The organism is Streptomyces sp. NPDC046821 (genome assembly GCF_040645335.1).
Lineage (GTDB): Bacteria > Actinomycetota > Actinomycetes > Streptomycetales > Streptomycetaceae > Streptomyces.
Map to the genome: position 1 here is coordinate 225,062 of NZ_JBEYYB010000003.1, position 56,900 is coordinate 281,961.

Genomic DNA, 56,900 nt, shown 5'->3' on the forward strand with positions numbered 1-56,900 from the left:
GCATCCGGCCCGGCCGGTTGCGTCTCGCCGACGCCGTCGCGGCTCGCACCGATGGTCCCGGTGACGTGGGTGCCGTGACTGTCGTTGAACGCCGGGTCGTAGAACCCCGGCGTGGGGCCAGTCCGGCCGCCCTGGGCCTCCACCGAGAAGTAGCGGTCCCCGACCGTGTAGTTCGTGTCCAGGCTTCCGTGCTCCCTCACGTGCCCGGCGAAGACGCCCGAGTCGACGACGCCGATGTTCATCCCGGTGCCGGAGTAGCCTGCGGCGTAGGCGAATTCGGCTCCCATCGACGCCAGGCCGGCGTCCCGGTCGAACTCAGGGGTACGCCAGCTCGCCGCGTCGCCGAGCCGGCCGGGATCCCCCTCGTAGGTCTTGATCGGCGGTGGCACGGGCACCTGCCCCATCGCCGGCTGCGCGGCGATGCCGAGCACCACTATCGGTATCAGCGCTGTGATCAGCGCCGGTCTTACGCGTTTTGTGTGCGGCACTTCGACCCCTTCCAAGATCGATCGCGCCGGATGCTATTCCTCCTTCAGCAGGGGCTCAAGACCTCGGCGGTCACGTTAACTATCCATCGAGGTAGGTGAGTTGGTGGAGGCCGCGAGGCGTGACGGGTACGGGTGGGGGCGTAGGCAGCGCCGTCGTGCCGGCGTCGTGAGTGCCGGTGGGCAGCTCGCCGAAGTCGACCGCGAGCGTCATGAGCGGGCCATCGCCGCCGTGCTCGCCTTGATCGAGGACGAGGCCGCGATCATCCGTATCGGCGCCCAGGGCTACAAAAGGGTCACTGGGACGCAGATCTGTGAGCAGCACGGTGCATACGGCATGGCGCTAATCGGCATCGGCAGCTGCGCCGAAGCTCGCCTCCTCGACGTCCTCACGCACAGAGATCCCAGCCTGCGACGTGACTTCCCGCAGGGCGAGAGGCGTGTTGCCCCCGAACGAGCCAGCTTCGCCCGGCTGCTGGACACCGCGCGCACCCGAGGATGGCGACGAACTCGGCTCCGCCATCGTCGCCGCCCGCCTGGTCCGCGATCTGATGAGGCTCTGCCTGCTCATGGACCGCCGCTACCCGCCCTACAGCAAATGGATCGGCAGCGCCTTCGGCCGCACCTCACAGGCGCCCGCCCTCATCCCGGTCCTCACCGCGGCCCTCGCTTCCACCAACTGGCACACCCGCGAACATCACCTTGCCCGCGCCTACGCGGCCGTCGCGGCCGCGCACAACCAGCTCGGCCGCACCGGGGTGCAGGGGACGGTCGCTGGCTGCCACCTGGTCGGTGAGCCACCGCGTAGCCCCGGCTGCGGCGGCCGTCGCCACGACGAAGCCCTCGTCGTCACGGTTGAGCAGGCGGGGACGGCCTCCCGCTCACCGAGGGTCCAGACAGGCCAGTCCGATCTCGTTGAATCGGTGGATCACATCCCGGACGGTGTCCTCGTCGGCCTGCACCAGCTTCACGATCAACGGCACCCGGTTCCTGCCGGCGGAGAGAGCAGCATCATCGCCCGCCGTTGCGCACCGAACTGGTGCTGCCCCGGCACACGATCTGCTGCAGCTTCTGCCCCTCCTGGTCGGTCAGTCTGCACACCCGGACAGGCTCGGCCACCGCGCCTCCAGCGGTCGGATCGGACGTCACCGCACATCCAACCGCCGGTCCCACGAACCTGGCGAACCTATGCGGTCACAGCACTAGCTCGTACCGGCGGGCGGGTCGGCGTAGACGCCCTTCAACATGCCGGTGGCCTGCCCGACTTCGATGAGATAGCCGTCCGGGTCCCGCAAATAGCACCGCAGCTCGGCCTTGCGATCGATAGGTGGCGTGAGGAATTCGGCGCCCTTCGCAGTCCACTCCCGGTGACATGCCTCGATGTCGGCGACACGGAGGTTGAGGAAGCTGCTGACCGTGCTCGGGTCGGTGGGCGGGCGCAGGGTGACGTCTGGCTTGTCCGGGGTGGGGCCGCCGCCCGGGTTCATGATGATCCATCCGTTGCCGAGCTTGATGGTGCAGGGGTTCTCTTCGAGCACCACCTCACCGCCGAGAACGTCGGTGTAGAAGGCGCGAGATCGGGCTACGTCGGCCACCGTCAGAAAGTGAGTCAGGAGGAGCCCGGAATCTGGGGCAGGAAAACCATCACGGCGCATGCAAAGCCTCCAGGCGAATCGGATGACTCCTTCCATAGTGGTGGGTGGATGTCCGAGGGCACGGATGAACACGGCCGGAAGGGGCCGGCCGTGCTGGCCGCCGGGCCCTCCGCTGCCATCGAGCCCGTGCCGGCGGCCCGGGCGGGGCCGGTTGTCACCCCGCCATCAGCAGACAGAGCCACCACTGCGATTCATGATGCCGCGGTCAGCGGAAAGTTTAGGTTCTAACGAGTGAACGCAGCCGTTCCGCGCGTATTGGCCGATGTGGCAGCGGGAAATTCATTCGACACCGGACAAACGATGGGCAGGAAGCATCCGTATGCCGAAGTTCCTCATCCAGGCCACCTACACGCCCGAGGGCACCAAGGGGCTGCTCAAGGAAGGCGCGAGTGGCCGTCGCGCCGCCGTTGACCAGGTCGTCACCAACCTCGGCGGGCAGGTCGAGGCCATGTACTTCGCCTTCGGGGAGGACGACATCGTGCTTATCGTCGACTTCCCCGACCCGGCCTCCATGGCCGCCGTCAGCCTCACCGTCAAGGCCAGCGGAGCCCTCCACACCCGGGCCACCCCTCTCCTCACCCTCGACGAGATCGACGAGGCCGCCCGTCGGCAAGTCACCTTCCGTTCCCCCGGCAGGTGAGCCCGGGGCTCTGTCGCTCACAGCGAAAGCCACTGGCTCAACGATCCCGCGATGAGCTACGACATCTGCTTCGTGAGCCGCGACGAGGGGCAGTCCTGGGACAACGTCCTAGTACTCCAGCTGTAGATCGTGATCTTCATGTCTGGGCGGCTTGTCGCTGGTAGTGGCTGGCCCGGGATCGGGCCTGGTGGCGGCGTCGCCAGTGGGACCAGTCGAGCCGGTGAGCCGCGTCGTGGACGAGCCGGACGTCGAGCGCGATGAACAGGCGCTGGATCTCGTTGCAGGCGAGCGGTATCAGCCCCTCCGGCTTCGGGTGACGCGCGTGTTCGTCGGCGCGGACGACGGCGAGCAAGGCATGAGCGAGCATCGCGAGGGTGACCCAGCGGTGCCAGGACGCCCAGCGCCGGACCTGGTGTTCATCCAGTCCGGCCAGGCCCTTGCCGGACTGGAAGGTCTCCTCGACAGTCCATCGGCGTCCGGCGACCCGCGCCAGGGTGGACAGCGGCACCTGGGTGGCTGAGTAGCAGCGGTAGAAGGCGAGTTCGCCGGTTGCGGCGTACGAGCAGCTGGTGGTGGCCGGGGCGGTCGTCGGCGAGGTCGGCCAGGGCCCAGTCGTAGAAGCGGTGCCCCTTGGCTCCGGCTCCGGCGGAGAGTTTCTGCCAGGCCCTCTTCGGCAGCTTCTTGGCCAGGGCATCGGCGCGGAACGTGCCTGCCAGGGTGGTGATCTGGTGGTCACAGGCGACGGCGAGTACATAGCCGACCTGCCGTTGTTCCAGCGCGGTCCGCAAGTGCGGGTTGCCTCCGTAGACCTCATCACCGGCTACCCAGGACGCGCAGACGCCGGCGTCCAGTGCGCGGCCGATCATGCGGGCGGCGAGGGCGGTTTCGTGGCGAAGGCGACGCTGTCGGGGATTCCGGCGGCCCGGCAGCGGGCGGTGTCCTCGGTCCAGGAGCGCGGGAGATACAGCTCCCGGTCGATGGCCGCGTGTCCGAGCGGGGTGGAGTACGCGAGGTAGACGGCGACCTGGCTGTTCTCGATGCGTCCGGCGGTGCCGGTGTACTGGCGCTGCACGCCCACCGTGTGCGTGCCCTACTTCAGGTCGCCGGTCTCATCCACGACCAGCACCGCATCCTCGTGGTGCAGGTGCTCGACGACGAAGCTGCGGATGTCTTCACGTACCGCGTCCGCGTCCCACCTGGCCCGCGACAGCAGGTGCTGCAGACCGTGCGGGGTCGCGTCCCCGGCATTCTCGGCGAGCGTCCAGCAGTTCTTGCGCGGCAGATCCGACAACAACCCGAGCACGAACGGCCGTGCCCGGCGCCGTGGTTCCACCCGCGCGAACCGGCCCGCTATACGGCCCATCAGGACCTCGAACGCTTCCTGCCAGCGGGCAGGATCTATGCTGTGACCTGCGACCACCGACTGATCTTCTGTCTTCACACACCGATGATCACCGGTGGCCTCATTATCACTGGCTCGCACCGGGGCACGAGGTTCGACGCCCGGGCCACCTGCAAACCAGGTCCTGCCACTGAACCTGGACCGCCGAGCCGTGTCGTTCGCGGACTGACTCGGCCGGAAGTCCATTGATCTGCTGGCTGGTGAACGCTGGCGAAGCCCCGCTGGGTCGTGCATGGTCCGGGGAATCCGGTGCATGGCCTGGCGCTCGAACTCCACCGACACGGGAACGCTTGACCACATCAATCGCGGGTCAGGGCGTAAGGAAATCTGTGGCCAGCCCCACTGAAGATCACATACTGTGTGGCTTCACGCCCTGAGACGAACGGAAGGAGGCGAGTGCCGTGCAGTTCACACCTTTCCAGCGCTCCCTCTTCCGCTGTCCCGGCGTGGCACGTGAGTTCTGACCGGGAGCGCTCCAAGCAGCCTGTATCCCGGAGGAATCCATGACCGATCTGGTCATCCGCGCGCTCTCCGCGAGCGACGCTCATCTCTTCGACGCACTCCCCGACCCCCTGGGCGCCGGTGAAGGCCATCGGCGTACCCGGTTCCGCCCCGACTGGAAGCGCGTCGCCCTGCGCGACGGCGAGGTCGTCGCACGCGGTGCATGGTGGGGCGGCCCCGACGACTCGGAGCCCGCCAACATCAACTGGTTCGACGTGGCCGAAGGCGAGGAGGAGGCCGGGGCCGAACTCCTGCGCTCCGCTCCATGGCAGGTCGAACTCGAGATCAACCTGCCCGGCGGCTGGCGGGAAAAGACCGACCTGCGCGCCGCCGCCGGAGCGCGCTTCGCCGCCGCACGAGCCGCAGGGTACGAACTCCTGGTGGAACGCTTCCTGTACCGCTGGACCCCGGAGCAAGGTCTGCCCGAGCGCCCCGGACGCCTGCGCTTCAGCGCCGAACCCGACGACACCGTGTTCTTCGACGCGTTGCGCCGCATCCACTCCGCCACCCTGGACGCCCACGCGCTCAAAGCCATCGAGGAGGGCGACCTCGGCCAGGCCGCCCAGGAGGAACTCGACTTCTTCCACTGGTGCCCCTCCCCACGGGAGTGGTGGCAGATGGCGTACACGCCAGAGGGCGACCTGGCCGGCATCCACATCCCGGCCCACAACCCTTCCGGCCCGACCATCGGCTTCATCGGAGTCGTCCCGGAACAGCGCGGTCGCGGCTATGCCTACGACCTGCTCGCGGAGTGCACCCACCTCCTCGTCGAGCAGGGCGCGGAGTTCGTCAGCGGAGCAACGGACCAGGGCAACTTCCCCATGGCCGCGAACTTTGCCAAGGCCGGCTTCCCCGTCACCCGTGAACGCATCAACTTCCACCCGGCGGGCCAAGCGGCCTAGCGAGGAGTAGCACGCACTGAGGGGTCCGGTCCGAGGGCAGGTCCGGACCCCTTGTCAGCGACATTCGGGATCTGCGCTGTGGCCAGCGGCCACCATCTCGTCAGACCACGTACCTCACGGTGATCAACGGTGGACCCACTCAATCTCTCGGAACAGCCCCACCAGCAAGATCACGATCTACAGCTGGAGTACTAGAAGCCGCCGAAGCCGCGGCCGACGACAGCGAACCGATCCCCGCCCAGCTCCTCGAAGCGTGGCAACGAATAGTGCCGCAGGCCCGCGCGCTGCTCGGCGAGGTGGACATCACGGAGTCCGACCAGTTGGCGATCCCGCCCCTAGAAAACTCAGTCACATTAGTGACTTGGTACTTCATCTAGTCCACAGCGGTCACCGCTCGGGCTATCTCAATAAATTCATGCAATTTGTCGTTCATCCTCTCGGCCGTCGCGGTCCAGCCCGGAACCAGTGGTTGAGTCGGGTGCTCGCCTGCACGTGCCGCTCGAACTCGCGCATCTGCTCCGTTGCGAAAGTCCGCAGCTGCGAAGATGAGCTTCTGCGCCGCATCGGCAAGGAGAACTGGATGCAGCAGCTTATGAAGGGTGAACTGCCGCCAGAAGACGAGATTGCGAAGGCTGAGGGCTTCTTCACTGGGCCTGGGTCCATCGCAGCCGCAGCGCGGCGAACACGTGCCGGCACTGTGGGACCTAGCGGTCGCCCAACGCGCCGTCCAGGACGTCCGGTACCTCTCCGCCAGCTCTCGTCCATACACCGTTCTGCGATGTGCTGAACACCAACTCGGCGCAGGCGCTGGATGACATCACTTGACACAACCTTGGGCGACCTTGCACGGGCTTGACCGATCATTCATTCGTATGTTGTGCGGCCACGCTTCCGAAGCCTTGAGACGCGGCTAAATTCCCCAACATGTTCAGACAAGTTGTGCCCACTTCGATGTGGGTGGCTCGTCGTGTCCGGTCCAGCCTGGTCCTCGGGGCGGCGATTTCGCTCCTGGTGACCGGAGCCTCCCAGGCGATGTCCGCACCGCTCCCCTCAGCGTCAGCGCAGAGTTCGTCTGCCCAGTCGAGTACGACGTCCTTGTCTCTGGAGACTTCCACGGTCGTCCAGGGCGGAACGTTCACGGTCAACTACTCGGCGTCCGCAACCGATCTCAGCCCCTCGAACTGGGTCGGGATCTACCCGAAGGGCTCGAACAGCTACGCGGTCTGGCGATACACGCCGGACACCAACGGTTCGGTCACCTTCGACACCTACACGCTGGCCCCGGGCGCCTACGACGTCTACCTCTTCCACGCCAACGGCTACACCCACCTGGCCGGCCCCGTCGAGCTCACCGTCAAGCCCGCTCCGGCGCCGCAGCCTCCGACCGGCCCCCTACCCGAACCCGACACGGGCACCGGGCCGAACCTGATCGTCAACGGTGACGCCGAACAGGGTGGAGGAAGCCAGGTCGGCGTGGACACCAACACCGTCCCCGGCTGGAAGGCCTCCGGCTTGCTCAACGCCACCGCCTACGGCGCGAAGGGCGGCGAGGGCATCCACGACTACCCGACCCTGGCCGGCCCCGGCCCGAAGAACCGGGGCAAGAACTTCTTCTCCGGCGGTGGCGGCGGCGTCAGCACCGGCACCCAGACTGCCGACGTCTCGGACGCCGCAGAGCGCATTGACCGCGGAAACGTCACCTACAACCTCACCGGCTGGCTCGGCGGCACCGGAGCAATCACCGACAACGCCACCGTCACCAGCACCTTCCTGGACGCCCATGGCACCGCACTCGGATCAGCGACGCTGGGGCCGGTCACCCCCGAGACACGCAAGTACACCACCGAGCTTCTCCCCGAACAGGCCCTGGGCAAGCTCCCGGCCGGCACCCGTAAGGTCCGCACGGTGATGACCATCACCGGACCGCAGCCGTACGACCGCCTCGGCCACGGCCAGGGCTATGTCGACAACCTCTCGCTGAAGATCTCCGCACCAGTACCGGCCCCCCACCCGGCCACTCCGCCCAAGGCCCAGGTGCCCGGCTACGACCACGTCTTCTACGTCATGATGGAGAACCGGGACTACAGCGGCATCATCGGCAACAAGGCCGCCCCCTACATCAACAGCCTGGTTCCCAAGGCCGCCAATCTCACCGGCGCCATGGGCGAGGTACACCCCAGCGACCCCAACTACGTCGCCGCTGCCGGGGGCAGCCTGTTCGACGTCAACGGCAACACCCCGTTCTCCAGCACTGTCGACGCCCCGCACATCGGTGACCTGGTCACCAAACACGGCGGCGACTGGCGCGGCTACATGCAGAACGCCAACGGGCCGTGCGACACCGCCAGCCACGGCGCCTACAGCATCGACGACCAGCCCTGGTATTTCTTCAAGGACATCAAGGACAACCCCGCCAACTGCAAGACGCACTTGCTGCCGCTCACGCAGATGAGCACCGACCTGCAGAAGACGCAAACCACTCCGACGTTCTCCTGGCTCAGCGCCGACGACTGCTACGACATGGAAGGCTGCGGCACCACCGCCGGCGACACCTGGCTCTCCCAGACGCTGCCGACCATCTTCAACTCCCCGGCATGGAAGAACCAGCGCTCGCTGCTCATCCTCACCTGGGACGAGGACGCCGCCGACGGCCAGCAGCACCTCCAGAGCGTCCCCACCCTCGTTCTCGGCTCGCAGGGCGTCAAGGCAGGCAGCACCACCGCCGCCCGCTACACGCACTACAACATGCTGCGCACCATCGAAGCAGCCCTGCACCTGCCCAGCCTCACCAAGAACGACCTGTACGCCCAGCCCATCAACGACATCTGGGACCGTCCCGGGGACTGACGCCATCTGGCATCAGCGGCTGAACTGAACGTTTCCCTGTGGGCCCGACAGCAACCCGGACAGGGCCCACAGGGGCACCAGAGACTCACCCGACTCAGCCACCAACTCGCTGCCTGCGTACTCGGATTGCACAGCAGAGTCACTGCTCATCGGTAGCAGGCGCAGGAGGGCGAAGGTGTTGGTCGCGGCGAGGCACCTACCTGGACAACCGCAGAACCCAGAACTGACGAGCTTCTGCAATTAGTCGATCTTGCCGCGAGACTCACTCCCCGTTCTCTCACGGCGCCTCACCCTGGTCGGGCAAGCCTTGCCAATCCGCCACCCGGCCTTGACACACAGGAGAAACAGACATGGGCACAAAAGCAGCCGTAAGCCGGAAGATCGCTCTGGGAGCCGCCGCAGCCGTGGCCGCGGCGAGTAGCGTCGTCGCTGGATCGGCCTCCGCGGCACCCGCACAAGCGGGGACTTCCGAGGGCGCCCCGAAGCACATCTTCTACATCATGATGGAGAACCACGGGTCCTCCCAGATCATCGGCAACAAGGCCGATGCTCCCTACATCAACCAGTTGACCTCCCGCTACAACGTGGCGACCAACTTCCACGGGGTCACCCACCCGAGCCTGCCCAACTACCTGTCCATGTTCTCCGGTTCGTCCCAGGGCATCTGGGACGACTGCAAGGCGGGGGCGAACGTCACCTGTGCGCCGGAGGAGTTCGTGCCGGGTTCGGGTGACTCAACCGACTCCGCGTCGCTGACGCCGGCGCAAGTGGCCAGCGCGAGCAAGACGCCGCACATGTTTTCCGGCAAGAATCTCGTCGACCAGTTGGAGGCGAAGCACCTCTCCTGGAAGGCATATATGCAGTCCATGCCGGAGGCCGGCTACGAGGGCGAGTACGCGCCGACAGTCAACGGCACCACGGTGAACCTGTACGCGCAGAAGCACAACCCGTTCATGTACTTCTCGGACGTCAACTCGCCGGGCAACCCCAGGCTCCAGCGGGTCGTCCCGTTCGAGAAGAACTTCGACGCGGACCTGGCCGCGGGCACCGTTCCCGCCTTCAACTGGATCAGCCCCGACCAGTGCCACGACATGCACGGCGTATCGCCGAGCAGCGCAAGCCTGATCGGCCTGCCTGCCTGCGGCTACCCCGCTTCAGGCCCGGACCACGGCGCGATCAAGCTGGGCGACCAGTTCCTCAAGGACACGGTCTCCAAGATCATGAAGTCCAGGACATGGCAGACGTCCAACTCCAGCATCGTCATCGCCTGGGACGAGAACGACTACTCCGGCTACTCCGGCGGGCCGGGCAGCCCGGTGGGAGAGGGCGGCAAGGTGCTCGGCGGCGGGGACGCCCCCCTGCTCGTCATCAACTCCCAGGCCGGTCCGCACAAGATCTCCGACAAGCCGGCCGACCACTACACGGTGCTCGCAACGATCGAGCGGTTGTGGCACCTCGGCTGCGTGGAGAACACCTGCTCGCCCCGGACGTCCGGCTCGCTGGAGAACCTCTTCGCGAACTAAGGCTCCAACTTCACTGCGCCCCAGCCCCCGGGGGCGCAGGCCGACAACCCCGATGTCCTGCTGATCATCCCTCGGCCGGAGTCCACACAGAGTTCGCGTCCACTCCCTTCGATGAGCGAGCGCAGCTCCCATCCCCGACTGTCCATGCCCATGTGAGGAGCTTCCATGACCCCTGATCCGACCACCCCAACGCCCGAGTCTGAGCTCGGCGGCAGCACCGCAGCCACGGTCGGCGCCACCCGCCGTCGGTTCCTCCAGGGCGCGGGGATCGCCGCCGGGACGCTGGTGCTCGGCGGGACCGCCGGCGCGGGCGGCGCGTACGCCGCCGCTCCGAAGCCCAAATACGTCTTGCCAAAGGGCTTCAACGGCAACATGTCCGACCTGAAGCATGTCGTGATCCTGATGCAGGAGAACCGCTCCACGGACCACTACTTCGGCACGTTCCCCGGCGTACGCGGCTTCAACGACAAGCAGGCGCTGCGGTTCCAGGACGGCACCACCGTCTTCCAGCAGAAGGACCGCAACGGCAACGTCGTAACCCCGCAGGCCGACGACGGAACCTGGGGCAACGACCACGGAGCCTGGGGCGACGTCGACCATCGCAAGTGGGATCTGTGGGTGCAGCACAACGGCGCGAGCTGCATGAACTACCACAGCGATGCCTACATGGGCTTCTACCACTCGCTCGCCGCCCAGTACACCATCGCCGACCAGAACTTCTGCTCCGAGTTCGGGCCGACCGACCCCAACCGAAAGTACCTCTGGAGCGGTACCGCCAACAGCGAGACGGGCAACACCGATGAGTCCAACTACTCTCGTCCCTGGATCACGGTGGCCGAGCAGCTCCAGCAGGTCGGCATCGACTGGCGGCTCTACTCCGACAACAGCGGCAACGGGCGACAGGGTTACATCAGCACCTGGGTCGGCGACTACGGCGACAACGAGCTGAAGTACTTCAAGGGGTTCGACCCGCAGGGGCTGAGCGCCGACGACCCGAAGCTGCGGCCCGGCACCGGGCTGATCTGGCGCGGCAACGCCACGTACTACTCCGGCATGACCTCGCCGAACAACGACTCCGACGCGAACCTCGACGCGGTCCTCAAAAACCTCCGTGACGCCTGCCAACCGGGCGCGGAACACCCGCTGCCGGCAGTCTCCTGGATCGTGGCGCCCTACGGCTGGTCCGAGCACCCGGGCGCGGACACCCTGCACGGCGAGCGCTACGTCAAGAAGGTGCTCGACATCCTGCAGAGCAACCTCGATATCTGGAACCACACCCTCTTCATCCTCAACTACGACGAGAACGACGGGAAGTTCGACCACGTGCTGCCGCCGTGGCCTGAGCCGGGCACAGCAGGCGAGTACGTCGGCGCCTACCCGCTCGGCTTCGGTCCGCGGGTGCCGATGCTGCTGGTGTCTCCGTGGACCCGCGGCGGGTACGTCGCCTCGGAAGTCTTCGACCACACCTCGACGATCACGTTCCTCGAGACCTGGGCGGCCCACCTCGGCAAGCCGTTCCGTTGCCCCAACATCACCGACTGGCGGCGCTCGATCGCGGGCGACCTGACCAGCGCGCTCGACTTCGCCCATCCGCAACCGGGGTCGGCCACCTTCCCGGACCCGCTCGGCGAGCAGCCGGTGTCGATCGCCGCCGACCACATGAAACCGCGCCCGCTGAGCTTCCATCCGCACGCCACGATCTCGGAGGACCCCGCGTCGGGGACGGTCACCGCCAGAATGACCCTGACCGGCGGCCCGAAGGACAAGGCTGTGTGCTTCCAGGTCTTCCCCGACAAGTACCAGGCGTTCTCCAACACGCCGTTGACCGTCACCGAGCGCAAGCCGCGCGAGTACATCTGGGACACCAAGGCCACCGACGGCAAGTACGCCTTCTCGATCTACTCCAACGACGGCTTTGTGCGCTCCTTCGCCGGCCAGGTCGCGCCCGCCGGACAGACGGACGGCGGCCTCCCGCACGTCGAGGTCGACCTGCTGAAGGGCGGCACCACGCACGAGGGTCGGGTGAAGCTCAAGCTGCACAACGACGGCACCAAACCGGTGCGCTACACGCTCACCGCTAACGACTACGCCGGCCGTACCCAGAACGTCACGGTGGACGGAGGCGAGACGCACGTCGTCATGTGGCCGACCCAGGAGGGCTACTACGATGTAGTCGTCACCGTCAACACCGACACCATCTGGACGCAGCGCTACGCCGGCCGGATAGCCACCGCCGGAAAGGACTGACCGGGCCAGGACATCCGTGGCGACGGCGGCCGTCCTGGCCACCGTCGCCAGACCCTGTCGGACTGGTATGTGCGCCGGGTGGTGCCAACCCGAGACGTTCATTGGCCGACCGACTCCTGCAGGACACAACATTCACCTGCGGCAGCGCACAGATCAGGTGACCAGGCCCGCTCACAGCCCTGGTTCCGCCATGACTGACGGCATCTGCCCCGACGTGGATGCCTAGAGCTACCCGGGGCAGTTTTCCGTTGCCGTTGAGGAAGCCGCTGTGCCGGGACCAGGCCCATCGACAAGCGGTCCGGCGTGGTCGAGGATCTGGCTGTGACTGATGACGTCGCGGCCCTGCCCTCCGCGGCCAAGAGGTCGGGGAGGGCGCGGCGTTACTGTTCCTCGCGGGCTGGTCTGCTCGGCGAGGACGCCGTGATCGCCGTCGGCGGCGGCCAGGACCAGGCGCCGGAGTTCGCTGGGGATTCGACGGCTGGTGGCCGCCGAGCGCTCTACTCCCATCTGTTTGGCGGCGTCGTGCTCCCGGATCGCGGTGTCGAGGCCGTCGAGAAGGCCGCGCAGCAGCTCCGCGGCCCCGTCCCCGTGCTCGCTCAGCGCCCATGAGAGGGCCTCGATGTGGCCGGGGAACGGGGCGCCGCCGCCGGACGCGGTCTTGAGGATCTGCGCCACCTGGCCGCGGTTGATGGGCTTGCCCTTCTCAATGAGAGAGGCCAGGTCGGCGGTCGCGCTGCGCAGCACCTGTTCTTCCCCCCCGGAGGGCAGGTGCCGCAGATGGAATCGCGAGGCGATCGAAGTCATCGGGCGGAGCCGGCTCAGTGCGATGTCTCTTGTGCGATGCGTTGATGCGCCCGAGGATGACGAGCCCGGCGGAGCGCTGGAAGTCGCGGTAGAAGATCGCGAGGTTGCCCCAGGGGGCGTAGTAGGCGATGTCGCCGGCCTCCGCCGCGGCCGCGCTGGCTGAGCCCTCGGTGGTCAGTCGTCCAGGCAGGTCGGCGATCTTCTCGGTGCCGTGGAAATCGGACAGGGGCAGGGGGAGAGGCAGCGCCGAGGCGAGGTCGCGCGCCGCGGCGCTGTCGTTCAGGGTCCCGGCCAGTGCCGTGGTGGCGGTGATGATCCGGATGTCCATGGGTTCCTTTCGGCGTGGACGGTTCGATGAGCCCGCCTGACCGCTGGTCGTCTGGTCACGTCGTGTGCGTCCGGGGCCGCAGCAGCAGTGCCGCTCCGGCGGTGATGATGGAGACGCCTGCCGCGGTGAGCAGGGCTGCCGTCTCGCCGGCCGGGTAGGCCAGGCTGCTGAGCATGAGACCGAAGACCGCGACGGCCAGCGCTCCGCCGACCTGGCGGCTGGTGTTGAAGACGCCGGAGGCGATGCCGCTGCGGCGGGCGGGGACGCTGTTCAGCAGGATCGTGGTGGTGGGCGGCATGACGAAGGGACCGGCGAGCCCGGCCAGCACCATCAGGGCCGCGATCAGCCACAGAGGCGCTGAGGGGAGCGCCGCGAGCAGCACCAGCCCGGCAGCCATCGAGGCCAGGCCGGCGACGATGAGGGCCTTCTGGCCGATGTATTCGGCGATGCGTGGCGTGAAGGGGGTGAGGCAGAGCCCGGCGACCATCATCGGTAGGAACACCAGCCCGGTCCCCAACGCGGTCAGGCCGTGGTGTTGCTGCAGCGTCAGGCTCATCACGAACGGCAGGCCGTAGTAGCCAACCATGAACGCGAACCCGATCAGCACGCTGATCCCGGCGTTGCGGTCGCGGAACAGGTCCGACGGCACCATGGGGTGCCGCGCCCGGCGCTGGATCACCGCGAATGCGGCGGCAGCGACGACCGCGACCGCCAGGGCGATCACGACCTGAGGAGCGGCGAAACCGGCCTCGCCGGCGTCGATCACGCCGAACGTGAGCCCTGCCATCGCCAGGACCCCGGTGATCTGCCCGGCCCAGTCGACCGGCGATGTGTGCCTTGGGGCTGAGATCGCCCGCGCGATCAGATACAGGGCGATCAGCCCGACGGGGGCGTTGACGAAGAAGATCAGCCGCCAGCTGGCCATGGTGAGCAGGCCGCCGAGCACGGGGCCGGAGGTGGAGGCGATCGCGCCGCCCATGGCCCAGATCGCCACCGCACGGGTCCGCAGCCTCGGGTCCGGGTGGGCGTGGTTCAGCAGCGCCATCGAGGCCGGCATCATCGCGGCGGCTGCCGCGCCCTGCACGAACCGCGACGCGATGAGCACGGGCATGCTCGGCGCGACGCCGCAGGCGACCGACGCCAGAACGAACACCGCCATCCCCGCCAGCAGCATCCGCTTCGCGCCGATCCGGTCCGACAGCGACCCGCAGGACAGCAGCAGCGCGGCGAACATGAGGGTGTAGCCGTCGACGATCCATTGCAGATCGCCGATGCCGCCGCCCAGCTCGGCGCGGATACTGGGCAGAGCGACGTTGACGATCACCGCGTCCAGGGTGATCACGAAGAACACCAGGGTGCAGGCCACCAGGGTTGTGGTCGCCCGTCCCGGCGTCGCACGGCCTGCCGCGCCCGATCGATCAGCCGGGCCCGTTGCGCCTCTCACGCGGGGAAGGCTCACTCCCCGCCCTCGACGATGCCCTTGAGCACGGTCATCGCCCCCATGCCGTTGGGCCAGCCGGTGTAGAACGCCAGGTGCAGCAGGGCCTCCTGCAGCTCCTCGTCGGTGACGCCGTTGTGGCGGGCGTGGGCGAGGTGGAACTTCAGCTGGTCCGTCTTGCCCATCGCGGTGAGTGCTGCGACGGTGATGAGGCTGCGGTCGCGCTTGGACAGGTCGTCGCGCTGCCAGACCTCGTCGAAGAGGACCTGGTCGGTGTAGTGGACCATGCCGGGGGCGAAGTCGCCGAAAGCGTTCTTCCCGCCGGTCCAACCGGTGCTCTTCTCGTTGACGCTCATGATCGCTCCATATCCATCCGTGGCGGCAGTTCCCGTCGTGGTTTCCATGCAACTGCTGATCGCTCGCGTGTGGGAGTCCCGGTCGTGAGGGGGTACCGGCAGGGTCTGGCACCGTGGCCGGGAAGCGCCTTGACTCGATGCCATGAGTGATCGCGGAACCAGCAGCGCCGCCGGTCGGGCGCGGCCCGTCCGGCTGCGCGCCGGGCTGCGCGCTGCGCTGGACGCGATCGACGCGCCGGCGCAGGTCCTGACCGAGCGGCTGGACGTCGTGGCGACGAACCCGATCGGCCGGGCGCTGCTGTCACCCGTGCTCCAGGACGGCCGGGCCAACCTGGCGCGGTTCCTCTTCCTGGACGAGGAGGCGTCGACGGCGTTCTTCCCCGAGTGGGACCGGGTCGCCGACGAGCAGGTCCACCGGCTGCGCGAAGCGGCCGAGCAGAACCCGCATGACCGCGCGCTGCACCGGCTTGTCGGCGAGCTCTCGACGACCAGCGCGCCGTTCCGGTCCCGCTGGTCGGCCAAGCGGATGTGCGCGTGCCATCCGCCGCGGCTGCTCGTCGACCACCCGCTGGTCGGGGAGCTGGAGCTGATCCGCGAGGACCTGGCCCCGACCGCGGACGGCGCGCTCACGCTACGGGTCTGCACGGCCGAGCCGGGGTCGGCGACCGCCGAACGGCTGAGCATCCTCGCCAGCTGGACGCATGAGCCCGCGGCTCAGCAGAACACAGCACCCAGAAGGGTGCACGACACGAGAGAGAACGAAGAGTGACAGACAACGAGTTCGACCAGATCTTCCCGCTCGGGGAGCCCAACGACGCCTACGCGCAGTACTTCATCGGGCAGAGCTACCTGGCTCCGCTCGCGCCGGGGAGCGTCCCGGTGAGCAACGTGAGCTTCGAGCCGGGCTGCCGGAACAACTGGCACATCCACCACGGCGAGAACGGCGGCGGTGACCAGATCCTGATGTGCACTGCGGGGTCCGGCTGGTACCAGGCCGAGGGCGAGCAGCCCGTGAGCATGGAGCCGGGCACCGTGATCCGCGTCCCCGCTGGGACGAAGCACTGGCACGGCGCGAAGGCGGACGCGTGGTTCTCCCACGTGGCCTTCATCACGCCCGGCGAGGGCGTCAGCAACGAATGGCTCGAGCCGGTCACCGACGAGGTGTACGGGGCGCTGCCGAAGAACGGAGAGACCGCATGACCATCCTGAACGAGACCTACACCCTGTCCAACGGCGTCCTGATCCCCAAGCTGGGGCTGGGCACCTGGTTCATCGACGACGACAAGGCCGCCGGGGCCGTCCGCTCGGCGATCGAGATCGGCTACCGCAACATCGACACCGCTCAGGCCTACGGCAACGAGCGCGGCGTCGGCGAAGGCGTGCGTACCGCCGGCATCGCACGGGACGAGCTGTTCGTGTCGACCAAGCTGGCCGCCGAGATCAAGGACTACGACCAGGCGGTCGCCGCGATCGACGGGTCGCTTGAGACGATGGGCCTGGACTACGTCGACCTGATGCTCATCCACAGCCCGCAGCCGTGGGACGACTTCCGCGGCGGCGACTACGCCGAGGGCAACCGGAAGGCATGGAGGGCTCTCGAGGAAGCGCACAGGGCGGGCAAGCTCCGTTCGATCGGCGTCTCCAACTTCCAGCAGCACGACCTGGAGAACATCCTGTCGAGCGTGACGGTCGCGCCGCACGTGAACCAGCTGCTGGTGCACGCGGGCAACACCCCGAGCGAGCTGATCGCCTACTGCGAGAGCAGGCAGATCCTCGTCGAGGCGTACTCGCCGATCGCGCACGGCGAGATCCTGAAGAACGCCGACGTCTCGGCGATGGCCGAGCGGTACGGCGTGACCGTCCCGCAGCTGTGCATCCGCTACACGATCCAGCTGGGCACAGTCTCGCTGCCGAAGACGGCGAACCCCCAACACATGCGCTCCAACGCCGAGGTCGACTTCGGGATCTCCGAAGCGGACATGGCGACGCTGAAGGACCTGTATGCCCAGGACTACGGCGACTCCAGCGCGTTCCCCGTCTACAGCGGCAAGTGAGGGGCACGCCATCGACCAGCGAACGACGAAGGGAGATCCATTGACCGAGACCATGCGCGCCCTGATCTCCGGCCGCGGACCCGAATGGGTCCTGGCTGACGCGCGGATCCCCGAGCCTGGCCCCGGCCAGGTGCTGATCCGGAACCGGGCGGCCGCGACCAACAACGCCGACCTGCCGATGCTCGCCGAGGCGGACCCCGGCAGCGGCGGCCACGGACACGAGTTCGTCGCCGGGTACGAGTACGCGGGTGAGATCGCCGCCGTCGGCCCCGGTGCAGGCGACTGGAAGGTCGGCGACCTCGTGATGGGGACCTTCCTGTCCTCGTTCGCCGACTACCTGATCGTCGACCACCGTTTCGTGCTGTCCCGCCCCGAGCACCTGTCCCCAGAGGTGGCGTGCGCGCTGCCGACAGCGCTGCTCACCGAGATCGGCGCGCTGCGGGTCGCCGGGTTCGGGCCCGGACAGAGCGTGCTCATCACCGGGGCGACCACCGGCATCGGCATGATCGGGATCCAGATCGCCAAGGCCATCGGGGCGTCACGGGTCCTCGCGACCACGCGAGACGCCGCCAAGGCTGACCTGTTGACCGGGCTCGGCGCGGACGCCGTGATCGTCGTCGGCGAGGACGACCTGACTGAGGCAGTCCTCGTGGCAACAGACGGGAAGGGCGCGGACGTCGTCCTCGACCACGTCGCGGGGGAGACGTTCGCCAAGTGTCTGCCGGCGACAGCCGAGGACGGCCACGTCGTCAACATTGGCCGGCTCGCCGGTCCCGCGTCCGCGATTGACCTGGACGCGCTGTCCTACCGCCACCTGACCGTCCACGGCGTCTCATTCGGGTTCTCCCGCGACTGGGAGACCGTGCCGATCCTCGAGAGCCTGAGCGCTGAAGTGCTGCCCGCCGTCGCCCGCGGCGAGATCCGGCCCGTCATCGACTCCGCCGTGGACGTTGCGGACTTCCAGGAGGCAGCAGACCGCCTGCGATCGGGCCGGGCCGTCGGCAAGTTCGTGCTCCGGTTCGACTGACGAACGCCGATCGCTTCATCGGATCGAGGGCCGGGCGCGGCGACCAGCTCCAGGCTCAGGTCGTCGCGGCTGGCGCCTCCGCGGCGCGACCGTTCGCGCCGAATGTCAGTTCGGCGAGGCGGCGCATGCGCGGCTCCGACGGCGTGTTCGGCTCGGCGCTGTAGGCGGTCAGCGTGAGTCCGTGCTCGGCGGGGAGGCTCAGCGCGTCGAAGCTGAGGCGAAGGTCTCCGACGGCGGGGTGGTGGAACTCCTTGTAGCCGTTCTGGTGCAGCCGCACGTCGTGCCGCGCCCAGAGCGTCCGGAACTCCTCGGACCGGGTGGACAGCTCTCCCACCAGCTCGGTCAGCTGTTCGTTGGAGGGATCGCGTCCCGCTTCCGTGTGGAGCAGCGCCACCGAGGTCGAGGCCGCCTTCTGCCAGTCCGGGTAGAGGCGGTGCGCGCCGTCATCGAGGAAGCAGAAGCGGGCCAGATTGACCGGCCGCTCGGAGCCGACGAACGCTTCGGAGTAGAGCATCTGGCCCAGGGCGTTGATCGCCAGGATGTCCAGGCGGCCGTTGCGGATGAACGCGGGCGTGCCCGTCATGCCGTCCAGCAGCCGCCGCAGGCTGGGGGAGACCTGACCGCGCCTCTTCCTCGCAGACTTCGGCGCAGGGCCAGCGGCGCGGGAGAGGTCGAACAGGTGCTCGCGCTCGGCCTCGTTCAAGTGCAGGGCGCGGACCAATGCCTCCAGAACGCTGTCGGAGACACCGCCCAGACCGCCGCGCTCGAGGCGCGTGTAGTACTCGACGCTGACTCCGGCCAGCAGGGCGACTTCCTCGCGGCGCAGGCCGGGCACGCGGCGCATCCCGCCGAAGTCCGGCAGACCGGTGTCCTCCGGGCGCAGCTTCGCCCGGCGAGTCACCAGGAACTCCCGGATCTCGGCTCGATTGTCCATGCTTCAACGGTAATCGCGGCGGCTGGAAGCCTGGGAGTCCCCAGCAGTGCCTGGCACGGGCGAGGGCACGTCGACAAGGTGGTCGCCGCCGTGGCATCGGTCGCCATCTGGGGCTTCGCCGCGGGATCGGTCGGCGTGGGCTGGGCCTCCTGGCTCGCGAAGGCCTACCCCGACCAGGCCGAGGCCGCCGGCGGGATCCTCGTCGCCGCCATCCAGGGCTCGATGATGCTCGGCGCGCTGCTCGGCTCCGCCGACCTCGTCCTGGACCCGTTGCGCGGCCGAGACAAGGGAGGTGCGGTCGGTGACGTCGGCCTGGATGGCGATCGATCCGTTGGCCAGTTCGGCGGCGAGGGCTTCGATGCGGTCGAGTCGGCGTGCGAGCAGTGCGACCTTGTAGCCGTCGGCGGCGAGGGCCCGGGCAGTGGCCGCGCCGATGCCGGAGGATGCGCCAGTAATCACTGCGACGCGGGTGTTGTTCTGTGTGTCAGTCACGGGGGACTCCTTCGGTTTGATGCGATTTGCTTTGTCCATCGGACCAGTGGCGCACACGAGGAAAGGAACTACGAGTTCCACCTTCAGCGGCTGGTCGGGCTACATCAGGGCGTTGGCGCGGAGCCATGCCTCGACGTCGCCTGCTGCCCGTGGTGCGTCGACGTCTTCGCCGCGGACTGCGAGCCCGTTTCGCACATCGCTGGCGCGGAGCGCGTCGCGATACGACTGGTCGACGCCGGCCATGCCGGACACGGCGTAGGTGACGAACGGCAGGACGCGCTTGCCGGCCAGGCCGACCCGCTCGATGAAGGTGGACATGATCATTGGTGCGCGCACGTTCCAGACGGGGCTGCCCAGCAGCACGGTGCTGTAGCCGGAGAGGCCCGGGAGTTCGCCACGGATGGCCGGGCGGGCGTTTGCGTTCCGCTCGCGGACGTTGCGCTGGAAGGTGGGGTCGTACGCTCGCGAGTAGGGATCCGCCGCGGTGATCTCGTAGACGTCGCAGGAGATGCGCGCGGCGATCAGCTGTGCCGGCCTTTTGGTGTTGCCGACCTCCAGCTCACGCCGCCCGCCCTCCCAGTAGTTCTCGCCGGAGCGGGAGAAATACACGAGCAGAGTCTTCGCCCCGCTGGAGGGCTCCGAGCTGGGAATCATGCCGGGCGTTTCTTCCGGTGCCGGAGTCGTGTCTGGACTCGTGGCCGGTCGGACCTGTGGCGCGCAACTGGTCATTGCCGCATGGGTTATCGCTCCGGCCGTGCTGAGGACGGCTCTGCGGGTCTGGTCGGTCATCTGTCGGCCCTCCACCTCCTCAAGCGGTTTTCCGGAGGCGGAGCGTTCCCGCTGCCAGGACGATGAGCAGCACGCCGGTGACGAGGTAGTCGGTGCGGAGCCCGGTCTGGAAGGCCGGCTGGACAGCGAGGACTGCGCCGAAGATCGCGATGCCGAGTGAACCGCCCATCTGGCGGGCGGTGTTGAGTACGCCGCTGGCAGTGCCGGCCCTTTCGGCGGGGATGTGGTCCAGGATGAGCGCGGTCAGCGGGGGAACAGTGAAGGAGCCTCCCAGGCCGACCGGGACCATGAGCAGGGCGCTGGCCAGGATCGGAACATCCGCGGGCAGAAGCGCCAGAACGATGAGACCGGCAGCCATCAGCACCATGCCGCCGATGGTGGTGACGATCTTGCCGAGGCGTTCCATGGCGCGTCCCACGAACGGGTTGAGCAGTGCCACGAGCCCGGTCATCGGCAGGAACAGCAGGCCGGTGACCAGCGAGTTCACGCTGCGCTGTTCCTGGAAGTGGAGGCTCTGGACGAAGACGACCCCGTAGAAGGCGGCCATGGTGATGAAGGCGATGCCCAGGCCGGCGGAGACCGTGCTGGAGCGGAACAGGTCCAGGGGCATCATCGGGTGACGTCCTCGCGCCTGAGCGAATAGGAAGACGACAGCGCCGATCACGGCCAGGGCGAATGCGCCCAGCACTTCAGGGGAACCGTAGCCGAGTGAGCCGCCTTCGATGATGCCGTAGGTGAGGCCTCCGAGTGCGGCGATCGCGGCGATCTGCCCGGTCCAGTCGAACGGAGCGATCCGGCGTGCGGAGGGGGCGACTCGGGCGAGCGCTATGAGCGCGATCACGCCGACCGGGAGGTTGACGAAGAAGATCCACCGCCAGCCGAACTGGGTAAGGACGCAGCCCAAGACCGGGCCGGCTGCTGCGGCGACGGAACCGCCGAGCGCCCAGTAGGTGATCGCTCGTCCGCGCTGCACCGCGTCGTGGAATGCTTCGCGGATCAGTGCCAGGGAAGTGGGGGTGATCATCGCAGCCCCGATGCCCTGCACGACGCGGCCGGCGATCAGGATGCCCAGGCTGGGGGCTGCGCCGCAGGCCGCCGAGCCGAGGACGAACACGGCCATGCCGATCCCATAGGCCCGGCGGGCACCGATCCGGTCTGAGATGGTTCCGCCGAACAGTTGCAGGGCGGAGAACATCAGCGTGTAGCCGGTGACGATCCATTGAAGGCCGGAGAGGCCTCCGCCGAGCTCGTCCCGGATGTGGGGGAGTGCGACGTTCACGATCTGGGCGTCGAGTGCGACGACGAAGAAGCCGAGCATTGCCACGGCCAGCGACATGCGCGGCTTGGCGGTATCGGTCGTACGGACAGGGGAAGTGGTCTCGGACATGCTCGGCTTTCGGGTGCGAGATCTGGGTTTTCTTCAATGCAAGCAATTCGGATGCCGGCGAAGAAGGGACCGGTTATCGGTGCACTGACGGTTCCTCCCACGCAGTAGAAACCGGCCGTAGCGTTGAAGGCATGGACCAACGAAATGCGGTGGGAGAGTTCCTGCGCACCCGGCGAGACCGGATCACTCCGGAGCAGGCCGGGATCCTCGGCGGCACCCGCCGTAGGGTCCCTGGCCTCAGGCGTGAAGAAGTGGCGATGCTTGCCGGTGTCAGCGTCGAGTACTACGCCCGGATGGAACGCGGAGACCTCCGCGGCGTCTCCGCCGAGGTGCTCGAAAGCGTCGCCAGGACCTTGCGCATGGACGAAGCCGAGATCGATCACCTGCACGCCCTGGCCGAGGCTGCCGGTCCGCAGCCGGCCCGCCGGCGCGGGACGAAGGCCGAGCAGCCGTTCCGGCCGAGCCTGCAGCGTTTCATCGACTCGGTCGCGATGCCCGTGTGGGTGCGAGACCGCCGGATGGACTTCGTGGCAGCCAACGCCGTCGGCCGCGCGCTGTACTCGCCCCTGCTGGAGGACCCGGCAAGCCAGGGCAACACTGCCCGGTTCACCTTCTTCAGCCCGGCGGCCCGGGTGTTCTTCCCCGACTGGGAGCAGGGCGCGTCCGACATCGTCGCCTCCCTGCACACCTACGCCGGTCAGAACCCGCGGGACAAGCGCCTGACCGACCTGATCGGTGAGCTCGTCACCCGTAGCGACGATTTCCGTGTCCGCTGGGCCGCGCACGACGTCCGGCACCACCGCACCGGGATCAAACGCATCCACCACCCCGAGGTCGGCGACCTCGAGTTGGTGTACGAGGCCATGGACTTCCCCGCGAACCCCGAATGGTTCATGTTCGGCTACACCGCCGAACCCGGATCCCCGAGCGAGGAACGCCTGAGACTGCTGGGCAGCCTCGCCGCTGAGACTTCACCGACCGAACGCAAGGAGAAGGCATGAACATCACCCTGAACAACGGCGTCGAAATGCCCGCCCTGGGCTTCGGCGTCTTCCAGACCCCACCCGAGGAAACCGTCGCCACCGTCGCTGAGGCACTGCGTGTGGGTTACCGGCTGATCGACACCGCCGCCTCCTACTTCAATGAACGTGAGGTCGGCGAAGGCATTCGTACCTCTGGGATCGACCGGTCCGAGGTCTTCATCGAGACCAAGCTGTGGATCAGCGACTACGGCTATGACGAGGCCCTGCACTCCTTCGACAAGTCCGCCGGCAAGCTCGGCGTTGAGCAGATCGACCTGCTCTTGCTGCACCAGCCGCTGACCGCCGATTTCGAGAAGACCATCGGCGCGTACAAGGCGCTGGAGACTCTCCACGCCGACGGGAAGGTCCGCGCGATCGGCGTCAGCAACTTCATGCCCGAGGTGCTGGAGCGTCTGCTGGCCGAGACCAGCGTGGTCCCCGCCGTGAATCAGGTGGAGGGGCATCCGTACTTCTCCCAGCCCGACGTGCAGAAGGCCGACGCCGAGCACGGCATCCTCACCCAGGCCTGGTCGCCGATGGGCGGGATCACCAGCTACCGCGGCGACGCCGGCCGGTCGACGTTCAACGACCCCGTCATCGGCGAGATTGCGACCGCACACGGCAAGACGACGGCGCAGGTGATGCTGCGCTGGCACCTGCAGGAGGGCCGTTCCGCGATCCCGAAGTCGGTCAAGCCTGAACGGATCGCCGCGAACTTCGACGTGTTCGACTTCGAGCTCAGTGATGCCGAACTCGCCGCCATCGACGCTCTGGACACGGGCGTGCGCGGCGGTCCGGACCCGGACATCATCACCCTCGAGTCGTTCCACCGGGACATCCCCGAGGCCTGAGCGGCGTCTCGCAGACATCTCCTCGGCGAGGGTCTCTTCCTCTCCGCGTGAGTCAGATCTTTGCGGGCGAGCGCATCTTGATGGTGAGGGCGGCCAGCGCCGTAATCAGCGCGCCGAACAGCGCGGCGCAGGCGTACGAGGTGGGGTCGATGTCGCGCACAGCGCGCGGTCACGCTTCTCCGCGAGCGCCCTGTATGCGTCGAGCCTCCCGCGCAAGGTCCGTGCCGGAGCGGTCAGAGCGATCTCCGAGTCCATGGTCGACCTCTCCGACCACGGCAAACTCCTCGACCGCTTCCTCGCACTCCCCACGCCGAAGATGTTCACGTATGGCGAGTAGAACAACACGCTGTCCTACCTGCCGGCGCTGGCAGAGGGAGGCGTCGTGCCGGCGCAGGCCTCGCAGCTGTGCGGCACGAACTGCTGAAGCTGATGACGCCGGACAAGGACGCCCAGTTCGTCCTCGACTGTGACGACCTCGTGCACGCTCGATCACCGTTGTTCGAAGGGGGGGCGAGTGGCCTGGCCGCCCCGCCGGTCCAGGTCTCGGAAGCTTGGGGACGGGCTTCCTCGCGGCAGCCTTCTCCCCCGGTCCTTTCTGCGCTCGTGGCAGTGCCGCTGACGGTTCGGGCGCTGCTTATGAGTATTCGGCAGGCCGCTGCGCTCTTGAGCGGGCGGTTGTGGGGCGATGTCCATCGACGCCGTTTGGTCCGCAACTGGTCCGGGAGGAACTTCCCTGGATGTGCCGAGAACACGGCAGCGCCATCACAAAAGCCCGGACTCAGTGGCGTCGGCCCGTCCGCGGATTGGTCCACTGCCCCAGGAACCCGTAGTCCATCTGGGCTTCCTCACCGGCGCGACTTCGTCCCACAGCATCGTGACGTGCGACCGCGTGACCTCGTCCGGCGAGGTGGCAGGCACCCACCGGCGGAAACTGGATGTAGAGACGTCCAACTTCCCTTCGTCCCGCAGGCCTTGGTGGATGGTGGGGACCGTCACCGTCCCCAGTAGGCTCTTGATGTAGTCGCGGTGTTTGTCGATCTTGGCCAGGTCACCTGCCTCAGCCGGCGGTCGGCCAGTCCTGGAAACCGGGCTTCCGCAGCGCGTCCCCGGGCTACGTCTTCGACGCCGCCGCGTGGGGCCACGGCTACGCCGCGGAGACCGCGCACGCCGTCCTGCGGTGGGCGTTCGACACCCTGGACCTGAACCGAGTCCAGGCCGAGACCGACACCAGTAACGTGGCGTCCGCCCGGGATCCTGGAGAAGCTCGGCTTCGTCCGCGAGGGCTCCCTCCGCGAGGACTGCGTCGTCAACGGCGACGTCTCCGACTTCTGGGTCTTCGGCCTCCCCCGCCGCTAGTGGCACCCGACAGCCACGCCGGCGGCCGGCAGCTGGACCGAGACCTGCCCGCAACTTCTCGTAACCCGGCGCCACCGCTCACCTGCCGCCCTTGGGTACGCTGCTGGCCCGGTCACCGAGGAGCGCATGCCCTGACCAGCAGCGTGCCCAAGGCGCCGGCGTCCGTGTGGGGTAGCACCTCGGCCCGGATGTCGGTGAAGCCGTGACGCTTGAGGGCGTCGGTCCACTGGGGGAGCGCCGTACCGCCGCCGGTACACGGTCAGTTCCGCCTCCCGGCCGCATCCGCGGCTCCGACTCGGTCGCCGGTTTCGACATGACCCGCGGCCGGCGGGCCGAACAGTCGGGCGCCACCGGTTTCGGGGTCGGTGGCGTAGGCGACGATCTGCATCAGTTCACTCTCCGTGAGAAGCGTGAGTGCCTCGAGTACGGTCGCGTCGATGGCGCCGGTGCTCTTGGTACGTCCTGCCGCGATGTGCAGTCGGGATCCCCGGCCGTAAGGAACGATGTGCAGTTCCACTGCGGCGAACTCGTTGCGGACGTGGAAAGGGCCCGGTGCGGACTCCGGTGTGCCGGCCATCAGAAGATGACCGCGAGTTGACTGTCGGTGGGCACTTCGGCGTCGAGGTAGACGTCTCTGCTGAGCAGCCGGAGTGAACCGTGGCTCAGCTCGATGATGTCGTGTCGCTCCGCCGAGGCCAGCACCGGCGGTTCGGGGAGCCGTGCGCGGACGACGAGGACGTTCGTGCGCACCGTCCATCGTGGGGCGCCTGGTCCAGGGGCCGGATCGCCGGCCTGGATGCGGAAGTTGGTCACGAAGTGGCGGATGGAGGCGGCGGGGTGTTCGGCCCAGGCGTGGTCCGAGGCGATGCGGCTGAACCGCATGGCCAGGAAGCTCTTGGACTCGTTGGCGAACTCCGACCCTGAGTCGTACCGGTCGAGCGCGGGGTCCTCCCGCGACAGCGGCACGGGAACCCGGTAGAGGAAGTCCTCGTGCAGCAGGGCCAGCCAGTCGTCGTAGCGGCCCGCGTCGAGGTGGGCGGCCTCCTCGATGAGGAAGTGCTCGATCTGCCGGTGCTGTTCGAGGTCCGGGAGCTGTTCGGCCGTCGTGCCGCTCATCGTGTTCCCTCCATCAGGTCCAGGTACCGGCTCACGAAGTTCCGCTGGTTCGCTTCGGTGAAGTCCTGGGGCACGAGCCGGCCCGGTCCCTGCCAGGGGGGTGTGTACCGCGTGCTCACCCCGGCGCCGAGTTCGTACGTGTAGGGCGCCTGCGCTCCGGCGACGGTGCCGAGGGCCGCGTCGATCCGGCGGAAGTTCTCCAGGTCGTCGGCCTCGAAGAAGGACGAGGCGCCGTGCTGCCTGGTCGCGAACAGGTACGAGCGTGACTTCCATGTGTCCGAGGCGTCGCGGGGCACGAGGTTCCAGTACGCGACCTCGTGGGTGTGCTGGTCGATCGGTGTGAGCGCCCGGATCTGGGTGAACGCGGTCTGGCCCTGAGCGTCGTCGCCGTAGGAGACCGGTGCCGTGGTGATGAACAGCAGGTTGGGGAAGACCAGGCCGTGGATGACCGTGGCGCGCTCACGGAACTTGCGGTGTTGCGGGTCGGCCCGCTTGAGCGCCGCCTCCAGCAGATCCTCCTCGTAGCCGAAGACGGAATCCGGGACCTGGGCGTCGATCAGGTACTGGCTGCGCAGCGCATGGCCGTGCGGCTCGTTCACCGCGAACCCTTCGACAGCGCCCGCCTGCGTGCCCATCACGCCGAGTTCGAACATGGTGCGGTGCGCGACCCGCAGGTGGTACCCGTCGCCCGAGAAGTTCTCGGCGTGGATCTTCCAGTTGCCGCGGACGTCGACCCGGTGAACGCCGGCGTGGACCTCCATGCCGCCGGGGAAGAAGTCGAACAGCGCGTCGAGGTACCACCGGAAGTCACCGAGATAATCCTCCAGTGAGGGTCCGTCGTCGCGCCAGGTGGCGAAGACGAAGCCGTGCAGCGTCTGGACGCGCGCGCGGCGCAGTCCGCGTCCGGCGAGGTCGAAGTCGGGGCCGTACAGGGCTCGGCGGCCCGGCACGCCTCTGAGCGTGCCGTCGTTGCCGAAGACCCAGCCGTGGTAGCCGCAGCGGAAGGTCGTGGTGTTGCCGTAGGACGCCTTGCACACCTGGGTTCCCCGGTGGGTGCAGGAGTTCAGCATCACCTGGACGCCCTCCTCGGCGCGGGCGAGGATCACGGGGTCGCCGCCCAGGCGCCGGGTCACGTAGTCACCGGGTGCCGGTACTTCGGACTCGTGGCCGACGAAGATCCAGTTCGCCCCGAAGACGCGGTGCAGCTCCTCGTCGAGCACCCGCCCGTCGCGGTAGTACGTGCGGGGGATCTCGGTGGGGCCGTCGATGGTCGTCATCCGGTCTCTCCTCTCTGCTGGAGTGGGTACGGGAGTGCGGTGAGCGGGGAACGGGGTCATCGCGTGCCCGCGAGCACCGAGAGTCCGCCGTCGGGTCGCAGGACCTCGCCGGTCATCCCGGCGGCCTCGGGCGAGGCGAGGAACAGGTACAGCGGGGCGAGTTGCTCGGCGGACAGCACGATGCGCAGCGGGTTGAGGTCGCGGACGGCGGTCCGGAGCGCGTCGGGGTCGTCGAACAACGGCTGTTCGCCGCCGTCGGCCGTGCCGGCCCGCAGCGCGGTGAGGACACCGCCGGGGGCGACGCCGTTGACCCGCACCCGTGGGGCCAGCTCGGCGGCGAGGTGCCGCACCAGCCCGAGGGCCGCGTGCTTGGCCGTCGAATAGGCGAGTCCGGCGCCGTTGCCGGCGACCATGAAGGACGCGTCGGACAGGGTGAAGGTCATGCAGCCGCCGGTCTCCGCGAGCTGCTTCACGCAGGCGCGGGCACCGAGCGCGTAGCCCACGACGTCGACGTCGAGCACCCGCCGCATGATGCGCCCCAGATCTTCGGGCGCGGTGTCGGCGAAGGTGAAACCGCCGTCGTGGATACCGGCGTTGCCGACGAAGTGGTCGATGCGGCCCGCCGCGGCGAGGAGCGCCCGCGCGGCGGTGGCGTTGTCCTCGGCGGAGGTGACGTCGCCCAGGACGAGCTCCGCGCCGGACGGCAGTGCCGTCGTGGGCGGGTTCCGGTCGAGGACCACCACCTGGTCCCCGGCCGCACAGTGGGCCTCCACCACCGCGCGGCCGATCCCCGAGCATCCTCCCGTCACCAGTACACCGCGGCTGCGTGCCGTGGAACGCATGAGCCCTTCACCGCCTCTCGCGCGTTGTTCGCGGCTGTTCTCGCGATTTCTAGACCGGGCAGGCGGTCCACAGGCCCGGGTCGGTGGGCCGGTGCATCTCGGTGAGGATCACCTCGTCGAAGGGGTTGGACGTGCCCCACTGGTCGGTGTCCTCGGGACTGGTGGAGTAGACCTTGGGAACCCAGCCGTGCTCGTCGTCGATCTCCCGCAGGGCGGTGGTGTACTCCATGACGAAACCGGTGCCCGGGTCCTGGAAGTAGGAGAACGTGTTGTCGCCGGCGCCGTGCCGCCCCGGACCCCACAGCGGCGCGTGTCCCAGCCGCATCATCGCCCCCGTCGCCCGCATGAACTCGTCCAGGCCGCGCACCTCGAACGAGACGTGGTTGAGCGAGGTGCGGGTGGACCTGGCGAACGCGAGCAGGTGGTGCGTGCGGCCGGCGCGCAGGAAACAGAAGAAGTCCTCGACCCAGTCGGACACCCTGAATCCCAGCGCCTGCTCGTAGAACAGCCGAGTCCTGGTCAGGTCGGGGGTGTTGAACACGACGTGGCTGATACCGCGGGGGCGCCGCTCGCCGGCCTCCACCTCGCGGAACGGACGCGGGGCGACCTGTGCGGCGACCTCGACGACGCGTCCGTCGCAGTCGAAGAACCGGAAGCCGTACCCGCCGCCCAGATCCTGGCGCACCCCCGGTTCGGAGATCATCTTCGACTGGGGATGGGCGGCGACCCGTTCGGCGTAGGAGTCCGCCTGGGCCGGGGTCGCGACCGCCAGGCTCACCAGGTCGACCTGCGGAGCGTCGGATCGGCGCAGCCGCAGCACGTGAGCGTCCGGGCAGCCCGCGCCCAGATACAGCCGGTCATCGTCTTGCTCGACCTCCTCCAGGGCCCAGTAGCGTGCGTAGAACTCCCTGGCGCGCGCCAGGTCCGGTACGCCGAGTCCGACACTGCGGACGTGGGTGATCGTCATGGTGCCTCCTCAGACGTAGGGGGTGGCGACGTACTTGGTCTCCATGAACTCGAGCATTCCGTCGTGGGCGCCCTCCCGGCCCAGACCGCTGTGTTTGCTCCCGCCGAACGGTGCGGCCGGATCGGAGACGAGCCCGCGGTTGAGCCCGACCATGCCGCAGGCCAGCCGCCTGCTCACGGAAAGGCCGCGCTCCAGGTCCCGGGTGTACACGTAGGACACGAGCCCGGCGTCGGAGGCGTTCGCCCAGGCGATCGCCTCGTCCGCGTGGTCGAAGGGGGCGATCGGGGCCACCGGTCCGAAGATCTCGGTCCGCATGATCTCGCTGGTGGGCGAGACGCCGTCCAGGACGGTGGGCGGGAAGAAGAAGCCGCTGCGCTCGGGGGCGGAGCCTCCGAGTACGAGCCGGGCACCGCTCTGCACCGCGCGGTCGACCAGTGCCGCGACCCGGTCCCGTTCCGCCTGCGAAACCATGGCACCGATCTCACTGCCCGGTTCACTGCCGGGCCCCATCCTCAGGCCCGCCATGCGCCCGGTGATCCTGGCCAGGAACTCCTGGTGGATCCCGCGCTGCACGAAGATGCGGTTGGCGGCGGTGCACGCGGCCCCGCCGTTGCGCAGCTTGGCCAGCAGGAATCCCTCGACCGCGTCGTCCAGGTCGGCGTCGTCGAACACGATGAACGGGGCGTTTCCGCCGAGTTCCATCGAGTTCCTGGCGATGGTGTCCGCCGATCGACGCAGCAGTACCCGGCCGACCTCGGTGGAGCCGGTGAACGACAGGGCCCGCACCCGGGGGTCGGCGAGCATGGCGTTCACCGCCGGTCCCGGTGGGTCGGGCAGGATCACGTTGACGACCCCGGCCGGCACACCCGCCTCTTCCAGGAGCCTGGCGATGAACAGTGCGGCCAGCGGTGTCTGCATCGCGGGTTTGAGTACGACGCCGCAGCCTGCGGCGAGCGCCGGGGCGATCTTGCGGGTGGCCATCGCGGCCGGGAAGTTCCAGGGCGTGACGAGCAGGGCCACGCCGACCGGTTCGTGCGACACCATGATCCAGTTGTGTCCGGCGGGGGAGCGGCGCAGGTCGCCCGGGACTCGGACGGATTCCTCGGCGAACCAGCGGAAGAACTCGGCCGCGTACGCGACCTCCGCGCGCGCGTCGGCGCTCACCTTGCCGTTCTCCAGTGTGATGATCCGGGCGAGTTCCTCGGCGTCACGGTTCATCAGGTCGAAGGCGCGCAGCAGGATCTGCGACCGCAGCCGTGGCGCGGACGCGGCCCAGGCGTCCTGCGCCCGGAACGCCGCGTCGACCGCGGCCAGACACTGGTCGACGCTCGAGAGCGACACCTCGGCGAGCACGCTGCCGTCGGCCGGGTTCACCACTTCGCGCCGGCCGCCCGCGCCGCGCACCCAGGTGCCGTCGATGTAGGCGTCGACGGGCACCAGCGCGGCGCCCGGCCGCTTGGCGCCCGTGGTCCGCGCGGGCGTCACAGGTTCACCTTCGGCACCGACAGCGGCGCGATCCGGCGGCCGAAACCGCGGGCGGCCGCGGAGTCCAGAATCGCCGCGGCGAGCACGAGGTCCTGTTCCGGGGACCCGATCGATTTGTACACGGTCATGGCCTCGGCCTTTCCTTGTCCCTGTCGCAGCGCCGTGCCGAGGAGCTCGACCCGGTCGGGGTCCAGGCCCCGGTCGTGGGCTTCCAGAGCGTCCCCGGACTCGTGCAGGACGTCGGGGGTGTCCACCACGACACGGGCTGCGCCGGCGAGGATCTCGCCGCCGAGCTCCCGCTGGCCGGGCAGCGTCGAGCCGATCGAGGCGATCACCGGGATGTCCATGACGTCCGCGCCGTGCAGGACGACCCGGCCGCCGGAATTGGTGGCCGCGTAAACGAGGTCGGCGCCCTCGAGCGCCGCGGCCGGCTCCGCGTGCGCGGTCGCGGTGAGGCCGGTGCGCTGCGCGACCTCGCGGACGAACGCCGTCCGGTTGGCCTCCCTCCTGCTGGTCACCCGGACGTCGTCGAGGGTGAGCACCCCGTTCAGGGCCGCCACGCCGGCCAGGGCTTCGGCGCCGGACCCGACGACGGCGAGCCGGGTCGGTGCGCCTGTGTCCATGAGGTGCCCGACCGCGACGGCGGCGGTCGCCGCTGTACGCAGGGTGGTGACCAGGGCCGCGTCGACCGTGCCCAGGGGGCGGCCGCTCGCGGTGTCGAAAACGTGCACGCAGTAGCGGACCGAGTTGTCCGGCGCGAGGTGGAACTCCTTGTAGCCGAAGATGCCCAGGGCGGAGACCTCTGCCGCCATCAGACGCATCCAGCCGCCGGCGTAAGGCAGGGTGAGCCGCTGGGAGGTCACCTGCCCGCTCGCCCGGGCCAGGGCCGCCTCCCGTGCGGCGGTACGCGCGATGTCCCAGGTGATGTGCTGTGCGACGGCCACGGAGTCGACGTGCAGGGGATCGGGATCTGCGGGGCCCAGGGTCATGGCGTCACCCGGCCGGTGAAGAAGTGGGCGTCGGGGGCGTCGGTGACGGCCATACCCGAGGCGAGCGCGGCGGAGCGCAGGAGCTGCATCTGCCGGTCGTGCAGCCGGCTGTGCGGGCTACGGACCGGTCCGCCGTTGAATCCCCGCAGCCAGCCCTGGTACTTCCACAGCAGTCGGTGCACGAAGGAAGTACCGGCGTTGGACTCCTTCATCAGGCCGCCGGCGGCGGCGCGCGCCGGATGCACCGACCAGTACAGCTCCATGGCCTCGTCGGCTCTGCCCTTGTCCTGCGCCAGAGTGTGGATGCGGGGTACCACATCGCCGAAGTACTCGTAGTTGGACGTTCCCATCCACGGCATACCGAAGGTGCTTGCCCAGGCCGGGGCGTTCATCTCCAACGGGTCGGAGACCAGCACCCGGTCGCTGAAGCGCCGGAAGACCTCGGCGAGGCCGGCGACGCCGGGGTCGCCGATCTCGTTCTTGATGGCCACCACGTTGGGGATGGTGTCGACGATCTCCTCCAGCCACGCAGGCGCGAAACCACTGGGGTGGAGCCGGGTGAAGTTCCACAGATTCATCGCGAAGACGATCACGCCCATGCCGCTCGCCCGGGCGACGGCGCGGGTGTACTCCACGATCTCGGCCGGGTCCTGCGGGTAGAAGCCGATCGGGTAGGAGGGCATGACCAGGTCGACTCCCTTGCCGGCAGCCATCGTTGTCAGTGCCACGTTCTGCGCGAGGGTGCCTGCCGCGGCCTGGACGATGGTCACCATGTCGTCGCCGGCCTCGTCCACGGCGACCTCGACGAAGCGCTCGAACTCATCGGCCGTGGTGCCGCATTCGCCGACGATCAGGAAGCCGGTGAAACCCAGCTCGCGTTCGCGTCGGATGTCGTGTCGGATCGCCTTCTCGTTGAGGTCCTGCTGGTCCGGGGTGAACGAGGGCATGACGCAGCCACTGACACCCCGGAGTCTCTCCATCGCCCAGGAACGGGCGCTGCCCGCTTCGAACTTGGCCATGACGTCTGTTCTCACCTTCGTCGCAAGGTCTCTTGGGATAGGGGAGGCCGCCGCGCGCGGCCTACTCCTGGAGCGCGATCGCGTGAGCGGGGCAGGCCGCCGCGGCACGCCGGACCGCCGCTTCCTGCTCCGGGGGCAGCTCGTCCTCGACCGCCTGCGCGTAGCCCCACTCGTCGAGGGTGAAGACATCCGGCGCCTCGTCGGCACAGGTGCCGTAGGCCTGACACCTGCTCATGTCGACACGGACCTTCATCGGCGTTCCTCCAGTTCTATCGGCCAGCCGGCCGCCCAGCAGGTCGCCGGGAGCCGGTCGGTGGTTGCCGCGCAGCGTCCGCAGGACGAGTCCAGATGGGCGGCGACCAGCGCGCGGTGCTCGTGGAACAGGCTGTTCAGCAGGCCCGCGGCCGCGTCGAGGGTTCCGCAGGCCCCCCTTCCGCGCAGCGAGACGCTCCACGACCGCAACCGCTCCACCCCCTGTGCGGTGGCCGACCCCCCTGCCAGTGCCTCGACCCCGCCGAGCATGGCGGCTATGCCTCTGAAGCACGGGCCGCACTGGTGGGCGTTCTCCCGGTCCAGGTAGTGCAGGATCTCGGCGACAGCGGTGACCGGGCAGGTGTCGGTGAGCACCATGACGATGCCGCAGCCCAGGGATGAGCCGACCGCTCGCATGGCCTGATGCCTCAAGGGCACCGTGAAGCAGCCGGAGGTGGCGAACCCGCCGAAGAATCCGCCGAGGATCACCTGCGGTTCCCCGGCGGCCGGCCACAGCGCGAGCCGCCGGAGCACCGAGCGCAGGTCGACGTCGTCGGGGACTTCGACCAGGGTCCGCTCGCCGTGGTCGGTGACGACCGTGAGCAGGACCGTCGAGCCGGGCCCGGGGCCCGAGCGTGGCGGGGCCTGTGTCTCTCGGCGCACCGCGTCCGCGAGTTGGGCCAGTGTCTCCACGTTGGACACCAGTGTGGGAGCGTCCCGGACGCCGTGCTCGAACGGGCGCGGAGGCTTGGCGGTGGGTTTGGCCGGCCCACCGGACAGTGCCCGCACCACCGCGGTCTCCTCCCCGCACACGTAGCCGGCCGGTGCGGCGAAGACCTCCGTGGCCGGCAACTCGCCCCGCAGCGCGACCCGTTCGGTGACGATCCGTCGGCAGCCGGGTTCGCTGACGTAGAGGTGGATCCGCTCGGCGGCCAGTGCGCGGCCGACCACCGCGGCCCCGTCCAGGACGAGGTCGGGGCACAGGGACAGCAGGACGCGGTCCTTCACGCTCGCCGGTTCGCCCTCTTCGCCGTTGGCGACGACGTGGGGTGCCCGGCCGCGGGCGCGCGCGCTCTCCTGGACGGCGCGCAGCTTGCGGGCGAGCGGGAAGCCCGCCCCGCCCCGGCCGCGCAGGTCGATGCGCTCGCACAGGGAGATGAGGTCCTCGATCCCGAGCCGGGGCAGTGCCGGGCCGGCCCGGCGGTTGCGAGGCGCGAGCACACCGCTGTCCCCGAGCCCGGGCCAGCGCAGCATGCGAGTCGGGGCCCCGCCGGCGAGGGCCTGGCGGCGATCCGCCCGCACCTCGGCGGTGCCGTACGCCACCAGTGCGGCGCCGCTACCGGGGCCAAGTGGTCCACGGTCACCTGTCGCTCCTTCGCCCACGGGTCCTCCTGTCACCGGAATCGTCCGGACGGGCTGCCGGGCCAGATGTGCGACGTTAGGAGCAACTACCGGAGAAAGGAAAGAAATAGCCCTAACATTCCTCTATGGGAAAAGACTCGCCCGTAGGAGGCAGCGGCCTCGGCTCCGTGACCAATGCGCTGCGGCTCCTGTCGCTGCTCACCGAACACCCCTCCATCCGCGTGGTGGATGCCGCGGACTTCCTCGGCATCGCCCTGTCGACCGCTCACCGGCTGCTCAGCTGTCTGCGGGACGAAGGCTTCCTGCAGCAGGCGAACGGGTCCCGGCGCTACACGGTGGGCCCTGAGACGCTCCGGATCGCCCGGCACTTCGCCACCCAGCACACGCTGGAGCACGCCGCGCACCACCATCTCCAAGCGCTCTGCCGCGATCTGAACGAGACGGTGAACCTGCAGATCCTTCTGGGGGCCGAAGTGCTGTGCGTCGATGCCATCGCGGAGACCAGCCACACCCTGCACGTCAAGCACATCGCCGGCCAGCGCACCCCGGCGAACGCCTCGGCCGCGGGCAAGCTCCTGCTGTCCGTACTGGACCCCGGCGAGGTACGCGCCCGCTTCCGGGAAGGCCTGCCCGCTCTGACCGCACACACCATCGCCGACCCCGACGCCTTCCAGCAGGAACTCGAGGCCGTACGCAACCGCGGCTACGCGACCAACATCGAGGAGGGGGAGGAGGGCGTGTACGCGGTCGCGGTCGCCATCATGGACACCAGGCAGCGCCCGATGGCGGCACTGTCGGTCGCATCCCCCGCGACACGGCTCCCCGCGGCCCGGGTGCGGACCATCGTTCCGCAGCTGCGCCGGGCCAGCAGCGCGATCACCGCGGAATTCTTCGCAGTTCAAGGGGTGAGCGCGGAGCCCCGGGGAGTGTGACCCTCATTCCCCGCCGGACCACAGCAGCCGGCGCACGGTTTCCGCACTGCGGGATGTCTGTGCGAGATCCTCCCGTCGGCGCGGCGAAGTCCCCTAGTGTCGGGCACACGCCAAAGAGGCCGCGCCGGGGCCGCAGTCCGGGCGGCGCGATGTCGCCCTTGCCCGCTCCACGAGCAGCAGAGCCGCCGGCGGGACCGAAGTCGACCTCCTGTTCCCCGCATATCGACCGCAGCTCCGCAGCACCCCGGGAAGTGCGCACCCCTTCTCCGAGCCTCAAGTCCGATCCCCCGTCCAGGATCCGAGGTCCACCATGAAGCTGTTTCGACCATGGAACTCATCCGCCGAAACCGAACCGGATCCCACTCCGTCGCACACGGCGGCCGCTCAGCTCTCCGACGCCCCCGACTCCTCGCGGGGCGCTTTGAGGATCACGTACACCGACGACCCGCGCGTGGCGCGGGAGCAGCGCAGCGAGGACTACGCGACCCATGTCGTCCCGCCGAGCGCCCGGGTCCCGCGAGGAAAGCTGACCATGGCCGCGTGGTCGCTGCTGAGCGCGCTGAACTGGGTGTTCTACGGCGCACTGGCGGCCGCTCTCGTCGGCACCGCCCAGGCGATCGCCGGGATCATCGTGTCGGTCGTCGTGTATTCGGGCATCAACGCCTTCATGGCCGGTTACGGAACGAGGTTCGGGCTCGGCAGTTTCCTGCTGTCCCGGCGCATGTTCGGCATCCGCGGCGCCTGGCTCACACCGCTGCTCATCGCCACGGGCACGACGTACTTCGCGGTCTTCGAGAGCAGCGTCCTCGCGGTGGCCTTCAAAAGCTACTTCGGGGTGCTGGACATCAGGTGGTGGTACCTGATCGTCATCGCCGCGATCCTGCCGCTGACGCTGGGCAGTGTGCAGACCTGGCTGGCGAAGGTGAACGCGGTCCTGCTGCCCGTCTACGTCCTTGGGATCGCCGCCGCCGTCGTCGTCGCGGCCGTCCGAAACCACTCCGGCACGCAATGGCTGGGCTTCGCGGGCCTCGATCCCGGCGCTCCACACCCCATCCCGGGATGGCTGGAGGTGTTCTGCCTCTACATGGGGGTGTGGCTGCTCATGCCGGTCACCGTCGACTTCGCGACGCTGGGCCGGGCCAAGGACCTGAAGTTCCATCAGAACGTGACCTTCGGCTGGGTGTTCTACACGTGGCTCTTCCTCCTGAACGGGAGCGCGGGAATCTTCCTGGTGCACACCGTGCTCCCGGGCCGGCCGGCCGCGGAGACGGGAGTCGTGCAGGCCCTCCTGGGAACTCTGGGAGGGTTCGGCGTGATCCTCCTGGTCGCGACGCAGACGAGGATCAACACGACCAACTACTACCTGGCTTCCGGCAACTGGCACCGGTTCTTCTCCGGTGCCCTCGCGCTCAGACTTCCCCGCGTGGCCTGGGTCGGCATCGTCGCGGCCGGCGTCTACCTCCTCATGCTGACCGATGTCTTCAGCTACCTCCAGCGAGCCCTCCTCTTCCAAGGGGTCTTCCTGGTCGGCTGGGTGGGAGTCGTGATCACGCATTTCGCGCTCAGCGGAGCCGACCGCAAGGCCGAACCCGAGTTCCGGGCGACCCGGGTCGGGGCGCTCACCCCAGGGTTCGGTGCCTGGCTGCTGTCGGCCGTGGTGGGAATCGCGCTGGTCGCCGAACCGGAGGCGTTCCCGGTCCTTTCGCCTCTCGCGCCGCTCGTGACGCTGGCCACCAGCATGGTTTCCTACGCGCTGGTGTTCACGCTGCTTCCCTCGGGCCGGAAGGGGGACGGGGCCCCCGACCTCCGGGACGAGGTGGACGACGTGTGGGCGGCGCGCGTGCGCTGCGACACGTGCCACCGCTCCTACGTGGCCCTGGAGATGGACTTCGTCGAAGACGGCACGAAGGCGTGTTGTCTCGCGTGCGCCGACCACCGGACCAAGCCGGCCAGGAGTGCGGCGACCTGACGGTGGCGACTGCCGCGGAGGCCGGCAGCTGGCCGGCGCAGAGGAGCTGACGGGGCGTAGTTTCCGTATAGAGGGATTTTTTGACGGAATCTTCCGCCACGGCGGGATAAGGCCTAGTGTTCCTGGCAACTGGAGCCGACCCGAACGGTCCCTCCAGCTGACGACTCGCCGGCTTTCCGAACCAGAGCAGAGCCGGTGAACATCCGCCGGGTCGTCAGCGCCTCCCGGCCCGGACGACCCGGCCTTCTCCACCGCGCGGGCACAGCCGCCTGACCGTCCGTACGGGTCCCACCCATCGCTCCAGAACGTGCCGGGAAGCCGTCACCGACGCACCACCGGACCGCCGCGCCGACGCGCAAGGCGGCCGGCCATCGGAACCAGGAGAGGGAGAGGAAGCACGTGCCTGAGCCCATCGAAGTCCGCAAGGTCCCCATCCAGAGCGTCAGCGACACCTCCGGACTCGCCCAGCTCATCGACACCGGGGTGCTCGAAGCCGACCGGGTCATCGCCGTCATCGGCAAGACCGAAGGCAACGGCGGAGTCAACGACTACACCCGGATCATCGCCGACCGAGCCTTCCGGGAACTCCTGGTGGACAAGGGAACCCGCAGCATGGAGCAGGTGAAGCTGGTTCCGATCGTCTGGTCCGGCGGCACCGACGGCGTGCTCAGTCCCCATGCGACGGTCTTCGCCACCCTGCCACGGGAGCGGGCCGAGCCGACCGACGAACCCAGGCTCACCGTCGGGTTCGCCATGAGCGAGCCGATCCTGCCCGAGGAGATCGGCAGGTCCGCGATGATCGAGAAGGTGGCGGCAGGCGTCCGTGCGGCCATGGCCGCGGCAGGCATCACCGATCCCGGCGACGTGCACTACGTACAGACCAAGACCCCGCTGCTCACCGTGCACACCATCCGGGACGCCACGGCGCGCGGTCAGCAGGTGTGGACCGAGCAGACCCACGAGTCCATGGACCTGTCCAACGCGACCACCGGCCTCGGGGTCGCCGTGGCGCTCGGCGAGATCGACATGCCCTCGGACGCGGACGTGATGCACAACCGCGACCTGTACTCCTCCGTCGCCTCCTGCTCCTCGGGGGTGGAACTCGACCGGGCGCAGATCGTGGTGGTCGGCAACGTCCGTGGTGTGGGCGGCCGTTACCGCATCGGGCACGCGGTCATGCGCGACGCGCTCGACCAGGACGGCATCTGGGCGGCGATCGAGAACGCCGGCCTGAAGCTGCCCGAGCGTCCGCGCCACACCGACCTGCACGGCAGGCTGGTCAACGCGTTCCTCAAGTGCGAGGTCTCCCCGGGAGGAATAGTGCGCGGCCGGCGCAACGCGATGCTCGACGACTCCGACGTCCACTGGCACCGGCAGATCAAGTCCTGCGTGGGCGGCGTCGCCGCGGCCGTGACCGGCGATCCGGCCGTCTTCGTATCGGTGTCCGCCGTGCACCAGGGTCCCGCCGGCGGCGGACCGGTGGCCGCGATCGTCGACCTCGGCCCCGACCCGGCGACCGGGTACCGCTGCACAGGCGACTGACCCTCGGACGTGCCGCTGAGGGCGGACGCCCGACGCCGCTTGGTATCCGCCGGACCATCACGACGGAGAGGCCTCATGACTGCGACTACCGCCGGCACGACAGCGCCCCCGCCGGCACAGGGCGATCTCACCGCGCTGGACGCACTGGCGCTGTCGGCCGCCATCCGGGACGGTGCGGTCTCCTGCCGCGAGGTGATGCAGGAGTTCCTCGCCCGCATCGACCGGCTCAATCCGCACGTGAACGCCATCATCGCCCTGCGCGACGAGGACGAACTGCTTGCCGAGGCCGCAGAACGCGACCGGATGCTGCGCCGGGGCGAGTGCCTGGGCCGGTTGCACGGGCTACCGCACGCGGTGAAGGACCTCTGCGACGTGGCAGGGATGGCGACCACCAAGGGTTCGCCCCTGCTGACGGAGAACGTCCCCGCCACCGACTCCCTGCACGTCCGGCGGATTCGCGACGCCGGAGCCGTCATCATCGGCAAGACCAACACTCCGGAGTTCGGTCTCGGCTCGCAGACCTACAACCGGGTGTTCGGGACCACCCGCAATCCGTACGATCCGGCCCGGTGTGCCGGCGGCAGCAGCGGCGGCGCGGCGGCGGCGCTGGCCCTGCGGATGCTTCCTGTCGCCGACGGCACCGACTTCATGGGCTCGCTGCGCAATCCGGCCGCCTTCAACAACGTCATCGGTTTCCGTCCCTCCTACGGGAGGGTTCCGGAGCCTGGTTTCGTCGCCGTTCCGGCGGTCGCCGGCCCGATGGCCCGGTCCGTGGCCGACGCCGCCATGCTCCTGTCGGTCATGGCCGGGCCCGACGACAGTGCGCCGCTGGCGATCGAGCAGGATCCGGCCAGGTTCGCCCAGGCGCTGGACCACGACCATCAGGGCACCTGCATCGCCTGGGTCGGCGACTTCGACGGCTACCTCGCCACCGAACCCGGCCTGCTCGACCTGTGCCGCAGCTCGTTCGACGCCTTCGAACAGATCGGCTGCACCGTCGAGGAAGCACTGCCGACGATGCCGCCCGCCCAGGTGTGGGAGACCTTCCTGCTGTGGAGGCACTGGCTCACCGCCGGCGCGCTGTACCCGCTCTACGCCGATCCGGCCTCCCGTTCCCAGCTCAAACCCGAGGCGGTCTGGGAGATCGAGGGAGGTCTGCGACTGAGTGCGCACGACGTCTACCGCGCAGAGGAGATGCGGCTCCAGTGGTACGCCTCGGTGCAGGAGCTGCTGCGGCGGTACGACTTCATCCTCGCCCCGTCGGCCCAGGTCTTCCCCTTCGACGCGGACCTGCCCTGGCCGCGTGAGATCAACGGGCGGCCGATGGACACCTACCACCGCTGGATGGAGACCGTCGCCCCCTGGTCCCTGACCGGCCTGCCGGTGCTCAACCTCCCGGCCGGCTTCGACGAGCGCGGCCTGCCGATGGGCGTCCAGGTCATCGGACGCAGCCACGCGGACCTCGCGGTCCTGCGCCTGGGCCACGCCTATGACCAGGCGACCCGGTGGCCCGGGAAAGTCCAGCCGCAACTGCCGTAGGAAAAAGGAGGGACCATGGAGTCCGCCGAATCCGGCGCTCTGCCCCACAGACCCAGCCACGCCCGCATCGCCTTCGCCACCGGCGTAGGCACGGCGATCGAGTACTACGACTTCGTGATCTATGCGATCGCCGGCAGTGTCGTGTTCGGAAAACAGTTCTTTCCCGTGAGCGATCCCATGGTCGGCACGCTGCTCGCGTTCGCCACCTTCGGTGTGGGATTCATCGCCCGACCATTCGGCGGCGCCGTCGCAGGCCATTTCGGTGACCGTCTCGGCAGGAAGTTCATGCTCGTCGTCACCATGGTGACGATGGCGGTTTCCACGTTCTGCATCGGACTGCTTCCCAACTACGCGGCCATCGGCGTGTGGGCGCCCGCCCTCCTGGTGCTCGCCCGGCTGGTCCAGGGATTCTCCGCAGGCGGCGAATGGGGCGGCGGAACGGTGACGGCCGTGGAGCACGCACCGCCGGGCCGGCGCGGACTCTACGGGAGCTGGACGATCCTCGGCACGTCCATCGGACCCATGCTGGGAATCGCGGCCTTCACCTTGGTGGGAGGCCTCGACGCGCACGCGTTCGCCTCCTGGGGATGGCGTCTTCCCTTCCTCGCCAGCGCCGCACTCCTCGCCGTGGGCCTCTACATCCGGCTCGGCCTCACCGAGACCGGGGACTTCACCAGGATGAAGTCGGGCGGCCAGATCGCGCGCACACCCGCTCTCGACGTCATCCGCACACACCCCGGTGTCCTGATCCGTTCGATCGGGTCGGTCATCGCGTTCTCCACCATGGTGTACATCGCTTTCACGTTCGTGCTGTCGTACGGCATCGAAGAACTCGGCTTCGCGCAGACCACCTTCCTGAACTTCACCATGATCGCCCTGGCCTTCAATGTGGTGACTGTTCCCTTCTTCGCGGCACTGTCCGATCGCGTCGGCCGGAAACCGGTCATGCTCGGCGGAGCCGTCTTCCTGGTCCTCTTCGCCTTCGCGTTCTTTCCGATGCTGGACACCAGGAACCACGCGGTCGTCCTGCTGGCGCTCATCCTGGCCAACAACTCACCCGCCCCCATCTACGGGCCGATGGCCGCGCACTTCAGCGAACTGTACGAGCCGAGAATCCGATTCAGCGGAGTGTCCCTTGGCGTCCAGACCGGACACGTGCTCGGCGGAGGCCTCGCCCCCTTCCTGGCGACCGCGCTGTACGCGGCCGGCGGCAGGTCGGTCTGGCCGGTCGCGGTCTACCTCGCGGTGACAGCGCTCATCAGCGTTATCGCGATCGCCGGCCTGCCCGAGACGGTCCGCTCCCGCCGGGGCGCGGTCGCCGACCGCGACCGCAGCGAACCTGCGGCCGAAGCCACGTGAGCACAGCGGCCGCCGCCGCACCACCTGATCGCGGCCCCGGTGTGAAACCTCTCCCGTCCCCGACCGGTGACGGGCGCAGAAAAGGAGATCGAGAAATGGCGACCCACGCCTACCGCCTGTGCACCTACCGCTACGGCGGCTCGAATCGGTCGGTCTCGGACTCGGCGAGAATCCGGACACCGTCATCGACGTCGAGCGATGCTTCCCCCACCTGCACCGCGAGCGTAACCAGGGGCAGTTCGTCGAGTGGCCGACCCGGCTGGACATGCCGGCCGTGCTGACGGACTGGGACTACTTCACCGAGCGCCTGGGGGAAGTGGCCCGCCGGGCCGCGGCGGGCGAGCTGCCCGCGCCGGGTGAGAGCGGATTCGTGCACCAACTTGAGGACGTAGAGTTCGCCGCGCCGCTTGCGAACCCGGGGAAGATCCTCAACGCCGGCGCCAACTACTACGACCACATCAAGGAGATGGGCACGGTCGAGATCTCTCCGGAGACGGACGTGCCCTACATCTTCCCGAAGACGCCGAACAACTGCATCATCGGCGACGGTGAGGCCATCCGGCTGCCGAAGAAGCGCAACTGGGGCGTCGCCCAGTACGTGGACTGGGAGGCCGAGCTCGCGGTGGTCATCGGCCGCACCGCCGAGGACGTCTCGCCGCAGGAGGCGAACGACTACATCGCCGGCTACACCATGTACCAGGACATCTCCGGCCGGGACCGCATGATTCGTGAGACCGGTCCGTTCCCGTGGGACTGGTACGCCAACAAGTGCAACGACACCTTCGCCCCGATGGGGCCCTGGATCGTGCCGCAGGAGTTCCTGCCGGACGTCTCCGACCTGCGGATCCGGTCGGTGGTCAACGGCGAGGTCCAGCAGGACTCCTCCACCAAACACATGATCTGGAACGTGCAGCAGATGGTGTCCTACGCCTCGGAGGTCACCCGTCTGGAACCCGGCGACGTCATCGCCACCGGCACCCTCACCAACCCGGCCCGCTGACCATCGGCGCGGGACGTGGGACGAGCACTTCCGGTATCCCTGCCCCCCGTGCCGCGACGGCCTCCGGCGACCAAGCAGCCCACAGTCCAGAACCTAGGAGCCCACATTGGCTTCCATCGGGGAGCACCGCAAACCGGTCGACTGGGCGGCGATCACCAGCGGCACCGCCAGGTACACCGCGGACATCGACCTGCCCGGGGAACTCGTCGCCGCGGTGCTGCGCAGCCCGCACCCGCACGCCCGGATCCTCGACATCGACACCCGCGACGCCAAGGCGGTCCCCGGCGTGCGAGCGGTGCTCACCGCGGCCGACCTGCCGGCCCGGACCTACCTCGACTACCGGGCCGCCGACTCCGACCGGCTTCCGCTGGCCCGCGAGGTGGTCCGCCATGTCGGCGAACCCGTCGCTGTGCTGGCCGCTGAGAGCCCCGAGGCGGCCGACCGGGCGCTCGCGGCGATCAAGGTGCGCTACCGGCGGCTTCCCGCCCTGGACGCCGTGGCCAAGGCGCTGCGGCCGGGCGCTGCCGCGATCCACGAGGGAAGCCCGGACAACATCGCCAAGCGGGTGCACCAGCAGTTCGGCTCTCGACAGGAGGCCGAACGAGCGACTACGCACAGCGTCGCCGCCCGCTATCTGTCGAGTCGTCAGGCTCACGCCACGATGGAGCCGCACACGGTCATGGCGCACTGGTCGCCGCGCGACGAGATGCTGCACGTCTGGGCACCCTCGCAGAACCCGCGGATGCTGCGCCGGGATCTGGCCCAGCTCTTCGCCCTGGACCCGGACCAGGTCCGGATGCACGAGGTCGCCGTGGGCGGCGACTTCGGTGGCCGCACCCAGATCTCCAGCACCGAGGCACTGGTGTGCGCGCTGAGCTTGGCCACCAGCCGTCCGGTGAAACTACGTCAGTCGAGGGCTGAGGAGTTCGCCTTCACCAAGTCACGGTTGAGCTGGGACACGCGGATCAGGATCGGCTGCGACAGCTCGGGGAACCTGACGTACCTGGGAGCCGACTTCGACGTCGACAACGGCGCCTACAACATGGCCGGACCCGGCGAAATGGACTACGGCTCGGTCGCCATCGCCTCCTCCTACCGGTTCTCCAGCTATGACGGTGACGGCCGCTGCGTGTACACCACCAAGCAGCCTCCCTCCTCGTTCCGAGGCGCCGGCGGCTTCGCCGTCAACTGGACGCTCGAGTGCGCCATTGACGAACTGGCGGAGAAGGCGGGCAGCGACCCGATCGACTTCCGCCTGCGCAACGCACTCAGCGAGGTCGGGGAACGATCGATCACAGGCTGGGAAATCAAGTCAAGCGCTCTCAAGGCGTGCCTGGAGACCGTACGTCGGGAGATCGACTGGGACGCGAAGCGGGCCCGGGGCGGTACCGGACGAGGAGTCGGGGTGGCGTGCAGCATGCACGTCACCGGCCTGCGCCGCGAGTACATGCTGCGTTCGAGCGCCGCCATGGACCTCTCCGCCGACGGACGCATCACGCTGCTGTCCGGCTGCGGGGATGCCGGCACCGGGCAGAAGACCCTGATCTGCCAGGCGGTCGCCGAGGTCCTCGACATCGACCCCGATGACATCGCGATCGTCACCACCGACTCCGCCCGGACCCCGCACGATGCCGGCGCCGGCGCGTCGCGCGGCAGCTTCGTAGCCGTCAGCGCCGCCCGGCGGCTGGCCGAGGACGTCAAGGCCACCTTGGTGCGGGCCGCCGCGGAGAAGCTCGCCGCGGACCCCTCCGAGATCGCCTGGCAGGACGGACACGCCGTGCGCGGCGACGACCGGTTGAGCCTGGGCGACCTGGGGGCACTGTGCGCACCGCAGGGTGAGGCGCTGCACATCGAGTCCGAGTTCACCGGGGAATGGACGGATCCCACCCCCACTGGGTACGGGTACGAGGACATCGCGCCCACCTATTCCTTCGCCGCCCAGGCTGTGGAGGTGGAGGTGGACCAGGACACCGGGGTGGTCCGGGTGGTCAAGGTCGTCGCGGCCCACGACTCCGGCACGATCCTCAACCCCGTCACGGCACGCGGACAGGTCGAGGGCGGGGTGGTGATGGGCCTGGGAGCGGCGCTCGGTGAGGAACTGATCTACGAGGCCGGCCGGACGGTCAACCCGAGCTATGTCGACTACCTTGTGCCCCGGGCCACGGAGATGCCGCAGATCGACGTGCACTTCATCGAGACCGAAGACCCGGCCGGTCCGTTCGGCGCCAAGGGCCTCGGTGAGATCGTCCTGCTTCCGACCGGAGCGGCGCTGACCAACGCAATTGCCCACGCGGTGGGCGTGCGGCTCCGTGAGGCGCCACTCACCCCGGACAAGGTGTTGCGGGCGATACGGGCCAGAGACGGACTCCCGGCTCGGGCGGGCTCGGTCGGGCGCGACCCGAAGCAGTGGTGGACGGAGGGCATGCGGCGGGCGTATCCGTACGGGGTGCATGCCGCCCTGGCGCGCATCGGCCCGCGGATCGCGCCCACGCGTCCGGCCGGGAGGATCAGCGATGTCGTGCGACCGGCGTCGCTGGGCGAAGCGCTGTCGCTGCTCGAGCGGCACCAGTCCGCAGCCCCGCTCGGTGGTGGCACCGACCTCCTGGTGAGAGAGCGTCAGCAGCTTCCAGTCGCGCCTGTGCTGGTGGATCTCTCCCGCTGCCCCGAATTGACCAGCGTGGGCACCGCTGCCGACGGATCCCTGCGGATCGGCGGCGCGGTCACCCTGGCCGCACTGGCAGCCGATCCCGCGGTCGGCCCCGCCCTGCGGCAGACCGCGGCGCAGATCGCCACCCCGCAGATCCGGCAGGCCGCGACCGTCGCCGGCAACCTCTGCCAGGCCAAACGCTGTTGGTTCTACCGCAACGGCTTCGACTGCTACAAACGCGGCGGCGTCACCAGGCCGTGCTACGCGGTGATGGGGGACCACCGCTTCTACCACGCGGTGGAGGGCGGACACCGGTGCCAGGCGGTGACACCCTCGGACCTGGCGACCACGCTCATCGCGCTCGACGGTCTGGCCCGGATCGACAGCCCGGACGGCCCCCGCACCCTGCCGCTGGAGTCGCTCTACTCGGGGCCGGGGGAGGTAACGCTGGCCGACGGCGAGGTCATCACAGCCATCGACGTGCCGGCCCCGGCGCGCCGGCGCACCACCCGGTACCGCAAGCTCGCACTGTGGCACGGCGCGTTCGCCGTGGCCACGGTCTGCGTGTCCGCCGCCGAGCCGGAATCGGGGCGGGCGGACCACGTCCGGATCGTTCTCGGCGGCCTGGCACCCCGGCCGTACCGCGCCCGCGCGCTCGAACGCATCCTCGAAGGCAGGCCGGTCACCGCCGTGTTGATCGAGGAGTGCACCAGGACGTGGCTTTCCGGTACACACCCGCTGCCGGGCAATCACTGGAAGGCGTTCGCCGGCAGCAATGTCCTGGCGAGCGCGCTGCGAGAACTGTTTCCTGTGGTGGCGCCATGAAGAAGCTGATCGTAGTGAACGGTGCGGAACACACGGTTGACATCGCTCCGGCCGAGCGGTTGCTCGACACGCTCCGGGAGCGCCTTCGTCTCACCGGCACCAAGCAGGGATGCGGCGTTGGAGAGTGCGGCACCTGCACCGTCCTCGTCGCGGGCCGGCCCCGGCTCTCGTGCATCACCCTTACGGCGACGACGGATTCCGAGGTCACCACGGTCGAAGGACTGGCCGACGCCGTGGCCGACCTTCGCCGCGAATTCGCCGAGGAAGGCGGATTCCAGTGCGGCTTCTGCACCCCTGGACAGGTGGTGAACGCCTTTGCACTGGCGCGGGACCGCGCTGTGTCCGCAACACCGGCAACCGAGGAGTCCCTCCGGCAGGCAATATCCGGAAACATCTGCCGGTGCACGGGCTACCTGGGCATCCTCCGCGCCGTACACCGCGAAACGAAGCGTCAGGAAGAAACCGGAGGAGTAGGCCCATGAAGCTTTCCCGCGCCGCAGCGAACCGGCCGAAGTCGGGCGTGCGCAAGATGATGGAGCTCGCCTGGGGCCGCGACGACGTGGTCCACCTGGAGGTGGGGGAGCCTGGCTTCCCGACACCGGCCCATGTCTGTGCGGCGGCCCAGCGCGCCGCCGAAGCGGGCCACACCCGATACGCTCCCACGCCGGGCCTGCCCGAACTGAAGGAAGCGCTCACCCACAAGCTGCGTACCGTCAATCAGATTCAGGTGCCTGGCTCGCACCAGGTCGTGGTGAGCAACGGCGGGGCGAACGCCCTGTTCGCCGTCTTCGGCTCGGTGCTGGATCCGGGCGACTCCATTCTGATCCCCGACCCGGGCTGGTCCAACTTCACGATGATGGCCAACGCGTTCGGCGCGCGCCCGAAGTACTACCGGCTCACCGCCGACGGCGGATACCTCCCTGACCCCGAACAGATCGCCGCGCTCATCGACGACTCCACCAAGGCCGTCGTGCTCAACTCGCCCTCCAACCCACTGGGCAGCGTGATACCGAGGGAGCTGGCCGAGCGGCTGTTCGAGGTGTGCGCGGAGAAGGACGTCTGGATCATCTCCGACGAGTGCTATGACGGCATCGACTTCTCCGGTGAGTTCGTCAGCATCGGCAGCCTGGAGAAGGAGCCCCGACGGGTCATCTCGGTGTTCAGCTTCTCGAAGGTCTACGCGATGACCGGCTGGCGCGTGGGGTACTGCGTCCTGCCGCCCGAGGTCGTCGACCCGGTTCTCACCTTGCTGCAGCCGAGCGTGATGTGTGTGAACACGCCGGCCCAGTTCGGGGCGCTCGCCGCGATCACCGGGCCCCAGGACTACCTCGACGAGTGGCGCGAACAGTACCGGGAGAACCGCGACCTGGTCCTGAACAAGATCTCCGGGTCGCCGTTCACCGCGCACGCCCCGGACGGGGGCTTCTACGTCTGGCTGAGCACCGGTGACTCCGCACTGACCAGCGAGGAGTTCGCGGTGAAGCTCCTCGCCGACCGGGGGGTCGCCCTCACCCCCGGGTCGGCGTTCGGGGCCCTGGGCGAGGGGTACGTGCGACTCTCGCTCGCCACGTCCCACGACCGGCTGGCCGAGGGGATCGACCGCTTGCTCGCCTGAACGACGGCACGACCGCCCAGACCAAGCGAACTGCGCCGCCCGGCCGGGACAGTGTCGGCCGGGCGGAGAAGACGAAGGAGCGTACCCATGCCGCAACAGACGAAGCCCCCGGGCCGGGCCCGCTACATCCACGACAAACAGGTCGTCGCGGGTGTACACCGCGCCCTCCGCGAGGCTGGCATCACCTTCGCGACCTACTTGCCGGAGACCATCCTGTACCCGGTGATGGCCGCACTCGAGGAGGACCCCGATGTCATCAGCGCCTGCGTCGCACGAGAGGACGAAGGCGTCGCGATGGCGGTCGGGGCTTTCCTCGGCGGCCGATGGCCGGTGCTGATCACCGAGGCCTCGGGGCTCGGACTGTCCGGACTGATCCTGGCCCGGGCCCTCGTGCAGCGCACCCCGCTGCTCATCCTGGCCAGCCACAACGAAGCACTCGGTGAGCGGCACGACTACACCGCCGCGGCCCGCCGGGTCGGCGAGCCGCTGCTGCGCGCGCTCGGAATTCCCTACGTCGTGACCCGCGACGGGGCGGAGGCACCACGCCTGATCAGAGAGGCGCAGATGACCGTCCAGGGCGATCGACGCCCGGTCGCGGTGCTCTTCCCGCGGCACAGCCTGCACGTCAACGAGGACAGCCGGTGAAGCGCCGTGACGTGCTGGAGATCCTTGCTCGGTACCGCGGCGAGTCACCCGCGGTGGTGGGGCCCGGGTTCGGCGGCCGGATCCTGCATGAGATCGACCACCAGCCCGCCACGATTTACAACATGGAGTTCGGCTATCCGGCCGCAGTATGTCTCGGGCTCGCCCTGGCGCTGCCGCAGGAGCGGGTCTTCGCGATCGAGGGCGACGGATCGCTGATCGCCGCCCTCGGCACGTTGACCACCGTCGCTCGCTACGCGCCGCGGAACCTGATCATCCTGGTGATCAACAATCGGTCGTTCGCCACCACCGGGGCTCAGCCGACCGCGTCGGCGTCGGTGACCGACATCGCAGCAGTAGGCAAGGCGGCCGGGCTGGCGAGCTCGACATGCGTGGCTGACCTGGCGGCTGCGGAGGCGGCGCTCGGACAGGCAGTCGAGGCCGACGGCCCGCACCTGATCGTGGCAGATGTCGAGTACGAGGACGTGCAGTCGGCGGGACAGTCGAAGGCATATCCCTTCGACATCGTCGAAGCTGCGATCACCTTCCGCCGCTCACTGGAGAACCGTGGGCTGGTGCCGACCATCTGGGCGGTGTGATCAAGATCCGCAGGTCATGAACCGCGGCTGACCGGGTTCGGCCTAGACCACGCGGCTGTGACCGTGGGACGGGGCCCGCCGGCCGATCCGCTGCCATGCCAGGGGCGCGACGCCCCGGGCGGCCGACCGCTGTCCCTCGGCCGCCGACACGACAGGAGCCCCGAAGGGTGCACGACACCGCCGAGCAGCCGGCCGCCAGGCACTCCGCACGGCGTGCCTTTCCCGTGGCCGGTGTGGCCCAGGTCTCCGGCAGCGCCCCGCGAGACCCGGGCGCAGCCCTGGCGGTGGACGCTGACGGCGAGGCAATCGGCGGCAGCACCGGCGGCTGCGTGGAGAGCGCCGTCCACGAGCTGTGCCAGGAGGAACTGCACAGTGGGCGCCCGGTCGCGCAGCGCTTCGGGTACGGCGACGAGGATGCCTTCGCCATCGAGCTCACCTGTGGCGGAATCGTCGACGTCTTCGTCCAGCCGGTGCGGCCCGGCGACGACCTGGGCCTGGACGCGGGGATCGGCGCCCTCGCCGCCGGCACGCCCGTTGCCCTCGCCGGGGTGATCGCCGGGCCCGAGGCGCTGCTCGGTGTCTGCCTGGCGGTGGACGGCGCCGGGCACCAGGGCACGCTCGCCGCTGCGGGCAGGGGACCGGACGCGGCAGCCGGGCCGCTGGAACAGGCGGTGGTCGCGCAGCCGCGTGATGCTCGACGCCGGCCGCACGGGACTGCTGACGCTGGGTCTGGACGGCCGCCCGTGCAACCCGCAGGAGCAGGCTCGGCGGTGTTCTTCATCGAGTCCTACGCGGCGGCACCACGCATGCTGATCTTCGGCGCCGTCGACTTCGCCGCCGCGGTGGCGCGGATCGGGCGCTTTCTCGGCCACCAGGTCACCGTCTGCGACGCCCGGCCCGTCTTCGCAACCGTCCGCCGCTTCCCCGCGGCCGACGAAGTCGTGGCCGACTGGCCGCACCGGTACCTGGAGCGCCAGGCCGTCGGCGGAGCGCTGGACGGCCGCACCGTGGTGTGTGTGCTCACCCACGATGCCAAATGCGATGTGCCGCTGCTGGAGCGGGCGCTGCGGATGCGGCCGGCATACGTCGGCTCCATGGGCTCGCGGCGGACTCACCGCGACCGGCCGGCGCGACTGCGGGAGGCCGGCCTCACCGAGCAGCGTCTCGCCAGGCTGTGCTCGCCCATCGGGTCGGATCTCGGAGCCCGTACACCTGAGGAGACGGTGGTCGCGATCGCGGCGGAGATCGTCGCGCACCGGCGCGGGGGCGCATGCTTGCCGCTCGGCGCGGGAGCGGGCCCCGTCCGCCACGACGTCGCGTCGTCCGAGGACCGTTCCGCCACTCCTGGCGACGGAACGGGCACCGAGCAGAACGCGCATCCCGATCAAAAGCCAGGGCGCCCCGTGGAACCGGGCGGCCACTCTCGGAAGCGATCAAGCGCAAGAACCGATCAGCCACACCCGGCCCCACCGGGCCGCCTGACAACTTACGGAGGCCCGATGACCACCGCCACGACGTTGACCGACCTGACCGCCACCGAGATCGCCGCCGCCGTCCGCGCCGGCGAGCTCTCGCCCGTCGAGGTGGCCGAGGCGGTGATCGAGGCCGTCGACGCGCTCAATCCGACGCTCAACGCGTTCTGCATCCTCGACCACGAGCGGCTCCGCACCGCGGCCCGCGACCTCGCGCGCCGCCAGGCCGCAGGGGAGGAGCTCGGCCTGCTGGCCGGCGTACCCCTTGCGGTGAAGGACCTGATCTTCGTCAAAAACCTGCCGATGGTCGCGGGCAGCCACGCCTTCCGGGACTTTCAGCCGGACGAGGACGACGTCGTCGTCGAGCGGGCGCGGGCGGCGGACGCGCTGATCGTCGGCAAGACCAACACGCCCGAGCTGGGCTTCGCCGGCAACGGGATCAACCCGGTCTTCGGCGCCACCCGCAACCCGTGGGACACGACGCTCACCTCGGGCGGGTCGAGCGCGGGCTCGGCGGTCGCGGTCGCGGCGCGGATGTCGCCGCTGGCGCTGGGCAGCGACGCGGCCGGGTCGGTGCGCGCGCCGGCGTCCTTCTGCGGCGTCTACGGCCTCAAGGCCAGCATGGGCCGGATCCCGCTCTACCCGGGCTGCCGGGTCGACACCTATCCCGGACTGTCGAGCTTCGAGTCGGTCGAGCACATCGGCCCGCTCAGCCGGACCGTGCAGGACAGTGCGCTGCTGATGGCCGCCGTCAGCGGGCCGCATGGGCGCGACCGGCACTCGCTGCCGGCGGCCGACTTCGACTGGCTCACCGCGACGCAGGGCGACATCCGCGGGTTGCGGGTGGCCTTCTCGCCGGACCTCGGGTACGCCGAGGTCGACCCGCGGGTGGCGGCCGTCGTACGGCGGGCGGTGGAGGTGTTCGAGCTCGACCTCGGCTGCACCGTCGACGAAGTGGTCGCGCCGTGGCAGGACCCGTACGACGACTTCTGGGCGATGCTCGTCGCTGAGACCGACATGGAGGGCATGCGGAGGATGGTCGCCGAGCACCCGGGCCAGATCTCGCCGCACATCGTCGGCATGCTCGAGGCGCCGTGGACCGTCGACCAGGTGACCCGGTCGGGGATGATGCGCAAGCGGGTGGTCAACGGGATGGCCGACCTGATGGAGAGTTACGACCTGCTGCTCACCCCGACGATCGCGGTGCTGCCCTGGCCGGCCGAGGACCATGCGCCCGCGACGCCCAAGGACTCCTCGCCGTTCGTGCTGCCGATGAACCTCACCGGGCAGCCCTCGGCGTCCATCCCCGCCGGCTTCACCGACGAGGGGCTGCCGGTCGGCCTGATGATCAGCGGCCGCCGGCTCGAGGACGACGTGGTGCTGCGCGCGTCCGCAGCGTTCGAGGCGACGGCGCCGTGGATCGGACGACGCCCGGCCCTTTGAGGACCGGGCGTCGGAGGGACTCAGCGGGCGAAGTACTCGGCGGTGATCGCGGCCCGGGTCCGGAGCGGGTCGCGGACCAGCCCGGGCACCCGCGCCTTGGGCAGTTGGCGCGGCGACCGCGAGCGCGGCCATCGGGTTGTCTTGACCGGATCGTCCGGCAGGGCGGCGTCCTGCCCGCCCTGAAGGCGATCGTCGCGAAGGCCACCGGGAAGGGCTCCGGAACTCCCGGGAAGACCGTTGACATTCGGCGAGATATGAGACGTATACTGTATAAATATGGAAGATCGATACTGCGCTAATGCTCTGACGCGGGGCGCACGATTTCCATAAAAGACGTATGCTGCATAAATGTCTGAGAATTACGGCCTCGGTGACAGGAGTGAGTGTGTCTTCGAACAGCTTCCGGCTCTGCACCTACGTGACGGGCGGGTTCGCATCGGTTGGCCTGGGTGTCGGTGACGAGCCGACCCGCGTCATCGACGTCGAGCGCGGCTTCCGGCACCTGCACAGCACCGGCCGCGGCGACTTCGTCGTCTGGCCGACCCGCCTGGAGATGCTCCAGGTGCTCACCAACTGGGACTATTTCCTGCCCCGGCTGGCCCAGCTCGCCGACGTGGCCGGGACGCTGCCGGCGGACGCCGACTTCGTCCACTCCGCCGACGCCGTCCGCTACGCCCCGCCGATCACCAACCCGGGCAAGATCCTCAACGCCGGCGCCAACTACTACGACCACATCAGGGAGATGGGCACCCCGGAGATGTCTCCGGAGACCGATATCCCCTACATCTTCCCGAAGACGCCGAACAACGCGCTGATCGGCGACGGCGACTCGATTGTGCTGCCGCGCAAGCGCAACTGGGACGTAGCCCAGTACATCGACTGGGAGGCTGAGCTGGCCGTCGTCATCGGCCGCACCGCCGAGGACGTGTCGCCCGAGGAGGCGATCGACTACATCGCCGGCTACACGATCTACCAGGACATCTCCGGGCGCGACAAGATGATCCGCGAGACCGGCCCGTTCTCGTGGGACTGGTACGCCAACAAGTGCAACGACACGTTCGCACCGCTCGGGCCATGGATTGTGCCCGCCCAGTTCGTTCCGACCCCCCAGAACCTCTCGATCAAGTCGATCGTCAACGGGGAGGTTCAGCAGGACTCCAACACCAAGGAGATGATCTGGACCGCCGCGGAGATGGTGTCCTACGCCTCCGAGATCACCCGGCTCGAGCCCGGCGACATCGTCGCCACCGGCACCTGCGCGGGCTGCGGCATGGCCAAGGGCATCGACGTGGGCTGGGACGGCATCAAGGACCTGTTCCCGAACATGTACGCGGGCGGCGGCGCCTTCCTCAAGCCCGGCGACACCCTGGTGACCGAGATCGAGGGCCTCGGACGGCTCACCAACTCCGTCGTCGCGGCGGACTGAGGCCGTCGGGACGATGCGGGTCATCGGGCAGCGGGTGCGGCACGTCGACTGGCGTGCCGTCACGAGCGGAGCAGCCTCCTACGCCGACGACGAGGCGCACCCAGGTGTGCTCGTCGCCGGGGTGCCGCGCAGCCCGCACCCGCATGCCCGCATCGTCTCGATCCGGACTGACCGGGCGCGTGCGGTGCCCGGCATGCAGGCCGTCCTCACCGCGGCCGACGTCCCCGACCACGCCTACGTCGACCACCGTGTGCCCGACCAGGACCGCCGGATCCTCGCCGACGAGGTGGTGCGCCACGTAGGCGAGGCGGTGGTCCTGGGGGCCGCGGAGTCGGCCGAGGCGCTCGACACGGCGCTCACCGCCGTCGACGTGCGCTATGCGCCGCTGCCGGCGCCGACCACGGTCGAGGCCGCTCGCTCTCCCCGGGCGGCGGTCCTGCACCCCGGCCGGGGAGAGACCAAAGTAGCGTCGACCGTCACCCGCTCGCTCGGGACCGACCCGGCGCAGGCCGCCCCCGGCGGCATCCGGGTACGGCGGCGGTACCGGTCGTCATACCAGAGCCACGTGACGATGGAGCTGCACACGGTCGTCGCCCACTGGCGCGCCGACGAGCAGCGGCTGCATGTCTGGGCGCCCTCGCAGAACCCCTGGCTGATCCAGCGAGACCTCGCCCAGCTGTTCGGGCTCGACGTCGCGACGGTGCGACTGCACGAGCTCACCGTCGACGGCGACTTCGGCGGTCGCACCGAGATCTCCAGCACCGAGGCGCTGGTCTGCGCGCCGAGCATCGCGAACGGGCGACCGGTCAAGCTGCTGGTCGGCGACGCGCATGACTCCGCCACCGTGCTCAACCCGCTGTCCGCCTGCGGCCAGGTCGAGGGCGGCGTGGTGATGGGGATGGGGGCCCTGCTCAGCGGGTCGCTGGTCTTCGATGGCGGCCGGGTCGTCAACGCCGGCTATGTCGACTACGACGTGCCCCGGGCTGCCGAGTCACCCGAGATCAGCACCACTTCCTCGGCGACGGCGACAGCGACAGCGACAGCGACGGCGACCCGGTCGGCCCGTTCGGCGCGAAGGGGCTCGGCGAGATCCCGCTGCTCGCGATCGGCCCGGCCGTCACCCATGCCGTCAGCCACGCGATCGGCGTCCGGCTCGACGCCGCGCCGCACACGCCGGACCAGGTACTGGCGGCGATCCGCGAGCGGGACGGGCTGCCGCGTCGTACCGGCTCGGTCGGGCGCTCGCCGAAGCGCTGGTGGATCCACGGATGCGCCGGCTCTACTCGCGGGGACTGCACGGCACCCTGCGCCGGTGGGGACCACGGCTGGCGCCGTCGGTGCCGCCGACCACGATCCGCGAGATCGCCCTGCCCACCTCGGAGGACGACGCGCTGCAGAGCCTGGCCTTGCCGAGTCCGCTCGGCGGCGTCGCTCCCACCCCGCGCCGGATCCCCGTGATCGAGCGGACACTCGAAGGCCATCGGTACGACGGCCGCACGGCCGAGCGCGCGTGCGCGGGAGCACGGCACCCACCCGCTCCCGGGCAACCACTGGAAGGTGTTCGCCACCTCCGGGCTGGTGCGTGCGGCGATCGACGAGCTGTTCGGAGGTGCCCGATGAAGGCGGTGTTGGACGTCAACGGCGAGCGGCACGAACTCGACCTGCGCGGAGCCGAGCGGCTGCTCGACGGGCTCGGCGACCGGCTCGGCCTGACTGGCGCGAAGGCCGCCTGCCGGCAGGGCGAATGCGGCTCCTGCACGGTGCTCGTCGACCGGCGGCCGGTGCCGGCGTGCGTGACGCCCGCGGTCGTCGTACGGGTGCGGTGACGACGGTGGAGGGCGTGGTCGAGGAGGCCGAGCCGATGCGCCGCGCCTTCGCCGATGAGGGCGGCTTCCAGTGTGGCTTCTGCACGCCCGGCCAGATCATGCGGGCGCTCGCGCTGCTCGCCGAGAGCTTGGCCGAGGAGCTCGGTGAGGGCGCCGCAGTGCGCGCCGCCCTCGCAGGGAACGTGTGTCGGTGCACCGGTTACGTCGGCATCGTCCGGGCGCTGCAGCGCTGCGCCCCGAATCAGAAGCAGGAGCCAACGGATGTCCAGTGAGAGCAACACCCTGACCGTGCCCCGCCCCATGGTGCACGCCGAGAGCGTCCGCAAGGCGTTCGGCAGCCACGAGGTGCTCAAGGGCATTCACCTGATCGTGCAGCCGCGGGAGGTGGTCTGCCTGCTCGGCCCGTCCGGCTCGGGGAAGACGACCCTGCTGCGGTGCATGAACCGGCTGGAGAAGTTCGACAGCGGCCGGATCTGCGTCGACGGCGACTACGTCGGCTACCGGATGAGGGACGACGGCCGGCTGCAGGAGGTCGCCGAGTCGGCGATCTGCAAGCAGCGCTCGTCGATCGGCATGGTGTTCCAGCGTTTCAACCTCTTCCCGCACATGACCGCCCTCGAGAACATTGTGAAGGGACCGGTCGGCGTGCTCGGCCGCAACCGCAAGGAGGTCGACGCCGAGGCGCGGGCGCTGCTTGCGCAGGTCGGCCTCGCCGACAAGGCGGACGCCTACCCGAACAGCCTCTCCGGCGGCCAGCAGCAGCGGGTCGCGATCGCGCGGGCGCTGTGCATGCGGCCCAAGCTGATGCTCTTCGACGAGCCCACCTCGGCCCTCGACCCGGAGCTGGTGGGGGAGGTGCTGGAGGTGATCCGGAACCTCGCCGACGACGGCGTGACGATGGTGATCGTCACCCACGAGATCGGCTTCGCCCGCGACGTCGCCGACCAGGTCGTGTTCATGGACGGAGGTGTGGTCGTCGAGCACGGCGCGCCCGAGCAGGTCCTGGAGCACCCCGAGCAGGTCCGCACCCAGCGCTTCCTCGCCAGCGTGCTCCGCGACCCGGAGTCGTCGCGGTCGCCGCGTTCCCGGCGGGGAGTCTCCTGATGACCGCCACCGAGCCGGCGGACACCGAGCTGCCCGATCGCTTCGACCTCAGCCACAACGTCAACTTCCTGCTCCGGCTCGCGCACGCGCGCGGCGACCTGCTGTTCAACGAGGCGATGGGCGATCTCGACCTGACCCCGCGCCAGGCCGCGCTGCTGCACGCGGTCGACCGGTGCGAGGGCGGCAACATCAGCGTCCTCACCGTCGTCACCGGGATGGACCGCGGCACGCTCTCGGAGATGGCGCCGCGGCTGGTCAAACGCGGCCTGCTCAACCGTCGTCCCGCACCCGGCGACCGGAGGGCCAAGTCGCTCTACCTCACGCCGGAGGGCGTCGCGCTGCTCCGGCTGGCGCGGCAACGCACGGCCGGCCTGCGCGAGCGGGTGCTGGCCGCGATGCCGGTGGAGTACCACGACCTCTTCGTGAAGATGCTCTCCCAGATGGTCGGCCTCGAGACCGAGACCCGCATCGTCCACCTCCCCACCGTCACGCGAAGGAGAACCTGATGAAGCTCGCCGATGCCGCCCTCAATCACCCCCGGTCGGGGTGCGGAAGATGACGGGGCTGGCGTGGGGACGCGAGGACGTCATCCACCTGGAGGTGGGGGAGCC

The 56,900-nt window shown here is 69.2% G+C and carries 50 protein-coding genes and 5 pseudogenes (1 of these 55 cut by a window edge); 31 read left to right on the forward strand and 24 right to left on the reverse strand.

Annotation, left to right across the window (positions count from 1 at the left end; translation table 11 throughout):
* Positions 1-488, reverse strand: the beginning of a protein-coding gene (locus tag ABZ893_RS07555) for a S8 family serine peptidase (RefSeq protein WP_361398338.1). The gene continues 1,729 nt to the left of window position 1, outside the view; the window shows 488 of its 2,217 coding nt (coding positions 1-488); the start codon lies at positions 486-488; the stop codon falls past the left edge of the window.
* Positions 489-567: 79 nt separating this feature from the next.
* Entirely contained in the window at positions 568-810 is a 243-nt protein-coding gene (locus tag ABZ893_RS07560; RefSeq protein ID WP_361398340.1) for a hypothetical protein, read from the reverse strand.
* 169 nt (positions 811-979) lie between these two features.
* Between ABZ893_RS07560 and ABZ893_RS07565 the strand changes: the two are divergent.
* A pseudogene (locus ABZ893_RS07565) lies at positions 980-1,234 on the forward strand (DUF4037 domain-containing protein); the annotation flags it as partial.
* 72 nt (positions 1,235-1,306) lie between these two features.
* On the opposite strand, the pseudogene ABZ893_RS07570 reads toward ABZ893_RS07565, so the two are convergent.
* Positions 1,307-1,604: pseudogene (locus ABZ893_RS07570) on the reverse strand (helix-turn-helix domain-containing protein); the annotation flags it as partial.
* A gap of 83 nt (positions 1,605-1,687) precedes the next feature.
* A complete protein-coding gene (locus tag ABZ893_RS07575; RefSeq protein ID WP_361398343.1) occupies positions 1,688-2,140 on the reverse strand; it encodes a VOC family protein in 453 nt (150 codons plus the stop codon).
* Between the two features lie 319 nt (positions 2,141-2,459).
* On the opposite strand from ABZ893_RS07575, the gene ABZ893_RS07580 reads away from it, so the two are divergent.
* A complete protein-coding gene (locus ABZ893_RS07580) occupies positions 2,460-2,780 on the forward strand; it encodes a GYD domain-containing protein (protein ID WP_361398346.1) in 321 nt (106 codons plus the stop codon).
* A 136-nt stretch (positions 2,781-2,916) separates the two neighbouring features.
* On the opposite strand, the pseudogene ABZ893_RS07585 reads toward ABZ893_RS07580, so the two are convergent.
* Positions 2,917-4,143, reverse strand: a pseudogene (locus tag ABZ893_RS07585) (IS701 family transposase).
* Positions 4,144-4,685: 542 nt separating this feature from the next.
* Between ABZ893_RS07585 and ABZ893_RS07590 the strand changes: the two are divergent.
* The 4 genes from ABZ893_RS07590 to ABZ893_RS07605 all read left to right on the forward strand — a co-directional run bounded on the left by ABZ893_RS07590 (position 4,686) and on the right by ABZ893_RS07605 (position 12,202).
* Positions 4,686-5,585, forward strand: a complete 900-nt coding sequence (locus ABZ893_RS07590; RefSeq protein ID WP_361398348.1) for a GNAT family N-acetyltransferase — start codon at positions 4,686-4,688, stop codon at positions 5,583-5,585.
* Positions 5,586-6,680: 1,095 nt separating this feature from the next.
* Complete coding sequence (locus ABZ893_RS07595) at positions 6,681-8,432, forward strand: alkaline phosphatase family protein (RefSeq protein ID WP_361398351.1); 1,752 nt, start codon at positions 6,681-6,683, stop codon at positions 8,430-8,432.
* Between the two features lie 350 nt (positions 8,433-8,782).
* Complete coding sequence (locus ABZ893_RS07600; RefSeq protein ID WP_361398354.1) at positions 8,783-9,955, forward strand: alkaline phosphatase family protein; 1,173 nt, start codon at positions 8,783-8,785, stop codon at positions 9,953-9,955.
* 165 nt (positions 9,956-10,120) lie between these two features.
* Complete coding sequence (locus ABZ893_RS07605; protein ID WP_361398356.1) at positions 10,121-12,202, forward strand: alkaline phosphatase family protein; 2,082 nt, start codon at positions 10,121-10,123, stop codon at positions 12,200-12,202.
* A 228-nt stretch (positions 12,203-12,430) separates the two neighbouring features.
* On the opposite strand, the gene ABZ893_RS07610 is transcribed toward ABZ893_RS07605, so the two are convergent.
* The 4 genes from ABZ893_RS07610 to ABZ893_RS07625 all read right to left on the reverse strand — a co-directional run bounded on the left by ABZ893_RS07610 (position 12,431) and on the right by ABZ893_RS07625 (position 15,128).
* Positions 12,431-12,946, reverse strand: a complete 516-nt coding sequence (locus ABZ893_RS07610; protein ID WP_361398358.1) for a hypothetical protein — start codon at positions 12,944-12,946, stop codon at positions 12,431-12,433.
* Positions 12,906-13,334 carry a cyclophilin-like fold protein gene (locus tag ABZ893_RS07615; RefSeq protein WP_361398361.1) on the reverse strand — a complete coding sequence of 143 codons (429 nt, stop codon included), beginning with the start codon at positions 13,332-13,334 and terminating at the stop codon, positions 12,906-12,908. The genes ABZ893_RS07610 and ABZ893_RS07615 overlap by 41 nt, the downstream gene beginning before the upstream one ends.
* A gap of 55 nt (positions 13,335-13,389) precedes the next feature.
* Complete coding sequence (locus tag ABZ893_RS07620; RefSeq protein WP_361398364.1) at positions 13,390-14,700, reverse strand: MFS transporter; 1,311 nt, start codon at positions 14,698-14,700, stop codon at positions 13,390-13,392.
* Between the two features lie 89 nt (positions 14,701-14,789).
* Positions 14,790-15,128 (reverse strand): carboxymuconolactone decarboxylase family protein, encoded by a 339-nt coding sequence (locus ABZ893_RS07625; protein WP_361398367.1) that lies wholly within the window; start codon positions 15,126-15,128, stop codon positions 14,790-14,792.
* Positions 15,129-15,270: 142 nt separating this feature from the next.
* Here ABZ893_RS07625 and ABZ893_RS07630 point away from each other — a divergent pair, with 142 nt between their 5' ends.
* From ABZ893_RS07630 to ABZ893_RS07645, 4 genes are read left to right on the forward strand one after another with little or no spacing between them, the layout of a single operon-like run.
* On the forward strand, positions 15,271-15,897 hold the full coding sequence (locus ABZ893_RS07630) for a hypothetical protein (protein ID WP_361398370.1): 627 nt from the start codon (positions 15,271-15,273) through the stop codon (positions 15,895-15,897).
* Positions 15,894-16,328: a cupin domain-containing protein gene (locus ABZ893_RS07635; RefSeq protein ID WP_361398374.1), complete on the forward strand. Its 435-nt coding sequence runs from the start codon at positions 15,894-15,896 to the stop codon at positions 16,326-16,328. Before ABZ893_RS07630 ends, ABZ893_RS07635 begins: the two co-directional genes overlap by 4 nt.
* Positions 16,325-17,182 (forward strand): aldo/keto reductase, encoded by an 858-nt coding sequence (locus ABZ893_RS07640; RefSeq protein ID WP_361398377.1) that lies wholly within the window; start codon positions 16,325-16,327, stop codon positions 17,180-17,182. The genes ABZ893_RS07635 and ABZ893_RS07640 overlap by 4 nt, the downstream gene beginning before the upstream one ends.
* Before the next feature lie 40 nt (positions 17,183-17,222).
* Positions 17,223-18,209 carry a zinc-binding dehydrogenase gene (locus tag ABZ893_RS07645; protein ID WP_361398379.1) on the forward strand — a complete coding sequence of 329 codons (987 nt, stop codon included), beginning with the start codon at positions 17,223-17,225 and terminating at the stop codon, positions 18,207-18,209.
* A 55-nt stretch (positions 18,210-18,264) separates the two neighbouring features.
* Here ABZ893_RS07645 and ABZ893_RS07650 read toward each other — a convergent pair whose 3' ends face one another.
* The 4 genes from ABZ893_RS07650 to ABZ893_RS07665 all read right to left on the reverse strand — a co-directional run bounded on the left by ABZ893_RS07650 (position 18,265) and on the right by ABZ893_RS07665 (position 21,811).
* Positions 18,265-19,143 carry a helix-turn-helix transcriptional regulator gene (locus ABZ893_RS07650; RefSeq protein ID WP_361398382.1) on the reverse strand — a complete coding sequence of 293 codons (879 nt, stop codon included), beginning with the start codon at positions 19,141-19,143 and terminating at the stop codon, positions 18,265-18,267.
* Positions 19,144-19,146: 3 nt separating this feature from the next.
* Positions 19,147-19,635 carry an SDR family NAD(P)-dependent oxidoreductase gene (locus tag ABZ893_RS07655; RefSeq protein ID WP_361398385.1) on the reverse strand — a complete coding sequence of 163 codons (489 nt, stop codon included), beginning with the start codon at positions 19,633-19,635 and terminating at the stop codon, positions 19,147-19,149.
* A 99-nt stretch (positions 19,636-19,734) separates the two neighbouring features.
* A complete protein-coding gene (locus tag ABZ893_RS07660; protein ID WP_361398388.1) occupies positions 19,735-20,289 on the reverse strand; it encodes a flavodoxin in 555 nt (184 codons plus the stop codon).
* A 154-nt stretch (positions 20,290-20,443) separates the two neighbouring features.
* Positions 20,444-21,811 carry an MFS transporter gene (locus ABZ893_RS07665; RefSeq protein ID WP_361398390.1) on the reverse strand — a complete coding sequence of 456 codons (1,368 nt, stop codon included), beginning with the start codon at positions 21,809-21,811 and terminating at the stop codon, positions 20,444-20,446.
* 131 nt (positions 21,812-21,942) lie between these two features.
* Here ABZ893_RS07665 and ABZ893_RS07670 point away from each other — a divergent pair, with 131 nt between their 5' ends.
* The 3 genes and pseudogenes from ABZ893_RS07670 to ABZ893_RS07680 form a co-directional block, all read left to right on the forward strand.
* The gene (locus tag ABZ893_RS07670) at positions 21,943-22,812 is read left to right on the forward strand and encodes a helix-turn-helix transcriptional regulator (RefSeq protein ID WP_361398392.1); all 870 of its coding nucleotides are present in this window, start codon (positions 21,943-21,945) and stop codon (positions 22,810-22,812) included.
* Complete coding sequence (locus ABZ893_RS07675) at positions 22,809-23,684, forward strand: aldo/keto reductase (protein WP_361398395.1); 876 nt, start codon at positions 22,809-22,811, stop codon at positions 23,682-23,684. The genes ABZ893_RS07670 and ABZ893_RS07675 overlap by 4 nt, the downstream gene beginning before the upstream one ends.
* 1,079 nt (positions 23,685-24,763) lie before the next feature.
* Positions 24,764-25,040: pseudogene (locus tag ABZ893_RS07680) on the forward strand (GNAT family protein); the annotation flags it as partial.
* A gap of 259 nt (positions 25,041-25,299) precedes the next feature.
* On the opposite strand, the gene ABZ893_RS07685 reads toward ABZ893_RS07680, so the two are convergent.
* From ABZ893_RS07685 to ABZ893_RS07730, 10 genes are all read right to left on the reverse strand, one after another.
* Positions 25,300-25,617: a hypothetical protein gene (locus tag ABZ893_RS07685; RefSeq protein WP_361398398.1), complete on the reverse strand. Its 318-nt coding sequence runs from the start codon at positions 25,615-25,617 to the stop codon at positions 25,300-25,302.
* Complete coding sequence (locus tag ABZ893_RS07690) at positions 25,617-26,156, reverse strand: aromatic-ring-hydroxylating dioxygenase subunit beta (protein WP_361398401.1); 540 nt, start codon at positions 26,154-26,156, stop codon at positions 25,617-25,619. The genes ABZ893_RS07685 and ABZ893_RS07690 overlap by 1 nt, the downstream gene beginning before the upstream one ends.
* Positions 26,153-27,433, reverse strand: a complete 1,281-nt coding sequence (locus ABZ893_RS07695; protein WP_361398404.1) for a Rieske 2Fe-2S domain-containing protein — start codon at positions 27,431-27,433, stop codon at positions 26,153-26,155. The genes ABZ893_RS07690 and ABZ893_RS07695 overlap by 4 nt, the downstream gene beginning before the upstream one ends.
* A 56-nt stretch (positions 27,434-27,489) precedes the next feature.
* Positions 27,490-28,275 carry an SDR family oxidoreductase gene (locus ABZ893_RS07700; RefSeq protein WP_361398407.1) on the reverse strand — a complete coding sequence of 262 codons (786 nt, stop codon included), beginning with the start codon at positions 28,273-28,275 and terminating at the stop codon, positions 27,490-27,492.
* 49 nt (positions 28,276-28,324) lie between these two features.
* Positions 28,325-29,242 (reverse strand): VOC family protein, encoded by a 918-nt coding sequence (locus ABZ893_RS07705; RefSeq protein WP_361398410.1) that lies wholly within the window; start codon positions 29,240-29,242, stop codon positions 28,325-28,327.
* Between the two features lie 9 nt (positions 29,243-29,251).
* Positions 29,252-30,727, reverse strand: coding sequence for an NAD-dependent succinate-semialdehyde dehydrogenase (locus ABZ893_RS07710; protein ID WP_361398413.1), 1,476 nt, complete (start codon positions 30,725-30,727; stop codon positions 29,252-29,254).
* Entirely contained in the window at positions 30,724-31,716 is a 993-nt protein-coding gene (locus tag ABZ893_RS07715) for a hypothetical protein (protein ID WP_361398417.1), read from the reverse strand. The genes ABZ893_RS07710 and ABZ893_RS07715 overlap by 4 nt, the downstream gene beginning before the upstream one ends.
* Positions 31,713-32,735, reverse strand: coding sequence for a dihydrodipicolinate synthase family protein (locus ABZ893_RS07720; RefSeq protein WP_361398420.1), 1,023 nt, complete (start codon positions 32,733-32,735; stop codon positions 31,713-31,715). The genes ABZ893_RS07715 and ABZ893_RS07720 overlap by 4 nt, the downstream gene beginning before the upstream one ends.
* A gap of 61 nt (positions 32,736-32,796) precedes the next feature.
* Positions 32,797-32,970 carry a ferredoxin gene (locus ABZ893_RS07725; protein ID WP_361398423.1) on the reverse strand — a complete coding sequence of 58 codons (174 nt, stop codon included), beginning with the start codon at positions 32,968-32,970 and terminating at the stop codon, positions 32,797-32,799.
* Positions 32,971-32,984: 14 nt separating this feature from the next.
* The gene (locus ABZ893_RS07730) at positions 32,985-34,241 is read right to left on the reverse strand and encodes an NADH-ubiquinone oxidoreductase-F iron-sulfur binding region domain-containing protein (protein ID WP_361398426.1); all 1,257 of its coding nucleotides are present in this window, start codon (positions 34,239-34,241) and stop codon (positions 32,985-32,987) included.
* A 233-nt stretch (positions 34,242-34,474) separates the two neighbouring features.
* On the opposite strand from ABZ893_RS07730, the gene ABZ893_RS07735 reads away from it, so the two are divergent.
* From ABZ893_RS07735 to ABZ893_RS07800, 14 genes and pseudogenes are all read left to right on the forward strand, one after another.
* A complete protein-coding gene (locus ABZ893_RS07735; protein ID WP_361398429.1) occupies positions 34,475-35,281 on the forward strand; it encodes an IclR family transcriptional regulator in 807 nt (268 codons plus the stop codon).
* A 310-nt stretch (positions 35,282-35,591) separates the two neighbouring features.
* A complete protein-coding gene (locus tag ABZ893_RS07740) occupies positions 35,592-37,250 on the forward strand; it encodes a hypothetical protein (protein WP_361398431.1) in 1,659 nt (552 codons plus the stop codon).
* A gap of 399 nt (positions 37,251-37,649) precedes the next feature.
* Positions 37,650-38,792, forward strand: a complete 1,143-nt coding sequence (locus ABZ893_RS07745) for a ring-opening amidohydrolase (RefSeq protein WP_361398434.1) — start codon at positions 37,650-37,652, stop codon at positions 38,790-38,792.
* Between the two features lie 75 nt (positions 38,793-38,867).
* Positions 38,868-40,331: an amidase gene (locus ABZ893_RS07750; protein WP_361398437.1), complete on the forward strand. Its 1,464-nt coding sequence runs from the start codon at positions 38,868-38,870 to the stop codon at positions 40,329-40,331.
* A gap of 15 nt (positions 40,332-40,346) precedes the next feature.
* Entirely contained in the window at positions 40,347-41,690 is a 1,344-nt protein-coding gene (locus ABZ893_RS07755; RefSeq protein ID WP_361398440.1) for an MFS transporter, read from the forward strand.
* Between the two features lie 118 nt (positions 41,691-41,808).
* Positions 41,809-42,690: a fumarylacetoacetate hydrolase family protein gene (locus tag ABZ893_RS07760; protein WP_361398443.1), complete on the forward strand. Its 882-nt coding sequence runs from the start codon at positions 41,809-41,811 to the stop codon at positions 42,688-42,690.
* Between the two features lie 106 nt (positions 42,691-42,796).
* Entirely contained in the window at positions 42,797-46,162 is a 3,366-nt protein-coding gene (locus tag ABZ893_RS07765) for a molybdopterin cofactor-binding domain-containing protein (RefSeq protein ID WP_361398446.1), read from the forward strand.
* On the forward strand, positions 46,159-46,644 hold the full coding sequence (locus ABZ893_RS07770) for a (2Fe-2S)-binding protein (RefSeq protein WP_361398448.1): 486 nt from the start codon (positions 46,159-46,161) through the stop codon (positions 46,642-46,644). Before ABZ893_RS07765 ends, ABZ893_RS07770 begins: the two co-directional genes overlap by 4 nt.
* On the forward strand, positions 46,641-47,777 hold the full coding sequence (locus tag ABZ893_RS07775; RefSeq protein ID WP_361398450.1) for an aminotransferase class I/II-fold pyridoxal phosphate-dependent enzyme: 1,137 nt from the start codon (positions 46,641-46,643) through the stop codon (positions 47,775-47,777). Before ABZ893_RS07770 ends, ABZ893_RS07775 begins: the two co-directional genes overlap by 4 nt.
* An 87-nt stretch (positions 47,778-47,864) precedes the next feature.
* Positions 47,865-48,422 carry a thiamine pyrophosphate-binding protein gene (locus ABZ893_RS07780; protein WP_361398453.1) on the forward strand — a complete coding sequence of 186 codons (558 nt, stop codon included), beginning with the start codon at positions 47,865-47,867 and terminating at the stop codon, positions 48,420-48,422.
* Positions 48,419-49,018 carry a thiamine pyrophosphate-dependent enzyme gene (locus ABZ893_RS07785; RefSeq protein WP_361398456.1) on the forward strand — a complete coding sequence of 200 codons (600 nt, stop codon included), beginning with the start codon at positions 48,419-48,421 and terminating at the stop codon, positions 49,016-49,018. The genes ABZ893_RS07780 and ABZ893_RS07785 overlap by 4 nt, the downstream gene beginning before the upstream one ends.
* A gap of 167 nt (positions 49,019-49,185) precedes the next feature.
* Positions 49,186-51,933 (forward strand): amidase family protein, encoded by a 2,748-nt coding sequence (locus ABZ893_RS07790; RefSeq protein WP_361398460.1) that lies wholly within the window; start codon positions 49,186-49,188, stop codon positions 51,931-51,933.
* A gap of 385 nt (positions 51,934-52,318) precedes the next feature.
* Positions 52,319-53,359 carry a fumarylacetoacetate hydrolase family protein gene (locus ABZ893_RS07795; protein WP_361398463.1) on the forward strand — a complete coding sequence of 347 codons (1,041 nt, stop codon included), beginning with the start codon at positions 52,319-52,321 and terminating at the stop codon, positions 53,357-53,359.
* 13 nt (positions 53,360-53,372) lie between these two features.
* Positions 53,373-54,296: pseudogene (locus ABZ893_RS07800) on the forward strand (molybdopterin cofactor-binding domain-containing protein); the annotation flags it as partial.
* Positions 54,297-54,325: 29 nt separating this feature from the next.
* On the opposite strand, the gene ABZ893_RS07805 reads toward ABZ893_RS07800, so the two are convergent.
* Positions 54,326-54,496 carry a hypothetical protein gene (locus ABZ893_RS07805; RefSeq protein WP_361398466.1) on the reverse strand — a complete coding sequence of 57 codons (171 nt, stop codon included), beginning with the start codon at positions 54,494-54,496 and terminating at the stop codon, positions 54,326-54,328.
* 479 nt (positions 54,497-54,975) lie between these two features.
* On the opposite strand from ABZ893_RS07805, the gene ABZ893_RS07810 reads away from it, so the two are divergent.
* From ABZ893_RS07810 to ABZ893_RS07825, 4 genes are read left to right on the forward strand one after another with little or no spacing between them, the layout of a single operon-like run.
* Entirely contained in the window at positions 54,976-55,185 is a 210-nt protein-coding gene (locus ABZ893_RS07810) for a 2Fe-2S iron-sulfur cluster-binding protein (protein ID WP_361398469.1), read from the forward strand.
* Positions 55,182-55,457 (forward strand): 2Fe-2S iron-sulfur cluster-binding protein, encoded by a 276-nt coding sequence (locus ABZ893_RS07815; protein ID WP_361399003.1) that lies wholly within the window; start codon positions 55,182-55,184, stop codon positions 55,455-55,457. The genes ABZ893_RS07810 and ABZ893_RS07815 overlap by 4 nt, the downstream gene beginning before the upstream one ends.
* A complete protein-coding gene (locus tag ABZ893_RS07820; RefSeq protein WP_361398473.1) occupies positions 55,447-56,289 on the forward strand; it encodes an amino acid ABC transporter ATP-binding protein in 843 nt (280 codons plus the stop codon). The genes ABZ893_RS07815 and ABZ893_RS07820 overlap by 11 nt, the downstream gene beginning before the upstream one ends.
* The gene (locus ABZ893_RS07825; protein WP_361398477.1) at positions 56,289-56,795 is read left to right on the forward strand and encodes a MarR family transcriptional regulator; all 507 of its coding nucleotides are present in this window, start codon (positions 56,289-56,291) and stop codon (positions 56,793-56,795) included. The genes ABZ893_RS07820 and ABZ893_RS07825 overlap by 1 nt, the downstream gene beginning before the upstream one ends.
* Positions 56,796-56,900 lie beyond the last annotated feature (105 nt).

Coding starts and splice junctions, on each gene's coding strand:
- ABZ893_RS07575 (WP_361398343.1), bottom strand. CDS start 2,140: ATGCGCCGTGATGGTTTTCCTGCCCCAGATTCCGGGCTCCTCCTGACT.
- ABZ893_RS07580 (WP_361398346.1), top strand. CDS start 2,460: ATGCCGAAGTTCCTCATCCAGGCCACCTACACGCCCGAGGGCACCAAG.
- ABZ893_RS07590 (WP_361398348.1), top strand. CDS start 4,686: ATGACCGATCTGGTCATCCGCGCGCTCTCCGCGAGCGACGCTCATCTC.
- ABZ893_RS07600 (WP_361398354.1), top strand. CDS start 8,783: ATGGGCACAAAAGCAGCCGTAAGCCGGAAGATCGCTCTGGGAGCCGCC.
- ABZ893_RS07605 (WP_361398356.1), top strand. CDS start 10,121: ATGACCCCTGATCCGACCACCCCAACGCCCGAGTCTGAGCTCGGCGGC.
- ABZ893_RS07615 (WP_361398361.1), bottom strand. CDS start 13,334: ATGGACATCCGGATCATCACCGCCACCACGGCACTGGCCGGGACCCTG.
- ABZ893_RS07625 (WP_361398367.1), bottom strand. CDS start 15,128: ATGAGCGTCAACGAGAAGAGCACCGGTTGGACCGGCGGGAAGAACGCT.
- ABZ893_RS07630 (WP_361398370.1), top strand. CDS start 15,271: ATGAGTGATCGCGGAACCAGCAGCGCCGCCGGTCGGGCGCGGCCCGTC.
- ABZ893_RS07640 (WP_361398377.1), top strand. CDS start 16,325: ATGACCATCCTGAACGAGACCTACACCCTGTCCAACGGCGTCCTGATC.
- ABZ893_RS07650 (WP_361398382.1), bottom strand. CDS start 19,143: ATGGACAATCGAGCCGAGATCCGGGAGTTCCTGGTGACTCGCCGGGCG.
- ABZ893_RS07660 (WP_361398388.1), bottom strand. CDS start 20,289: ATGATTCCCAGCTCGGAGCCCTCCAGCGGGGCGAAGACTCTGCTCGTG.
- ABZ893_RS07665 (WP_361398390.1), bottom strand. CDS start 21,811: ATGTCCGAGACCACTTCCCCTGTCCGTACGACCGATACCGCCAAGCCG.
- ABZ893_RS07670 (WP_361398392.1), top strand. CDS start 21,943: ATGGACCAACGAAATGCGGTGGGAGAGTTCCTGCGCACCCGGCGAGAC.
- ABZ893_RS07675 (WP_361398395.1), top strand. CDS start 22,809: ATGAACATCACCCTGAACAACGGCGTCGAAATGCCCGCCCTGGGCTTC.
- ABZ893_RS07685 (WP_361398398.1), bottom strand. CDS start 25,617: ATGGCCGGCACACCGGAGTCCGCACCGGGCCCTTTCCACGTCCGCAAC.
- ABZ893_RS07690 (WP_361398401.1), bottom strand. CDS start 26,156: ATGAGCGGCACGACGGCCGAACAGCTCCCGGACCTCGAACAGCACCGG.
- ABZ893_RS07695 (WP_361398404.1), bottom strand. CDS start 27,433: ATGACGACCATCGACGGCCCCACCGAGATCCCCCGCACGTACTACCGC.
- ABZ893_RS07700 (WP_361398407.1), bottom strand. CDS start 28,275: ATGCGTTCCACGGCACGCAGCCGCGGTGTACTGGTGACGGGAGGATGC.
- ABZ893_RS07705 (WP_361398410.1), bottom strand. CDS start 29,242: ATGACGATCACCCACGTCCGCAGTGTCGGACTCGGCGTACCGGACCTG.
- ABZ893_RS07715 (WP_361398417.1), bottom strand. CDS start 31,716: ATGACCCTGGGCCCCGCAGATCCCGATCCCCTGCACGTCGACTCCGTG.
- ABZ893_RS07720 (WP_361398420.1), bottom strand. CDS start 32,735: ATGGCCAAGTTCGAAGCGGGCAGCGCCCGTTCCTGGGCGATGGAGAGA.
- ABZ893_RS07725 (WP_361398423.1), bottom strand. CDS start 32,970: ATGAGCAGGTGTCAGGCCTACGGCACCTGTGCCGACGAGGCGCCGGAT.
- ABZ893_RS07730 (WP_361398426.1), bottom strand. CDS start 34,241: ATGCTGCGCTGGCCCGGGCTCGGGGACAGCGGTGTGCTCGCGCCTCGC.
- ABZ893_RS07735 (WP_361398429.1), top strand. CDS start 34,475: ATGGGAAAAGACTCGCCCGTAGGAGGCAGCGGCCTCGGCTCCGTGACC.
- ABZ893_RS07740 (WP_361398431.1), top strand. CDS start 35,592: ATGAAGCTGTTTCGACCATGGAACTCATCCGCCGAAACCGAACCGGAT.
- ABZ893_RS07750 (WP_361398437.1), top strand. CDS start 38,868: ATGACTGCGACTACCGCCGGCACGACAGCGCCCCCGCCGGCACAGGGC.
- ABZ893_RS07755 (WP_361398440.1), top strand. CDS start 40,347: ATGGAGTCCGCCGAATCCGGCGCTCTGCCCCACAGACCCAGCCACGCC.
- ABZ893_RS07770 (WP_361398448.1), top strand. CDS start 46,159: ATGAAGAAGCTGATCGTAGTGAACGGTGCGGAACACACGGTTGACATC.
- ABZ893_RS07775 (WP_361398450.1), top strand. CDS start 46,641: ATGAAGCTTTCCCGCGCCGCAGCGAACCGGCCGAAGTCGGGCGTGCGC.
- ABZ893_RS07780 (WP_361398453.1), top strand. CDS start 47,865: ATGCCGCAACAGACGAAGCCCCCGGGCCGGGCCCGCTACATCCACGAC.
- ABZ893_RS07810 (WP_361398469.1), top strand. CDS start 54,976: ATGAAGGCGGTGTTGGACGTCAACGGCGAGCGGCACGAACTCGACCTG.
- ABZ893_RS07820 (WP_361398473.1), top strand. CDS start 55,447: ATGTCCAGTGAGAGCAACACCCTGACCGTGCCCCGCCCCATGGTGCAC.
- ABZ893_RS07825 (WP_361398477.1), top strand. CDS start 56,289: ATGACCGCCACCGAGCCGGCGGACACCGAGCTGCCCGATCGCTTCGAC.